The 57,671-nt window shown below is 36.7% G+C and carries 52 protein-coding genes, 2 tRNA genes, 2 rRNA genes and 4 pseudogenes (1 of these 60 running past the window's edge); 59 read left to right on the top strand and 1 reads right to left on the bottom strand.

Annotation, left to right across the window (positions count from 1 at the left end):
• Positions 1 to 135 precede the first annotated feature (135 nt).
• From AC0L8O_RS22480 to rsmI, 10 genes and pseudogenes are all read left to right on the top strand, one after another.
• Positions 136 to 1,572, top strand: coding sequence for an aminotransferase class I/II-fold pyridoxal phosphate-dependent enzyme (locus tag AC0L8O_RS22480; RefSeq protein WP_473445422.1), 1,437 nt, complete (start codon positions 136 to 138; stop codon positions 1,570 to 1,572).
• Positions 1,573 to 1,578: 6 nt separating this feature from the next.
• Positions 1,579 to 2,208 carry a dTMP kinase gene (tmk, locus tag AC0L8O_RS22475; protein ID WP_473445420.1) on the top strand — a complete coding sequence of 210 codons (630 nt, stop codon included), beginning with the start codon at positions 1,579 to 1,581 and terminating at the stop codon, positions 2,206 to 2,208.
• A 142-nt stretch (positions 2,209 to 2,350) separates the two neighbouring features.
• Positions 2,351 to 2,680, top strand: coding sequence for a cyclic-di-AMP receptor (locus AC0L8O_RS22470; protein ID WP_026562442.1), 330 nt, complete (start codon positions 2,351 to 2,353; stop codon positions 2,678 to 2,680).
• Positions 2,681 to 2,718: 38 nt separating this feature from the next.
• On the top strand, positions 2,719 to 3,159 hold the full coding sequence (locus tag AC0L8O_RS22465) for a YaaR family protein (RefSeq protein ID WP_473445418.1): 441 nt from the start codon (positions 2,719 to 2,721) through the stop codon (positions 3,157 to 3,159).
• Positions 3,160 to 3,171: 12 nt separating this feature from the next.
• Positions 3,172 to 4,163, top strand: a pseudogene (gene holB, locus AC0L8O_RS22460) (DNA polymerase III subunit delta').
• A gap of 2 nt (positions 4,164 to 4,165) precedes the next feature.
• Entirely contained in the window at positions 4,166 to 4,993 is an 828-nt protein-coding gene (ricT, locus tag AC0L8O_RS22455; RefSeq protein ID WP_473445416.1) for a competence/sporulation regulator complex protein RicT, read from the top strand.
• A gap of 13 nt (positions 4,994 to 5,006) precedes the next feature.
• A complete protein-coding gene (gene yabA, locus AC0L8O_RS22450; RefSeq protein WP_078433041.1) occupies positions 5,007 to 5,378 on the top strand; it encodes a DNA replication initiation control protein YabA in 372 nt (123 codons plus the stop codon).
• 108 nt (positions 5,379 to 5,486) lie between these two features.
• Positions 5,487 to 6,239 carry a tRNA1(Val) (adenine(37)-N6)-methyltransferase gene (locus AC0L8O_RS22445; RefSeq protein WP_473445414.1) on the top strand — a complete coding sequence of 251 codons (753 nt, stop codon included), beginning with the start codon at positions 5,487 to 5,489 and terminating at the stop codon, positions 6,237 to 6,239.
• 36 nt (positions 6,240 to 6,275) lie between these two features.
• Entirely contained in the window at positions 6,276 to 6,533 is a 258-nt protein-coding gene (locus AC0L8O_RS22440; RefSeq protein ID WP_473445413.1) for a GIY-YIG nuclease family protein, read from the top strand.
• A gap of 7 nt (positions 6,534 to 6,540) precedes the next feature.
• Positions 6,541 to 7,418, top strand: a pseudogene (rsmI, locus tag AC0L8O_RS22435) (16S rRNA (cytidine(1402)-2'-O)-methyltransferase).
• Between the two features lie 36 nt (positions 7,419 to 7,454).
• Here rsmI and AC0L8O_RS22430 read toward each other — a convergent pair.
• Complete coding sequence (locus AC0L8O_RS22430; RefSeq protein ID WP_026562434.1) at positions 7,455 to 7,736, bottom strand: AbrB/MazE/SpoVT family DNA-binding domain-containing protein; 282 nt, start codon at positions 7,734 to 7,736, stop codon at positions 7,455 to 7,457.
• A gap of 616 nt (positions 7,737 to 8,352) precedes the next feature.
• Between AC0L8O_RS22430 and metG the strand changes: the two genes are divergently transcribed.
• The 49 genes and pseudogenes from metG to AC0L8O_RS22185 form a co-directional block, all read left to right on the top strand.
• Positions 8,353 to 10,341, top strand: coding sequence for a methionine--tRNA ligase (metG, locus tag AC0L8O_RS22425; RefSeq protein ID WP_473445411.1), 1,989 nt, complete (start codon positions 8,353 to 8,355; stop codon positions 10,339 to 10,341).
• A gap of 206 nt (positions 10,342 to 10,547) precedes the next feature.
• Positions 10,548 to 11,318: a TatD family hydrolase gene (locus AC0L8O_RS22420; RefSeq protein WP_473445409.1), complete on the top strand. Its 771-nt coding sequence runs from the start codon at positions 10,548 to 10,550 to the stop codon at positions 11,316 to 11,318.
• 241 nt (positions 11,319 to 11,559) lie between these two features.
• The gene (locus AC0L8O_RS22415; RefSeq protein ID WP_473445408.1) at positions 11,560 to 12,753 is read left to right on the top strand and encodes a ubiquitin-like domain-containing protein; all 1,194 of its coding nucleotides are present in this window, start codon (positions 11,560 to 11,562) and stop codon (positions 12,751 to 12,753) included.
• Between the two features lie 181 nt (positions 12,754 to 12,934).
• Entirely contained in the window at positions 12,935 to 13,492 is a 558-nt protein-coding gene (rnmV, locus tag AC0L8O_RS22410; protein ID WP_473445406.1) for a ribonuclease M5, read from the top strand.
• Positions 13,492 to 14,373 (top strand): 16S rRNA (adenine(1518)-N(6)/adenine(1519)-N(6))-dimethyltransferase RsmA, encoded by an 882-nt coding sequence (gene rsmA / locus AC0L8O_RS22405; protein WP_473449090.1) that lies wholly within the window; start codon positions 13,492 to 13,494, stop codon positions 14,371 to 14,373. Before rnmV ends, rsmA begins: the two co-directional genes overlap by 1 nt.
• 294 nt (positions 14,374 to 14,667) lie before the next feature.
• A complete protein-coding gene (gene yabG, locus AC0L8O_RS22400) occupies positions 14,668 to 15,549 on the top strand; it encodes a sporulation peptidase YabG (RefSeq protein ID WP_473445404.1) in 882 nt (293 codons plus the stop codon).
• Between the two features lie 414 nt (positions 15,550 to 15,963).
• Positions 15,964 to 16,233 (top strand): biofilm formation stimulator Veg, encoded by a 270-nt coding sequence (gene veg, locus AC0L8O_RS22395; RefSeq protein WP_026562427.1) that lies wholly within the window; start codon positions 15,964 to 15,966, stop codon positions 16,231 to 16,233.
• Positions 16,234 to 16,521: 288 nt separating this feature from the next.
• A complete protein-coding gene (locus AC0L8O_RS22390; protein WP_473445402.1) occupies positions 16,522 to 16,704 on the top strand; it encodes a small, acid-soluble spore protein, alpha/beta type in 183 nt (60 codons plus the stop codon).
• 333 nt (positions 16,705 to 17,037) lie between these two features.
• Positions 17,038 to 17,907: a 4-(cytidine 5'-diphospho)-2-C-methyl-D-erythritol kinase gene (ispE, locus tag AC0L8O_RS22385; RefSeq protein ID WP_078433052.1), complete on the top strand. Its 870-nt coding sequence runs from the start codon at positions 17,038 to 17,040 to the stop codon at positions 17,905 to 17,907.
• A gap of 59 nt (positions 17,908 to 17,966) precedes the next feature.
• The gene (gene purR / locus AC0L8O_RS22380) at positions 17,967 to 18,827 is read left to right on the top strand and encodes a pur operon repressor (RefSeq protein WP_473445400.1); all 861 of its coding nucleotides are present in this window, start codon (positions 17,967 to 17,969) and stop codon (positions 18,825 to 18,827) included.
• Positions 18,814 to 19,188, top strand: a complete 375-nt coding sequence (locus AC0L8O_RS22375) for a RidA family protein (protein WP_473445398.1) — start codon at positions 18,814 to 18,816, stop codon at positions 19,186 to 19,188. The genes purR and AC0L8O_RS22375 overlap by 14 nt, the downstream gene beginning before the upstream one ends.
• A gap of 182 nt (positions 19,189 to 19,370) precedes the next feature.
• Complete coding sequence (spoVG, locus tag AC0L8O_RS22370) at positions 19,371 to 19,661, top strand: septation regulator SpoVG (protein WP_026562422.1); 291 nt, start codon at positions 19,371 to 19,373, stop codon at positions 19,659 to 19,661.
• A 356-nt stretch (positions 19,662 to 20,017) separates the two neighbouring features.
• The gene (gene glmU, locus AC0L8O_RS22365; RefSeq protein ID WP_473445395.1) at positions 20,018 to 21,394 is read left to right on the top strand and encodes a bifunctional UDP-N-acetylglucosamine diphosphorylase/glucosamine-1-phosphate N-acetyltransferase GlmU; all 1,377 of its coding nucleotides are present in this window, start codon (positions 20,018 to 20,020) and stop codon (positions 21,392 to 21,394) included.
• Between the two features lie 18 nt (positions 21,395 to 21,412).
• Positions 21,413 to 22,366, top strand: coding sequence for a ribose-phosphate diphosphokinase (locus AC0L8O_RS22360; protein WP_026562420.1), 954 nt, complete (start codon positions 21,413 to 21,415; stop codon positions 22,364 to 22,366).
• Positions 22,367 to 22,539: 173 nt separating this feature from the next.
• The gene (locus AC0L8O_RS22355) at positions 22,540 to 23,166 is read left to right on the top strand and encodes a 50S ribosomal protein L25/general stress protein Ctc (RefSeq protein WP_251685914.1); all 627 of its coding nucleotides are present in this window, start codon (positions 22,540 to 22,542) and stop codon (positions 23,164 to 23,166) included.
• 210 nt (positions 23,167 to 23,376) lie between these two features.
• Positions 23,377 to 23,934, top strand: coding sequence for an aminoacyl-tRNA hydrolase (pth, locus tag AC0L8O_RS22350; protein WP_473445393.1), 558 nt, complete (start codon positions 23,377 to 23,379; stop codon positions 23,932 to 23,934).
• A gap of 92 nt (positions 23,935 to 24,026) precedes the next feature.
• Entirely contained in the window at positions 24,027 to 24,257 is a 231-nt protein-coding gene (locus AC0L8O_RS22345) for an anti-sigma-F factor Fin family protein (RefSeq protein ID WP_026562417.1), read from the top strand.
• A 144-nt stretch (positions 24,258 to 24,401) separates the two neighbouring features.
• Positions 24,402 to 27,932 (top strand): transcription-repair coupling factor, encoded by a 3,531-nt coding sequence (mfd, locus tag AC0L8O_RS22340; protein ID WP_473445391.1) that lies wholly within the window; start codon positions 24,402 to 24,404, stop codon positions 27,930 to 27,932.
• Between the two features lie 232 nt (positions 27,933 to 28,164).
• A complete protein-coding gene (spoVT, locus tag AC0L8O_RS22335; protein ID WP_026562415.1) occupies positions 28,165 to 28,701 on the top strand; it encodes a stage V sporulation protein T in 537 nt (178 codons plus the stop codon).
• A gap of 131 nt (positions 28,702 to 28,832) precedes the next feature.
• Entirely contained in the window at positions 28,833 to 30,401 is a 1,569-nt protein-coding gene (locus tag AC0L8O_RS22330) for a putative polysaccharide biosynthesis protein (protein WP_473445389.1), read from the top strand.
• Positions 30,402 to 30,416: 15 nt separating this feature from the next.
• Positions 30,417 to 31,883 carry a bifunctional methyltransferase/pyrophosphohydrolase YabN gene (gene yabN, locus AC0L8O_RS22325; RefSeq protein ID WP_473445387.1) on the top strand — a complete coding sequence of 489 codons (1,467 nt, stop codon included), beginning with the start codon at positions 30,417 to 30,419 and terminating at the stop codon, positions 31,881 to 31,883.
• Between the two features lie 10 nt (positions 31,884 to 31,893).
• Positions 31,894 to 32,163, top strand: a complete 270-nt coding sequence (locus AC0L8O_RS22320; protein ID WP_226530433.1) for an RNA-binding S4 domain-containing protein — start codon at positions 31,894 to 31,896, stop codon at positions 32,161 to 32,163.
• Between the two features lie 285 nt (positions 32,164 to 32,448).
• Positions 32,449 to 32,760 carry a sporulation protein YabP gene (gene yabP, locus AC0L8O_RS22315; RefSeq protein ID WP_026562411.1) on the top strand — a complete coding sequence of 104 codons (312 nt, stop codon included), beginning with the start codon at positions 32,449 to 32,451 and terminating at the stop codon, positions 32,758 to 32,760.
• Positions 32,757 to 33,392 carry a spore cortex biosynthesis protein YabQ gene (yabQ, locus tag AC0L8O_RS22310; RefSeq protein ID WP_473445385.1) on the top strand — a complete coding sequence of 212 codons (636 nt, stop codon included), beginning with the start codon at positions 32,757 to 32,759 and terminating at the stop codon, positions 33,390 to 33,392. The genes yabP and yabQ overlap by 4 nt, the downstream gene beginning before the upstream one ends.
• Before the next feature lie 11 nt (positions 33,393 to 33,403).
• The gene (locus AC0L8O_RS22305; protein ID WP_473445383.1) at positions 33,404 to 33,772 is read left to right on the top strand and encodes an FtsB family cell division protein; all 369 of its coding nucleotides are present in this window, start codon (positions 33,404 to 33,406) and stop codon (positions 33,770 to 33,772) included.
• Between the two features lie 87 nt (positions 33,773 to 33,859).
• A complete protein-coding gene (locus AC0L8O_RS22300; protein ID WP_026562659.1) occupies positions 33,860 to 34,300 on the top strand; it encodes a S1 domain-containing RNA-binding protein in 441 nt (146 codons plus the stop codon).
• A gap of 287 nt (positions 34,301 to 34,587) precedes the next feature.
• Positions 34,588 to 34,664 (top strand) — tRNA-Met (locus AC0L8O_RS22295).
• A gap of 12 nt (positions 34,665 to 34,676) precedes the next feature.
• Positions 34,677 to 34,748 (top strand) — tRNA-Glu (locus AC0L8O_RS22290).
• Positions 34,749 to 35,155: 407 nt separating this feature from the next.
• A pseudogene (gene spoIIE / locus AC0L8O_RS22285) lies at positions 35,156 to 37,629 on the top strand (stage II sporulation protein E).
• A gap of 119 nt (positions 37,630 to 37,748) precedes the next feature.
• A complete protein-coding gene (locus tag AC0L8O_RS22280) occupies positions 37,749 to 38,486 on the top strand; it encodes a VWA domain-containing protein (RefSeq protein WP_078433067.1) in 738 nt (245 codons plus the stop codon).
• Positions 38,470 to 39,480, top strand: coding sequence for a protein kinase domain-containing protein (locus AC0L8O_RS22275; RefSeq protein WP_473445380.1), 1,011 nt, complete (start codon positions 38,470 to 38,472; stop codon positions 39,478 to 39,480). The genes AC0L8O_RS22280 and AC0L8O_RS22275 overlap by 17 nt, the downstream gene beginning before the upstream one ends.
• Before the next feature lie 141 nt (positions 39,481 to 39,621).
• Positions 39,622 to 41,003 (top strand): annotated as a pseudogene (tilS, locus tag AC0L8O_RS22270) (tRNA lysidine(34) synthetase TilS).
• Positions 41,004 to 41,024: 21 nt separating this feature from the next.
• Positions 41,025 to 41,564 carry a hypoxanthine phosphoribosyltransferase gene (gene hpt / locus AC0L8O_RS22265; RefSeq protein WP_473445378.1) on the top strand — a complete coding sequence of 180 codons (540 nt, stop codon included), beginning with the start codon at positions 41,025 to 41,027 and terminating at the stop codon, positions 41,562 to 41,564.
• An 83-nt stretch (positions 41,565 to 41,647) separates the two neighbouring features.
• Positions 41,648 to 43,579 (top strand): ATP-dependent zinc metalloprotease FtsH, encoded by a 1,932-nt coding sequence (ftsH, locus tag AC0L8O_RS22260; RefSeq protein WP_473445376.1) that lies wholly within the window; start codon positions 41,648 to 41,650, stop codon positions 43,577 to 43,579.
• Between the two features lie 165 nt (positions 43,580 to 43,744).
• The gene (locus AC0L8O_RS22255) at positions 43,745 to 44,512 is read left to right on the top strand and encodes a type III pantothenate kinase (protein ID WP_026562666.1); all 768 of its coding nucleotides are present in this window, start codon (positions 43,745 to 43,747) and stop codon (positions 44,510 to 44,512) included.
• 46 nt (positions 44,513 to 44,558) lie between these two features.
• Positions 44,559 to 45,440 (top strand): Hsp33 family molecular chaperone HslO, encoded by an 882-nt coding sequence (hslO, locus tag AC0L8O_RS22250; protein ID WP_473445374.1) that lies wholly within the window; start codon positions 44,559 to 44,561, stop codon positions 45,438 to 45,440.
• Between the two features lie 36 nt (positions 45,441 to 45,476).
• Positions 45,477 to 46,373: a peptidyl-prolyl cis-trans isomerase gene (locus AC0L8O_RS22245; RefSeq protein ID WP_473445372.1), complete on the top strand. Its 897-nt coding sequence runs from the start codon at positions 45,477 to 45,479 to the stop codon at positions 46,371 to 46,373.
• 102 nt (positions 46,374 to 46,475) lie between these two features.
• Positions 46,476 to 47,399, top strand: a complete 924-nt coding sequence (gene cysK, locus AC0L8O_RS22240) for a cysteine synthase A (RefSeq protein WP_473445370.1) — start codon at positions 46,476 to 46,478, stop codon at positions 47,397 to 47,399.
• Between the two features lie 203 nt (positions 47,400 to 47,602).
• On the top strand, positions 47,603 to 49,015 hold the full coding sequence (locus tag AC0L8O_RS22235; RefSeq protein WP_473445368.1) for an anthranilate synthase component I family protein: 1,413 nt from the start codon (positions 47,603 to 47,605) through the stop codon (positions 49,013 to 49,015).
• 10 nt (positions 49,016 to 49,025) lie between these two features.
• Entirely contained in the window at positions 49,026 to 49,610 is a 585-nt protein-coding gene (pabA, locus tag AC0L8O_RS22230; RefSeq protein ID WP_226530456.1) for an aminodeoxychorismate/anthranilate synthase component II, read from the top strand.
• Positions 49,611 to 49,614: 4 nt separating this feature from the next.
• Positions 49,615 to 50,523: an aminodeoxychorismate lyase gene (pabC, locus tag AC0L8O_RS22225; protein WP_473445366.1), complete on the top strand. Its 909-nt coding sequence runs from the start codon at positions 49,615 to 49,617 to the stop codon at positions 50,521 to 50,523.
• A complete protein-coding gene (gene folP, locus AC0L8O_RS22220) occupies positions 50,489 to 51,343 on the top strand; it encodes a dihydropteroate synthase (protein ID WP_473445364.1) in 855 nt (284 codons plus the stop codon). The genes pabC and folP overlap by 35 nt, the downstream gene beginning before the upstream one ends.
• The gene (gene folB, locus AC0L8O_RS22215; RefSeq protein WP_473449088.1) at positions 51,336 to 51,698 is read left to right on the top strand and encodes a dihydroneopterin aldolase; all 363 of its coding nucleotides are present in this window, start codon (positions 51,336 to 51,338) and stop codon (positions 51,696 to 51,698) included. The genes folP and folB overlap by 8 nt, the downstream gene beginning before the upstream one ends.
• Positions 51,695 to 52,222 (top strand): 2-amino-4-hydroxy-6-hydroxymethyldihydropteridine diphosphokinase, encoded by a 528-nt coding sequence (gene folK, locus AC0L8O_RS22210; RefSeq protein ID WP_473445362.1) that lies wholly within the window; start codon positions 51,695 to 51,697, stop codon positions 52,220 to 52,222. Before folB ends, folK begins: the two co-directional genes overlap by 4 nt.
• Positions 52,174 to 52,389 (top strand): helix-turn-helix domain-containing protein, encoded by a 216-nt coding sequence (locus tag AC0L8O_RS22205; RefSeq protein ID WP_473445360.1) that lies wholly within the window; start codon positions 52,174 to 52,176, stop codon positions 52,387 to 52,389. Before folK ends, AC0L8O_RS22205 begins: the two co-directional genes overlap by 49 nt.
• A gap of 14 nt (positions 52,390 to 52,403) precedes the next feature.
• Positions 52,404 to 53,405: a tRNA dihydrouridine synthase DusB gene (gene dusB, locus AC0L8O_RS22200; protein WP_473445358.1), complete on the top strand. Its 1,002-nt coding sequence runs from the start codon at positions 52,404 to 52,406 to the stop codon at positions 53,403 to 53,405.
• A gap of 73 nt (positions 53,406 to 53,478) precedes the next feature.
• Positions 53,479 to 54,978 carry a lysine--tRNA ligase gene (gene lysS / locus AC0L8O_RS22195; RefSeq protein WP_473445356.1) on the top strand — a complete coding sequence of 500 codons (1,500 nt, stop codon included), beginning with the start codon at positions 53,479 to 53,481 and terminating at the stop codon, positions 54,976 to 54,978.
• Between the two features lie 290 nt (positions 54,979 to 55,268).
• Positions 55,269 to 56,818 (top strand): 16S ribosomal RNA (locus AC0L8O_RS22190).
• Positions 56,819 to 57,045: 227 nt separating this feature from the next.
• Positions 57,046 to 57,671 (top strand): 23S ribosomal RNA (locus tag AC0L8O_RS22185) (it continues 2,305 nt past the right edge of the window).
• Together the 16S and 23S rRNA genes form the textbook arrangement of a ribosomal RNA operon.

The raw sequence follows: 57,671 nt of genomic DNA, 5'->3' as shown, positions 1-57,671 counted from the left end.
CTGATTGGAAAATCAGTCTTTTTTATTGTTTCTTACATCTCTATTGGTTGTGCTATATGGCGAATCTGTATATACTCAGGTAAGCTAGATATTGTTATAATAGATTTTATCTATAAAAAGGACGTTGATTTTATAATGGAGACGCCTCTTTACACTGCTCTATTAAACCATGCTAATGTGAAACCAACATCTTTACATGTACCTGGTCATAAAAATGGAGCCGTTTTTTTGCAAGAAGCAAACCATCTGTATAAAGATATCTTACAAATAGATGTGACTGAATTAATAGGACTGGATGATTTACATCACCCACAGGATGTTATTTTAAAGGCACAGCAGCTTACTTCAGAATTATATCGAGTAAAAAGTTCGTACTTTTTAGTGAATGGTTCAACCGCGGGAAATTTGGCAATGATTTTAGCAAGCTGCCAAGTAGATGATGTAGTACTTGTTCAACGAAATTCCCATAAGTCAATTATGAATGGTTTACAACTTGCAGGGGTTAGGCCTGTTTTCCTGGATCCTAAAGTGGATGAAGAGCTCATAGTTCCTAGTTATGTTGAATTTGAAAGAATAAAAGAAGCCATAAGGCTCTATCCAAATACAAAAGTTCTTATATTAACCAATCCTAATTATTACGGCCTTGCCATTGATTTAGCAGAGATTGTTACATATGCACATGACCGTGGAATTCCTGTGCTTGTTGATGAAGCACATGGTGCACATTTTATTATTGGAGATGGGTTTCCTATATCTGCTGTAGAGATTGGGGCGGATATAGTTATCCACTCAGCACATAAAACACTTCCCGCTATGACAATGGGGTCATTTTTGCACTTTAATAGTGACTTAATAGACAAGGAAATGGTAGAGAGCTATCTTTCAATGTTGCAGAGTAGCAGTCCTTCCTATCCGATTATGGCTTCACTCGATTTAGCACGTGCATATTTAAGCAAGGCAATGGAAGAGAATTTACAAGTTGACATAATAGAATCGGTACAAAAGATCAAACAACAAATAGGTGCGATAAAAGGTCTGGAGATTATTGAGTCACATGATCGACTTGTTAAAGGTGATCCATTAAAATTAACAATAAGATCTACAAATGGTTTATCAGGATATGAGTTGCAGGAAGTTCTTGAAAGACATAATGTTTTTATCGAATTAGCTAATCCTGAACATTGCTTATGTATATTACCACTTGGTGATATGAATCCGATTATTAATAAAATAACACAAATCAATCCAGTTTATCTAAAGGTTAAAAAAACAGGATTGACTACAAAGGAGTTAAAAAGACAAGAAGTAAAAGGAATACAACCGTTGGAGGTATCTTACTTTCATCTCAAAAAATGCAAAAAGGTACTAATTGGATTAGATGATGCCGTAGGTCATTATTCAGCAGAAGCTATTATTCCATATCCTCCAGGTATTCCTCTAATTATGGTGGGTGAGAAAATAACAATAGAGTTGGTGGAGAAGATGAGACGAATGATAGAATTAGGAGTAAACATCCAAGGAGATTATCATATTAAAAGAGGAAAAATAAACATATACATGAGTAAAGGGTGAACTTTTTTGAAGGGAAAGTTTATAACATTTGAAGGGCCGGAGGGAGCAGGTAAGACCTCTGTACTGGAATTATTAAGGACAGAACTAAGCGGAACTAAAATGGAGATGATTTTCACCAGAGAACCTGGTGGTATTCAAATATCAGAGAAAATCCGTGAAGTTATTTTGAACAAAGAGCATACTGAGATGGATTCGCGAACAGAGGCATTATTATATGCAGCGGCAAGAAGGCAACATTTAGTAGAAAGAGTTGTACCTGCAATTGAAAGTGGAAAAATTGTGTTCTGCGACCGTTTTATTGATAGCTCTTTAGCCTATCAAGGTTATGCCAGAGGGTTAGGAATAGAAGAAGTGTTATCAATAAATGAGTTTGCAATTAACGGACTAATGCCAGATCTTACATTTTATTTTAAAATAGATCCACAGGTAGGTTTACAAAGGATTTCTAAGAGTTCAGAGCGAGAGAAAAATCGCCTTGATTTAGAGGACTTATCATTTCATCAAAAGGTTCAAGAGGGTTATGAGAAAGTTATCGCCATGTTTCCTGAAAGAATAGTTGTCATTGATGCTGAAAAATCACTTGAGGAAGTTGTCGATGAAGTGAAGAACAAATTAAAAAAGGTAATTTCTTTTTAATAGGTAAGAAAGTTTTAAATTTGTACTTAGTGTAGGTGTCTAGCTCCAGGCAACTTGCGCCTTTCTAATTAAATAAAATTACCATTAATCGTGCAATGATTCACTTAATTGAACATGTTACAATAAAAGGAGGCTTCTCTATATGAAGTTAATTATTGTGGTTGTACAAGATCAAGATAGTAACAAGCTATTGAATGCCCTTACTGAGCATAATTTCCGTGTTACTAAATTATCAAGTTCAGGCGGATTTCTCAAATCAGGAAATACAACATTTATGATAGGTACAGAAGATATTCGAGTAGATAAGGCGTTGCAAATTATAAAAGATAATTGTAAATCCAGAGATCAACTAGTTGCTCCTGTATCACCAATGGGAGGTAATGCGGATTCCTTTATCCCATATCCTGTAGAAGTAGAAGTAGGCGGTGCAACTGTATTTGTTCTTCCTGTCGAACAGTTTCATCAATTTTAATAAAATATCTAAATGGCAATTTGCCATGGAGGTAAAGGATGAAAATAAGTCAAGATATTAGATCAACTATGGACAAGAGGGGACCAGAGCAAAAAGTTTCCCAAACATCCAGCAAAGGTTTCCATGATTTAATCGTTAAACAAGGAAGTAAGCTTCAAAATGAACAGCTAAATAAATTATTAGTCGACATAGATAGTGCTGGACGAAGATTAGCAAAGTCTCGAAATTTCAGTGACCTTACTAAATACAAGCTTTTGGTGAAAAAGTTTATCCACGAAGCTGTTGAGTATGGCATGAATATGAAACAATCCAGAAGCTGGGATTATAACGGTAATAGCCGTTCATTGAAAATAATTGAGCAGGTGGATGAATCACTAGTTCAATTAGCAGACGAGATAATAAGTAAGGAAGATTCAACAATAGATATTCTTGCAAAAATAGGCGAGGTTAAGGGATTACTTATTAACCTATATACGTAGAGAGTGATGAGTATGACGAAAAGTTTGAGTGAATTTAGTTCATATCAGCCAAGGGTTATCAAACTATTAACAAATAGTATACGCAAGGACCGACTGGCACACGCATACCTTTTTGAGGGGAAAAAAGGTACTGGTAAAAGAGAAGTAGGAGTTCTTTTAGCGAAAAGTTTTTTTGTGAAAGTCTCCAAAACTATGAACCGTGCAACAATTGTAGAAATTGTAAAAGAATAGAGTCAGGTAATCATCCTGACGTACATGTTGTTGAACCAGACGGCCTTTCAATTAAAAAGGGTCAAATTCAAGCACTTCAAGAAGAATTTTCAAAGTCCGGAGTAGAATCGAACAAAAAGCTTTATATGATTGTTCATGCAGATAAGATGACAGTCAATGCTGCAAACAGTTTACTTAAGTTTTTAGAAGAACCCAACGCCAACACAATTGCCATTCTCATAACAGAACAGTATCATAAAATATTGAATACAATATTATCAAGATGTCAATTGTTATCTTTTCAGCCATTGCAACCAAAAGCCATTGAACAGACATTGACAGATTCAGGGATAGCACCACATATTGCTTCTTTAGTGGCACAACTAACCAATGACACAGAAGCGGCTTTTAATCTGTCAAAAGATGATTGGTTTGCGCAGGCTAGATTGAAAGTGATAAAATTATATGAAGTCCTCACCACTCGAAAAGGACAGGCACCTCTTTATATACACACAGAGTGGATGACTTATTTTAATGATAAGGAAAAGCAAGAAACAGGGTTAGACTTATTATTATATATATATAAAGATGTCTTATCTGTTCAATTAGGAAATGATGAACAAGTGATTTATCAGGACATCATTCAGCAAATTAAACAGCATGCCCTTCAAATAACTCAAAGAAGTGTGACTGAGAAGGTAACTTCTATATTAGAAGCTAAGAAACGGCTTCATGCCAATGTAAATCCACAATTATTAATGGAACAATTGGTTTTAACATTGCAGGAGGGATAAGTTTGTATAATGTTGTAGGAGTTCGCTTTAAAAAAGCGGGCAAAATATATTATTTCGACCCTAATGGTCTTCAAATAGAGGATGATGATTTTGTCATTGTGGAAACAATAAGAGGGGTTGAATATGGCAAAGTCGTCTTAAATAATAAAAAAGTAGAGGAAAACGATGTTGTTTTACCTCTGAAAAAAGTCATTCGTTTAGCTGATGAAAAAGATCGGTTAATGGTTCAGGAAAACCAAGAGGCGGCTTCTGAGGCATACCATGTTTGTCAGAAAAAGGTTTCAGAGCATGGTCTCGATATGAAGCTGGTAGATGTTGAGTATACATTTGATCGAAATAAAGTGATCTTTTATTTTACAGCAGATGGACGTGTTGATTTTAGGGAGCTTGTAAAAGATTTGGCTGCAATATTCAAAACTAGAATAGAGCTACGTCAAATTGGTGTCCGTGATGAGGCGAAAATGCTGGGTGGTATTGGTCCATGTGGTCGTATGTTATGCTGCTCAACATTCCTGGGAGACTTTGAACCTGTGTCAATCAAAATGGCAAAAGATCAAAACTTGTCATTAAATCCAACAAAAATTTCCGGTTTATGTGGAAGATTAATGTGCTGTCTCAAGTATGAGAATGATGAGTATGAATCTGCCAAGGAACAATTACCCGATTTAGGAGAGATAATTGGTACTCCAAGTGGTTTAGGAAAAGTAGTTGGTTTAAATATATTAGAGAAAATTCTACAGGTAAACCTTGTGGAACAAGAACGCGTGGTTGAATACACTTGGGATGAATTGCAGAAAGAAGGCGTAGTTCCAATGCAATCCACAGATTGATGAGGTGGAACAAGTGGATAAAAAGGAAATATTTGAATCTGTCAGCAGTATGGAGGAACAAATAGGATCTTTATATACACAATTAGGCGAGCTTAAGCAACATTTAGGAGAACTCATTGAAGAAAATCATCATTTACAAATTGAAAATGAGAACTTACGCCGACGATTAGATTCAACAATGACTGGTACAAAAACAAAAGCAAAAAAGACAAAAGCAACGGATAAAGAGCAAAAGAAGCAAAGTCAGCAAGTTGATATAGGAGAAGGCTATGACAACTTAGCGAGACTTTATCAAGAAGGCTTTCATATTTGCAACTTACATTATGGAAGTATTCGTAAAGATGGTGATTGTTTATTTTGTTTATCATTCCTAAATAAGAAATAATAGAACTGACTCATACTGGTCTTGTCCAAAAGATGAAACCAATTGCTATGTGTCAGTCTTTTTTTGCTATTGTATGCTTTTGCGAAGAGATTAAAGGAGAAAAGAACAATGGTTAAGTTAATAGGAGATGAGAGATTAGATTATTTACTTGCTGAGAATTTAAGGATTATTCAAAGCCCGTCCGTTTTTTCTTTTTCATTAGATGCTGTGTTATTATCAAGATTTGCTTATATGCCTATTCAAAAAGGAAACATAATTGATTTATGTACAGGAAACGGCATTGTTCCACTTATACTAAGTACAAGAACAAAAGGAATTATTACCGGTGTGGAAATTCAAGAAAGGCTCTATGATATGGCGGTTAGAAGTGTCCATTATAACCAGCTGGAACAACAAATAAAGTTGATCCACGCAGATCTGAAAAACATGCCTCAGGAGCTCGGGCTTGGAAAATTTGATGTGGTTACTTGCAATCCTCCTTATTTCAAAACACCACAGAAGGATAAACAAAACCTCAATGAACATTTGGCCATTGCTAGACATGAAATCTTATGTACATTAGAGGATGTCATTAAAGTAAGCAGCCAGCTCGTCAAACAAGGTGGAAAAGTTGCAATTGTTCATAGACCGGGAAGATTAGTAGATCTTGTTGAACTCATGAGAAGATACGGTATTGAACCAAAACGATTGCAATTTGTCTATCCAAAGCAAGGCAAGGAAGCGAACACAGTCTTAATAGAAGGTATTAAGGGAGGGCAAGCCGATCTGAAACTGTTGCCACCTATTTTTGTTTATGATGAAAACCACGAGTATACACAAGTTATAAAAGAGATTTTATATGGAAAAGAAGAAGATAAGTAAAAAGAAAAGGCAACACTACGGGTAGGGGTCATATAAATGGTACAAAATGAAACACACTATTTTTATGTGTTAGAATGTAGTGATGGAAGTTACTATGCAGGATATACAGTAAATCTTGAGAGACGTATACACAATCATAACACTGGTAAAGGAGCAAAATATACGAGAGGCAGAACTCCAGTGAAACTCCTATACTCAGAAAAATTTGAATCGAAAAGTGAAGCATTAAAAATGGAAATTAAATTCAAAAAGTTTTCTAAGAAGAGGAAACAATCATATATAGAAGGAAGGTGAAGGGAATATGCTACAAACCCAAAAAAGCTTTATTCAGGATGAAAAGAAATTGGGAGATTTATTTTTAGTGCCAACACCAATCGGTAACTTGGAAGATATGACCTTTCGGGCTATTAAGGTGTTAAAGGAAGTAGATCTTATCGCCGCAGAGGATACACGTCAATCAAAGAAATTATGTAATCACTTTGAAATTGATACTCCTATTTTTAGCTATCATGAACATAATAAAGAAAGCAGTGGACATAAAATCATTGAGTATTTACAGGAAAATAAGAGTGTTGCATTAATTAGTGACGCAGGTATGCCGACAATTTCTGATCCCGGTAGTGAACTAGTACAACAAGTTTTAGAATCAGGTGCAAAGGTAATTCCACTACCAGGTGCTAATGCAGCATTAACAGCACTCATTGCTTCCGGTATTACACCACAACCTTTTTACTTTTTTGGATTTTTAGATCGCCAAAAGAAAGAGAAAAAAATCAATTAACTTCATTAAGTAGTCGTAACGAAACATTTATTTTATATGAGTCACCACATCGGCTAAAAGAGACATTACATGTAATGCTTGAGTGTTTAGGAAATCGAACGATTTGTTTATCACGAGAATTAACGAAGAAGTTCGAAGAATTCATAAGAGGTCGTATTGAAGAGGTCATATCTTGGTCTGAAAACAATGAGATACGTGGAGAATTTTGTATCATTGTTGAAGGTTCAAAGGAAGAAATTATTGATGAGAAAGATAGTTGGTGGAATGCACTATCTGCAAAAGAACATGTTGAGCACTACATAAACGAAGGATTAAATTCAAAAGAGGCTATTAAAAAAGTAGCACTTGAACGAAGTATTCAAAAAAGAGACGTTTATCAGGCATATCATATAGAATAATATAAAAAAGGGATCAGATTTGATCCCTTTTTTATATTACTTATTTACTAATTGATTTTGAATTTCAGATAAGATTTGCTCAGCACCTTCACGGCTTAAAACTAATTTACCATTTGCTAATGCCAAGTTATCATCAGAAACTTCTCCAGTGATTTGGCAAGTCATATTTGGCTTGTATTTTTTTAGGATAATTTTATCATCATCAACGTAAATTTCCAATGCATCCTTTTCAGCAATACCTAAAGTACGGCGTAATTCAATAGGAATAACTACACGGCCTAATTCATCAACTTTACGTACAATTCCAGTAGATTTCATAATTTGGTAATCTCCTCTCACCTTTATATATATTTATGTTTTTTTACTATACTTCGTCAATATTCGACAAAAACTGATTTGCTTTTTAAGCATATCAGTGTTTCCAATAAACGTCAATCATTTTTATTATATTTCCATGTAAAAAAATAGGTGCCATATAGAAACCCTAGTATCAGTGGGTTTTACCCATTATTTACCCACAAATTATGTATAATAAACCTAAAATTGGAAAATGGATATATGGGATATATTATTATTTTTATTAATTATTAGCGGTGTTCGTTCGACATCTATATTGGAAAATTCGACAAAAACCTATATGCTCTTGTCGAATCAGAGAAATGTTAAAACTTTAGGTATATATTCTTGATATTAGAGGCTAAGATGGTATCATTAAGAGTATGAAAAAGTCTGAGATGGTTAGGTTAGTAAGGGCTACTTATTGATCAAAATCTTTAGATACATAATAGTACCGGAAGTACCTTTGGGGCTAGGGTATTTGAATAGCATTAAGGATACATGGTTTCTTATCGCTCTCGTCCTTTGGGCGAGGGCCTTTTTTGATGACTTGCAGGGTACTTATTTTAATAACTAGTTAGCACAAGGAGGTTATACAATGGAAAATAAAGAAAAGACATTTTATATTACAACTCCAATCTATTATCCGAGTGGAAAGTTACATATCGGACATGCCTATACGACCGTAGCAGGTGATGCAATGGCTCGTTATAAACGTATGCGCGGGTTTGATGTCATGTACTTAACAGGTACAGATGAACATGGACAAAAGATTCAAAGAAAAGCGGAAGAAAATAACATTACTCCACAGCAATATGTTGATGGAATTGTATCCGGGATAAAAGAGCTTTGGGGAAAAATGGATATATCTTACGATGACTTTATCCGAACTACAGAAGATCGACATAAAATAGTAGTAGAAAAAATCTTTGCTCAACTTGTTGAACAAGGTGATATCTATTTGGATGAATATGAGGGTTGGTATTCAGTACCAGATGAAACCTTCTATACGGAACTTCAGCTCGTTGATCCAATTAAAGAAAATGGAAGAATCGTTGGAGGAAAAAGTCCTGACAGCGGTCATCCGGTTGAATTAGTAAAAGAAGAATCATATTTCTTTAAAATGAGTAAATATGCAGATCGGTTGTTAGCGTTCTATGAAGAAAATCCGGAGTTCATTCAACCGGAATCAAGAAAAAATGAAATGATTAATAATTTTATTAAACCTGGTTTAGAAGATTTGGCTGTATCGCGGACAACCTTTGATTGGGGAATAAAAGTACCCGGAGATCCGAAACATGTTATCTATGTTTGGATTGATGCACTTTCAAATTATATTACGGCACTCGGGTATGGAACAGAACAAGACGATAAATATAAAAAATACTGGCCGGCAAATGTTCATATTGTAGGGAAGGAAATTGTCCGTTTTCATACAATATACTGGCCTATTATGTTAATGGCATTGGATTTACCACTTCCAAAGAAGGTATTTGCCCATGGTTGGCTTTTAATGAAAGATGGCAAGATGTCAAAATCTAAGGGGAATGTAGTGGATCCTGTTACATTGATTGATAAATACGGCTTAGATGCTCTTAGATATTATTTATTAAGAGAAGTGCCTTTTGGATCTGACGGAGTCTTTACACCTGAAGGATTTATTGATCGTGTTAACTATGATTTAGCAAATGACTTGGGCAACCTGCTCAATCGAACTGTAGCTATGATTGATAAGTACTTTGAAGGAAAAACACCTGCTTATAATGGAAGCCAGACAGAATTTGATGATCAACTTGTAAAGACTTCAAAGGAAACAATTAAGAAATATGAAGAGGCAATGGAGAATATGGAATTTTCAATTGCACTTTCATCCCTATGGCAGTTTGTTAGCAGAACAAATAAATACATTGATGAAACGCAACCATGGGTCCTAGCAAAAAATGAAGAAGACTATGATAAATTGGCTTCAGTAATGGTTCATTTAGCTGAATCACTTCGAATCACTGCAGTTTTATTAAAACCATTTTTAACAGAAACACCAAATAAAATTTTTGACCAATTAGGTATTCATACTGAAGTATTAAAGAATTGGGATAGCCTTTTGGAATTTGGCCAGATTGACAAAACAATAGTAAACAAGCAGTCACCAATCTTTCCGCGATTAGAAGTGGAGGAAGAAGTAACGTATATCAAAGAACAAATGAAAGGCTCTGCTCCGGTTGTAGAAACCGAGAAAAAAGATGCAGATATTGCTCCTCAAGAAGAGGAAATTACAATTGATGATTTTATGAAATTAGACCTTCGGGTAGCGGAAGTTCTCCAAGTTGAACCAGTAAAAAAAGCCGATCGTTTGTTAAAAATCCAGTTGGACTTAGGTTATGAGAAAAGACAGGTTGTTTCTGGAATCGCCAAACATTATAAACCAGAGGAACTAATAGGAAAAAAAGTTATCTGTGTTGCTAATCTAAAACCTGTGAAGCTTCGTGGCGAATTATCTCAGGGAATGATTTTAGCTGGGTCACAAGGTGATTTACTTTCAGTCGCAACAGTTTTTGCTGACCTTCCAAACGGTTCAAGAGTAAAATAACTACCCTTTTTGAGCGTCTTATATTTAATGAGACGCTCACTTTTATTATTAGAAGTTTGGAAACTTTATTACATGTGGATATTAGAACAGTTAAGTGTATTTGAAATAAGTTGACGAAAGCTCTGAAAAACAAATGTTTCACGTGTAACATTTTGTAAAACATAATACAGATTTGTCGAAACAAGCTAAGGAAGGGAAGTTGAAAAATGCTATTTGATACACATGCTCATTTAAATGCTATTCAATATGATGAGGACTTGGAAGAAGTCATCGAAAGGGCGCAATTGGAGAAAGTTACACATATTGTTGTGGTAGGATTTGATAAAGAAACGATTACAAGAGCTATGGAACTCACAGAAAAATATGACATGATATATGCAGCAATAGGGTGGCATCCCGTTGATGCAGTGGATATGACAGATGAGGATTTACTGTGGATTAAGGATTTGGCTTCACATCCAAAAGTAGTTGCTATAGGTGAGATGGGACTAGATTATTACTGGGATAAGTCACCAAAAGAATTACAAAAAGAAGTATTTCGTAAACAAATTCAATTAGCTAAAGAGGTAAAGCTTCCAATCATCATTCATAATCGTGATGCAACAGAAGATGTGGTGGAAATTTTGCGAGAGGAAGGAGCTAGTGAAGTAGGAGGCATAATGCATTGTTTCACCGGAAGTTTAGAGATAGCAAAGCAGTGTATGGACATGAACTTCTATATTTCATTTGGTGGTCCTGTAACCTTTAAAAATGCAAAAAAACCGAAGGAAGTTGCTAAAGAAATTCCAATCGAGCGATTACTAATTGAAACAGATTGTCCTTATTTAACACCACACCCATTTAGAGGAAAGCGTAATGAGCCAAGTTATGTAAAGTATGTAGCAGAACAAATTGCTGAGCTAAGAGAGATGGATTTTGAGGAAATTGCCCAAAAAACATCCGACAATGCTATGAAATTATTCGGCATAACTCGATAACGAAAGTTGTCGAGTTATGCAGGAGCTTGTCCACTTTTTGAGAAAATCATTCAGTTCTACATGTGTAAACTTCCTCATAGTATATCTTTGTCGATAACTCTTACTTCACTTTTCCTGACTTATTAAGCATAATTATGAGTACGTTGGAAAAATGAGACAACGCCCAAAGGGTTGACAAGACGAAAGATACTCTATATAATCCACGAGGAAGAAGGAGGCGGTTTTCATTTTTAGTGAAAATTTGAAAAAGCTGTTTTCCGAAAAAGTAATAAAGAACAAATTTGTCCTTTCTGCTACTAGTTTAATAGTTTTAGGATCTGGGTCTGCATACGGTACATATGAGTTAACGAAGGACTCTGTCTCATTGACCATCAACGGTAAAGAAGAAATAGTACGTACACATGCAAACACTGTCAACGATTTACTTGAAGAATATGAAATAGATATAAGACAAGAAGATGAACTATCACACGATACTAAAAATAAAATTAAAGATGATATGAAAATCACCTATAAAGCAGCAAAACCTATTAAAGTTGCAATGGGTGATGAACGAAGGACAATTTGGACAACAGCGGATACAGTTAAAGAACTGATACAACAAGAGGATATTGATGTCACTGAGCACGATCGAATAGAACCAGCTTTAGATACAGTAATTAAGAACGATTTGTCACTAACAATTGATAAAGCATTTCAAATTACACTAAATGTTGGCGAAGAGGAAAAGCAACATGTTTGGACTACTTCGACTACTGTCGCTGACTTTTTAAAGAATCAAGATGTTCAATTAAAAGAATTGGATAAAGTTGAACCCGCTCTAACAGATGAATTAACTGAAAAGAGTAATGTTACAGTAACCAGAATAGAAAAAGTCACCGATGTAGTGGAAGAACCGATCGCCTTTAATGTTGTGGAAAAGAAGGATGACAACATTGAGAAGGGCGTACAAAAAGTTATCAACTCAGGAAAAGAAGGTAAGCAAGAAAAACATTATGAAGTTACAATTGAAAACGGCCAGGAAGTAACGAGAAAACTATTGAAAACTGAAACAGTTCAAAAAAGTGAAGATCGTGTAGTTGCTTTAGGAACAAAGGTTGTCCAAACGAGTACAACTGTTGCTTCTCGAGGAAACGATTCTGTTTCAAAAGAGTTTTATGTGAATTCAACGGCTTATACTGCAAATTGCAATGGTTGTTCCGGAACCACTGCAACAGGTGTGAATTTAAAAGCAAATCCGAATGCAAAGGTTATTGCTGTTGACCCTAATGTTATTCCTTTGGGTACCAAAGTATATGTCGAGGGCTATGGATATGCAGTTGCTGCTGATACTGGTTCTGCTATTAAGGGGAACAAAATCGATGTGTTTCTATCATCAAAATCAGCTGCCTATCGATGGGGTTCGAAAAGAGTAAAAATTAAAATTTTAGAATAGATTTGACAGAGGATTAATTTCCTCTGTTTTTTATTTTCTCATTGAAATAAATTCTTATGAGACCAAGGCTGTTCCAACCCACACTTTTGTTCTTTTTAAAAGGAATGTATACTGTTTATATCTCTTCATTACATAAGACGTAATTACATAGGGAAAAGTTTCAACTTTTTTGGAGGAAATAATGAAAATAAAAGAAATTATTGTTGTAGAAGGAAAAGACGATACTACAGCTATAAAGAGAGCTGTTGATGCAGATACAATTGAAACAAATGGCTCTTCAATAGGAGATAGTGTTATTGAACAAATTAAATTAGCTCAACAAACACGTGGAGTCATTATATTTACTGATCCGGATTTTCCGGGTGAAAAAATCAGAAAGACCATTTCAGAACTAGTGCCTGGATGTAAGCATGCATTTTTGCCCAAAGATGAAGCAAGGCCTAAACGAGGTAGAGGAATAGGAGTAGAGCATGCTTCGAATGATGCCATCCAAAAAGCTCTTTATGCAGTTAAGGAAGAAATGAAGGAATTTACAAGTGAGATTAGTTTTGACGATTTACTTGATGCAGGTTTAATAGGTGGCAATAAGGCAAAGGATAGACGTGAAAAATTAGGATTGCTTTTGAAAATAGGTTATACAAATGGGAAGCAACTACACAAAAGGTTACAAATGTTTCAAATCTCAAGAGGCGATTATTTAAAAGCTATAAACAAAATCCTGCAGGAGGAAAATAAGTGATGACGAAGGATATTGCAACACCCATTCGCACAAAAGCTATCTTAGAAAAGTACGGCTTTTCATTTAAAAAAAGCCTAGGTCAAAACTTCTTGATTGAGCCAAATGTTCTTTCCAGGATTGTTGACCATGCAGAAGTAACAGATAAAACAGGAGTTATAGAAATTGGGCCGGGTATTGGTGCTCTAACTGAACAGTTAGCCAGAAGAGCAAAGCGTGTGATTGCTTTTGAAATTGATCAAAGGCTGCTCCCTATTCTTAACGAGACATTAGAGCCGTATAAAAATGTAACAGTTATTCATCAAGATGTTCTGGAAGCAAATCTAAATAAGGCAATTGAAGATTCCTTTCATGATTGTGAGGAAATCATGGTTGTGGCTAATTTACCATACTATGTTACTACACCAATTATTATGAAGCTATTAGAAGAAAAACTGCCATTAAAGGGTATTGTTGTCATGCTTCAAAAGGAAGTTGCTGATCGAATATCAGCTGTTCCGTCCACAAAAGAATATGGTTCTCTCTCAATTGCTGTTCAATATTATACAGAAGCGAAGACGGTCATGACTGTACCAAAGACAGTTTTTGTGCCTCAACCAAATGTAGATTCAGCAATCATTCGATTATTAGTTAGAGATGAACCAATTGTTGAAATTGAAGATGAAGACTTTTTCTTTCAAATTGTACGTGCGAGCTTTGCGCAAAGGAGAAAAACATTATTAAACAACCTTGTGCATTATCTGCCAAATGGAAAAGAGCAGAAGGGGAAAATTGAAGAGGCTCTTCTTGAAATTGGAATTGATGGTAAAAGAAGAGGAGAGTCTTTATCGATTGAAGAATTTGCTAAGCTCAGTGATCATTTAGTTAAAATAGTAAACAGATGATAAAAAAACAGGGGTGTCCCGTAAAGGAACAACCCTGTTTTTTTTGTTTTACTATCAGAAAGTATATAAGTTTTATGGATGATCGTATAAGAAAAACTAAAGCTTTCGTCATTAGGACTTGGCGACAAGCCAAGTTTTTCTAATCTTTTTTCAGCATATCACCAATTTTAAAAACCTACATAGGCTAGAAAAGGATCATTTTTAATTCTTGATCCCAGCTTAAAGGAGAAGGGCCTGACGTTGTGAGCTAACTTGATAAGACAACAGGTGAATCATTCATTGGAGTGGTAGAGGATGCAAGTAAAAATTGGAGATGTTGTTGCGAGAAAATCATATAATCTAGACTTATTGTTTCGTGTTATAGACGTAAAAACAACTGCTACAGGTGAGCTGGTGGCAATTTTATATGGAGATGAAGTAAGACTAATTGCAGATGCAGGATGCAATGATTTAGTTATCGTTGATGAGGCCGAAAAAAATACAAGGAAACAAAAGGAAAAAGAACGAATTGATCAGTCTTATTATTTATTTCGGCAGGACTATCAGTTGCTAAGAGAAAAACAAGAATATTACGCTACTTCCAGCTACAGTCATAATGAGGAGTTTTTCCATATCCCGGGGAGGGTCCTTCATGTTGATGGAGATCCACTTTATTTACAAAAATGCCTCTCCTTGTATGAAAAAATTGGAGTGCCTGTAAATGGTGTACATGTTAATGAAAAGGAAATGCCTGAAAAAATTACAGACCTCCTAACTAAATACCGACCAGATATATTAGTTGTTACAGGACATGATGCTTATTCAAAGCATAAAGGTAGTATAGATGATATTAATGCTTATAGGCATTCCAAGCACTTCGTTCAAACGGTTCGGCAGGCACGTAATAAAGTTCCACACCTTGATCAGCTTGTCATCTTTGCGGGGGCATGTCAGTCACATTTTGAATCACTTATACGTGCAGGTGCTAATTTTGCAAGTTCCCCATCTAGAGTTAATATTCATGCACTAGATCCGGTTTATATCGTTGCAAAGATCAGCTTTACACCTTTTGTTGAAAGGATTAATGTATGGGATGTTTTAAGGAACACTCTCACTCGGGAAAAGGGGCTAGGCGGTGTCGAAACACGAGGAGTACTAAGAACAGGTATGCCTTACAGAAAACCAACAAGTCCATGATTCCTGGCCGCTTACGTTTTCAATATGTAAGTGGCTATTTTTTGTTGATCAGTCTTACATTGGGTGAAAGAAGAGGAGAATTTATCTTCTATTTTCGACTAAATCTCAAAACGGAATGGCTGATTCTTTTCAACACATAGATGAAAAATATTCATCATTTTAACAAAATTAGTTCGTTTTTTCCTCTCTAAACTTATGCATTGTATGAAAAAAATGAACATTCATATCAATAAGATGAAAAAACATTCATTTTCTTTACATAAAAGTTAGGATGTTTGTTCAAACTATAGGTGACAAATGAAAATTTTGTTGAAAATATTTTATTGACAGTAGTGAAAAGATACTGTTATAATTTAAATTTTATTTGACTACATAGGCGAAAGGTTGTATAATAATCTTAGTGAGGTGGATGCAATGGGAAAAACTCTAACGGATATTAAAAAATCCTTGGATGGTAATCTTGGCAGACGACTAACTCTTAAAGCTAATGGTGGTCGTAGAAAAACGATAGAACGCTGTGGTGTACTAGCAGAAACCTATCCATCTGTCTTTGTTATTGAGCTTGATCAAGATGAAAATTCGTTTGAACGTGTATCTTACAGCTATGCCGATGTTTTGACTGAAACAGTACAACTTACATTTTTTGAAGATACAACAGGTTCTTTTGCAGTTAGCGGACAGTAGACAGCATATGTTTACTGTTTTTTTGTCGTTTAGGAAACTGTAAGATTATGTAAACTACGCATGGGTGCGCGACATCTAGCTCCAGCGTCTAGCCATAAAGAAATTGAGACAAAGAACGTCTTCTATTCATTTGCGTCTTATTTGCCCTTGGCTGATCAATGCACTTGCGCTTTTGTTCCTTAAATTTCATATCATACATATCTAGATGTTTATATTCAAATACTATAAAAGCAGTACTTTTTCTATTTGGAAACTTTAGCTTATCCTCTGAAGGGAAGTGTGTTTGCAATGGCGAGACGTCGTGGAATAATGTCTGAAAGCTTTAAATATGAATTAGCAAAAGACTTAGGATTTTACGATATCGTGAAGGAAGAAGGCTGGGGAGCAATCCGCTCACGTGATGCTGGGAATATGGTTAAGCGTGCGATTGAACTAGCTGAAGCACAGCTAGCGAAACAACAGAATAAGTAACGTATAGATTGGCGGTACAGGGTTTGGTTAATAAATCATTCATTTTGGTTTGAATGGTGTTAACCGGCCCTTTTTTTACGATATAGATTATATGATGTAGAAGGATATGTCATTTTCTTTACTATTTATTCCCTAAAAGAATAAAAAACCACTAATATGATAAGAAATGAACAGAGGTACTTGTATTTGAATCATATATCTAATGGTCACTGTCTTCTATCCATTCCGCGAATCTGGTTATAATACAATGGAAATGTCGAAAAAAGCAATACGATACATGCTTTTGTGGTACAATGTTGATACAATTTTAGTTCGTTCAAGTAGGTGACAAAGATGCGTGTTTTAGAAAAGGCACCAGCCAAGATAAATTTATCGTTAGATGTTCTCCGTAAGCGACAAGATGGTTTTCATGAAGTAAGAATGATCATGACAACTATTGATCTTGCGGATCGTGTTGAATTAGTAGATATTTCCCCAAATGAAATCCGGATAGTCTCACATAATCGTTTTGTTCCAGACGATCAGCGGAATTTAGCTTATCAAGCAGCAAAGTTATTAAAGGACCGTTTTAATATTGAAAGAGGTGTATCCATTTCAATTACAAAAACAATACCGGTTGCTGCAGGATTAGCTGGTGGAAGCAGTGATGCGGCAGCGACATTAAGAGGACTTAATAAGTTATGGAAACTTGGTTTGACTCTAGATGACTTAGCAAAGCTCGGAGCTGAGATTGGGTCAGATGTATCCTTTTGTGTATATGGAGGAACCGCACTGGCAACTGGCCGTGGTGAAATGATTCAGCAAATTGACCCGCCACCACATTGCTGGGTAGTGCTTGCAAAGCCAACGATCGGGGTTTCAACAGCAGATGTATATCGAAACTTAAATCTGCAAACGGTTCAACACCCTGATGTAGATGGAATGGTTAGTGCCTTACATAATAATCATTATGAAAAAATCTGTTCATTAATGGGAAATGTCTTAGAAGATGTTACATTGCGTATGCATCCAGAGGTAGCAAATATAAAAGAACAAATGAAAAGGTTTGGTGCTGATGCTGTATTGATGAGTGGAAGCGGACCAACAGTATTTGGGTTGGTACAGTATGAGTCACGTTTACCACGTGTATATAATGGTTTAAGAGGCTTTTGTGATCAAGTATTTGCTGTAAGGATGCTTGGGGAGCGAAACATCCTTGATTAAATACGGATATTAAGTTATATTTACAATAATAATATTCGGATTTTGGGGGTTACCAGTTCATGAAATTTCGTCGTAGTGGTCGACTTGTTGATATGACAAACTACATGCTTCATCATCCACACTCTTTAGTACCATTAACATTTTTTTCTGAGAAATATCAATCTGCTAAATCATCAATTAGTGAAGACTTAACGATTATTAAAGAAACGTTTGAACAGCAGGGAATCGGGACATTATTAACTGTGCCAGGTGCTGCAGGTGGAGTGAAATTTATCCCTAAGGTAGAAGCGAATGAGGCAAAGCAATTCATAGCTGAACTAGGTGAGCTTATTGCAAAACCAGAAAGACTGCTTCCCGGAGGTTATTTATATTTAACTGACCTTCTAGGCACTCCATCTATCGTTAATAAAATTGGTCGTCTTTTTGCGACAGTTTTTAGTAACCGGAAAATTGATGTAGTCATGACGGTGGCAACGAAGGGGATACCATTGGCATATGCCGTAGCAGCACAGCTGGATGTACCTGTTGTTATTGTTAGAAAAGACAGCAAAGTAACAGAAGGTTCAACAGTAAGTATAAACTATGTTTCGGGATCATCAAAGAGAATACAAACGATGTTGCTTGCTAAACGCAGCTTAAAAGAGGGGTCAAATGTACTCATTATTGATGACTTCATGAAAGCTGGAGGTACAATTAACGGCATGATTAGCCTCTTGGAAGAGTTTAAAGCAACTGTAGCGGGCATAGGTGTTTTAGTGGAAACAGAGGGTGTTGAAGAAAGATTAGTTGATCAATATGTATCACTGGTAAAATTAGCTGACGTGGATGTTCGTGAACGAAATATTCACGTGACAGAAGGCACTTACTTTCAGATTGTAAATACTAAAGAGATTGGAGAGGAACTTTATGAAGATCGTTAGTACAAGTCAAGCACCTGCAGCAATTGGACCGTATTCACAAGGAATGATTGTAAATAATTTGTTTTATAGCTCCGGTCAAATTCCTTTAACCGCTGAAGGAGAAATGATTTCAGGGGAAATTGAGGCGCAAACACAACAAGTGTTTAAAAATTTAAAAGCTGTATTAGAAGAAGCAGGTGCATCTTTAGAAAGTGTTGTAAAAGCAACTGTATTTCTTCAAGACATGAATCATTTTCCCTCTTTTAATGAGGTATATGGACAATATTTCTCGACTCATAAGCCTGCACGTTCATGTGTAGAAGTGGCAAGATTGCCAAAGGATGCTTTAGTTGAAATTGAAGTTATTGCATTAGTTAAATAATATGAAAAGTCAATCACTCTGATGTGGTTGACTTTTTTTGTAGCTAAAAATCAAAAAAATAGAATATTTGTCAATTATTTTGCCTAAAATTAAAAAAATTTTCAAATTAAGGGAGGAATAACAGAAGTAACGTTGAATTTAGTAACTAAAGTTTTTCATATGGGGAAAAGGTGGTGAACAGAATGGAAGTTACAGACGTAAGATTACGCCGCGTAAATACCGAAGGACGTATGAGAGCAATTGCATCTATTACGTTAGATCATGAGTTTGTAGTTCATGATATCCGCGTTATTGATGGTAATAATGGTCTCTTTGTTGCGATGCCAAGTAAGCGCACTCCTGATGGTGAATTTAGAGATATTGCACACCCTATCAATTCTAGTACACGCGGAAAAATTCAAGATGCTGTACTGGCTGAATATCATCGTTTAGGTGAATTAGAAGTTGAATTTGAAGAAGCAGGTGCTTCATAAAATAACAAAGGAACTTTGTACAACTGTACAAGGTTCTTTTTTTTGTTTTAGGAAATACTAAGATCTAAGATTAGGTCCTTATGTAGGAGAATGATTCGACAATTTTTTTCAAGATTTCAAACAAGATTAAATGATTTTTTAGGTAAGTTCAATTGAAAGATGAAACTTGTGATAAAATTAGAAATATCATGTACTTTTGTTTGTTGTCTTGAAATGCGACTTATTTTAAGATATATTTTTTTATGGATAAAAAGGTACTGTTTTGTGGTGAATAAGAAAAACCAATGCTTACGCCTTAGGAATTGGCAAAGAGTAACGTTTTTCTATTGATTATAGCTTAATGGAGGCTTATTTAAATGGATAATCGGTATGCAGTTATTCTGGCTGCTGGACAAGGGACAAGAATGAAATCCTCACTATATAAAGTGTTACATCCTGTTTGTGGTAAACCAATGGTTCAGCATGTACTTGATCAAGTAACACAATTATCATTGTCGAAAGTTGTCACAATTGTCGGCCACGGTGCTGAAAAGGTAAAGTCTGAGCTTGGTGATCGAACAGAGTATGCATTACAAAGTGAACAATTGGGAACGGCGCATGCAGTAATGCAGGCTGCACCATTTCTTGAAGATGAAGAGGGTACGACAATTGTTATCTGTGGTGACACCCCATTAATTCCGGCTGAAACAATGTCTGCCTTGTTAGCACATCATCAAGAAACAAATGCAAAGGCAACGATCCTTACAGCAAATGCTGAAGATCCGACTGGATATGGCCGTATTGTCCGTAACCAAGAGGGAACAGTAGAAAAAAACGTTGAACATAAGGATGCATCAGAAGACGAACGAATGATTACGGAAATTAATACAGGTACATATTGTTTTGACAATAAAGAATTGTTCAAGGCATTAAAAAATGTTTCTAATGATAATGTTCAAGGAGAATATTATTTACCAGACGTAATTGAGATCCTGAAAAAAGAGGGGAAAGTCATTTCAGCGTATCAAACAGCATCTTTTGAAGAAACATTAGGAGTAAATGATCGAATTGCATTATCACAAGCGGAAAAACTAATGAAACAACGTATTAATAAAGAGCATATGAGAAATGGTGTTACAATTATAGATCCGGATAATACGTATATTTCTGTTGATGCCAAGATAGGCCGCGATACAATGATTTATCCAGGAACAATGATCATTGGTGAAACTGTGATTGGTGAAGAATGTGTTGTTGGCCCAAATACAGAAATTAAAAACTGTAATATTGGTATTAAAACAACGATCAGACAATCTGTCGCACATGATAGCGAAATCGGCAGTAAAGTACAAATAGGCCCATTTGCACATATTCGTCCTTCTTCTCACATTTCCGATGAGGTGAAGATTGGAAATTTTGTTGAAATTAAGAAGTCATCAATGGGCAAAGGCAGTAAGGCCTCTCACTTAAGTTATATTGGGGATGCAGAGGTGGGATCTGAAGTAAACCTTGGATGTGGTTCCATTACGGTTAATTATGATGGAAAAAATAAATTCTTAACAAAAATAGAAGATGGTGCTTTCATAGGCTGTAATTCAAACTTGATTGCGCCCGTCACAGTTGGAAAAGGTGCATATGTAGCAGCAGGCTCAACTGTAACAAATGATGTACCAGAAAAAGCATTAACAGTTGCACGTGCTCGACAAGTAAATAAAGAGAATTATGTCGATCGTTTAAATCATAAAAATTCCTAATGGAGGTTTACACTTTACATGTCTAATCGCTATGAAGATTCAAATTTAAAAATATTTACATTAAATTCCAATCCTGCATTGGCAAAAGAAATCGCTGATATTGTTGGCGTTGAATTAGGGAAAAGTTCTGTAACACGCTTTAGTGATGGAGAAATTCAAATAAACATTGAAGAAAGTATTCGTGGCTGTGATGTGTATATTATTCAATCTACTAGTAACCCTGTGAATGAGCATATCATGGAACTACTAATTATGATTGATGCTTTAAAGCGTGCATCAGCAAAAACAATAAATATTGTTATTCCGTACTATGGCTATGCAAGACAAGATAGAAAAGCGAGAGCAAGGGAGCCTATAACAGCAAAGCTTGTTGCAAACTTACTAGAAACAGCTGGCTCAACGCGTGTTATTACATTGGATCTTCATGCACCTCAGATACAGGGATTCTTTGATATTCCGATCGATCATTTAATGGGAGTACCGATCTTAGGTGAGTATTTCTTAGGTAAAAATTTAGATGATATCGTTATTGTTTCTCCTGATCATGGGGGTGTAACAAGAGCCCGTAAACTAGCAGATAAATTAAAAGCACCTATCGCAATTATTGATAAAAGACGTCCAAGACCAAATGTAGCAGAGGTTATGAATATTGTTGGTCATATTGAAGGTAAAACGGCGATTTTAATAGATGATATTATTGACACAGCAGGGACAATTACATTAGCTGCAAATGCTTTAGAAGAGAATGGGGCAAAGGAAGTATATGCTTGCTGTACACATCCTGTTCTATCAGGACCGGCAATCGATCGTATTGCTAATTCAAAAATCAAAGAATTAGTCATAACTAATTCAATTCAACTTCCGGAAGAAAAACGGATAGATAAGCTAGTAGAACTATCAGTTGCTCCACTTATAGGTGAAGCGATCATTCGAGTACATGAAAAACAATCAGTAAGTCTACTTTTTGATTAATTTTTATACTCTCTTAACTTTATAAAAACCTACCGTACCTGATCTAAGAGATAGATTAGGTGCTGGATAGGTTTTTTTTCGTATCTTTCACTTTATTCGCTTAAAAATGTTTATACCTTTCTCGTTATGGGCAAACAATATATATGAACGAATATCGTGAGGAAGGTGTAAATATGACAACTTTACAAGCAATGAAAAGAACAGAATTCACTAATTCGGCAAAAAGAAAAGTTCGTGAGTCTGGCAAGATTCCAGCTATAATTTATGGTAAAGCTAAAGAAAGTCAACCAGTAGCGTTAGATAGCATAGAATTAATTAAAACCCTTAGAGATGAAGGAAAGAATACCGTTCTCCATTTGGATGTTGATGGTTCGTCACATGCGGTTATGTTGTATGATATGCAGACAGATCCACTAAAGAATGAGATTATTCATGCTGACTTTCATATTGTGGACATGCAGGCGGATGTTCAGGTAGAAGTGCCTGTCCATCTAACTGGGGAAGCACAGGGTGTTAAAGACGGTGGTGTATTACAACAATCATTGCATGAAGTGACGATTACGGCAAAGCCAGGTAATATTCCTCAATCAATAGATGTAGACATTACAAACTTGGGTGTGAATGAGACTCTTTACATTAAAGACCTCTCGACAAGTCCAAACTATCAATTTACTCAGGATGAGGAACAGGTAGTGGCCTCAATACTTCCGCCACAACAGGAAGAAGAAATTGATAGCGGAGAAGAACAAGAACCGGGACAACCTGAAAATGAAGAAGGTCGGGAGAATAGCGAAGAATAAAATAATTAAAATAGAACAAAACTAGTGTCAGTTCTTCATGAGCCAAATATGGAGTAATCTTATCCATATTTTAAGGAAATGAAGGCTGACACTTTACTTTTATAGTAAGAATTTATATGCTAAATAAGATATAATAGTAAAAAGGGCAATAATATTAATTCTTTTTATGATTCTTAAATAGATGATCTTGTTTGGAGGCGAAGGGTGTTTATGAAGCTCGTCATTGGGTTGGGAAACCCTGGGAGGCAATATGAAAATACCAGGCACAATGTGGGGTTTAAAGTAATTGACAAGCTATCAGAGGAGTTAGCAATTCCTCTTGATCGGCAGAAATATAACGGGATATACGGTATGGGTCATATTTCCGGAGAGAAAGTCATATTATTAAAACCACTTACATACATGAATTTATCAGGTGAATGTATTCGCCCTTTAATGGATTTCTATGATATAAGTACAGAAGAAATCGTTGTTATATACGATGATTTAGATCTTCCTACTGGTAAAATTCGTTTAAGGTCAAAAGGCAGTGCCGGTGGACATAATGGTATTAAATCAATGATTCTTCACTTAGGAACACAAGAATTTAATCGAATACGAGTTGGGATAGACCGCCCAATTAATGGGATGAAGATTACAGATTATGTGCTAGGAACATTTACTCCAGAAGATATGGAAGGTATAAACGAAGCAATAAATTACAGTGCGAAGGCTTGTGAAGACTGGCTTCAGAAAAATTTCGTACAAGTGATGAATGAATATAATTAAATCCAATGTGCTTGCCTTCATTTTCTATATGTATAGTCCCTCGTAAAAAGGACCATACTAAACGTAAAAAATTCCTTTTTAGGAGGATAATGATGGCTTTGCATTATTATTGTAGACACTGTGGTGTAAAGGTAGGAAGCCTTGATAATATCTCTGCTTCAAGTGAGCAGCTTGGGTTTCATCATTTAACACATGATGAACGCCAGGAGATGATCACATATGAGCAAAGTGGTGATATGCACATAAAGACGATTTGTGAAGACTGTCAGGATGCATTACATAGAAACCCTGATTTACATCAAGTGGAACACTTCATTCAGTAAGAGCTTTGGGTGACCCCCAAAGCGTTTTTCTGTTTACCTCTCCACTAATGGATCGAAACATACCGAATACTGTAAGTAGTACTGAAACCCAACATTTTTTATGTTAGGTAAAGTGAAAAATGAAATATTGAGAGGGGGCTGAGCTTGAAAAGTTTACAGCAGTTTTTTTATGAAAATGATGATTTTAAAACAATTGTTTCCGGTATTGAAGAAGGACTAAAAGAACAACTTGTCGCAGGTCTTTCCGGTTCAGCTAGGACAGTTTTTACAGCTTCACTCTATCATGAGTTAAATAAATCGATCTTGATTGTGACACATAATTTGTTTCAAGCTCAAAAGGTTTATGAAGATTTACTAAACTTGATTAAAGATAATGTTTATCTTTATCCTGTTAATGATTTGATAGCATCTGAAGTGGCAGTAGCGAGTCCTGAGCTAAAAGCACAACGAATTGAAGTATTAAATCAATTGTCTGAAAGGAAAAGCTCGATAGTCGTGGCTCCCGTTGCAGGGATAAGGAGATTGCTGCCGCCAAAACCTCTTTGGAAACAGAAACAATATAAGTTGTCTCTAGGACAAGATATAGACTTGGATGAATACATTCAACAATTTATCTCATTAGGCTATGAGAGAGTTGATATGGTTAGTGCTCCGGGAGAATTTAGTGTTCGCGGAGGAATTATAGATATCTATCCCCTTACAGAGGACAATGCGATAAGAATTGAGTTATTTGATACTGAAATTGATTCTATCAGATCGTTTAATATAGAAGACCAAAGATCGATAAAGATGTTAGAAAATGTTGTGATTGGTCCAGCTGTAGAGATGATTATAACAGATGAGTCAAGAGAGAATTGTATTCGGAGAGTAGAAGAAGGTTTAGCGAAAAGTCTCAAAAAGATGAAGAATGAACAGCAAAAGGAATTGTTGGTAGAAAATATTCAATACGATTTAGAGCGTTTACGCAACAATCAGCTAAATCAAGATATGTTTAAGTTTTCATCACTCTTCTATGATCAGCCTGCTAGTTTACTAGACTATTTTTCGAAAGATTCCATGGTTGTTCTTGATGAAATAAGTAGAATTCATGAGACATATGACCAGTTAGAACGTGAAGAAGCCGAATGGTTTACAGGCCTGCTTGAAGAAGGAAAGGTATTTCAGGATGTGAAAATGTCACACTCTTATATGGATGTTATGACAAAAAGTAAGCATCCTTCTATTTATCTTTCCTTATTTTTAAGACATGTGCCACATACTAGTCCTCAAAACATATTAAATTTATCTTGTAAACAAATGCAAAGTTTCCATGGTCAAATGAATGTGCTGAAAAATGAGTTAGAACGTTGGCAAAAGGCACAGTATGCGGTTGCATTTCTAGGTGTTAATGAGGAAAGAACAAAAAAGCTTCAGGATGTATTGGAAGACTATGAGATTGAGGCAAAGATTTTAGGGGAAGATGATTTTTTACACATTGGCAAAATTTCTATTGTTGAAGGGGATTTACAAACAGGGTTTGAACTCCCGATGCAAAGATTAGCGGTTATTACAGAAGAAGAGCTGTTTAAGAAAAGGGCTAAAAAGCAAGTCAGAAGACAAAAGCTTTCAAATGCAGAACGGATTAAGAGCTACTCTGAACTGGAAATTGGCGACTATGTTGTTCATGTTAATCATGGTATTGGAAAATACCTTGGAATTGAAACACTTGAAATTAATGGTATTCATAAGGACTACTTAAATATTCGCTATCAAGGTAGTGACCAGTTATATGTTCCTGTTGATCAAATTGATCAAGTTCAAAAATATGTAGGGTCTGAAGGTAAAGAGCCAAAAATTTATAAGCTTGGTGGAAATGACTGGCGTAGAGTGAAGAAAAAGGTTGAATCTTCTGTACAAGATATTGCAGATGATTTGATCAAACTGTATGCCGAGCGGGAAGCAAGTGAAGGTTATGCCTTTTCACCAGATGGAGAAATGCAGAAAGAATTTGAACTGGCATTTCCTTATCAAGAAACAGAGGACCAGATTCGTTCTATCGTAGAAATTAAAAAAGATATGGAACGACTTCGTCCGATGGACCGCTTATTATGTGGAGATGTGGGATATGGAAAAACAGAGGTTGCGATTCGAGCGGCCTTTAAAGCAATTGCCGATGGAAAACAAGTAGCGTTGCTCGTCCCAACCACGATTTTAGCTCAACAACATTATGAAACGGTCAGAGAGCGTTTCCAGGAGTATCCTATTAACGTTGGTCTTTTAAGTCGTTTTAGAACGAGAAAAGAAATTACTGAGACAACAAAGGGATTAAGTAATGGCAGCGTAGATATGGTGATAGGAACTCATCGTCTGCTTTCAAAAGATATTAAATATAAGGATTTAGGATTACTTATTATTGATGAAGAGCAGCGATTTGGTGTAACACATAAAGAAAAAATAAAACAACTAAAAGCAAATGTCGATGTGCTAACCTTAACAGCAACTCCAATTCCTAGAACATTGCATATGTCCATGCTCGGAGTAAGAGACTTATCAGTTATTGAAACTCCACCTGAGAATCGTTTTCCTGTTCAAACATATGTTGTCGAATACAATGGAGCATTAGTAAGAGAATCAATTGAGAGAGAAATGGCACGTGGAGGCCAAGTATTTTTCTTATATAACCGTGTGGAGGATATAGATCGTAAAGCAGAAGAAATTTCAATGCTTGTTCCTGATGCAAGGGTTACCTTTGCACATGGGAAAATGACTGAAAATGAACTCGAATCTGTTATGTTAAGTTTCCTTGAAGGAGAATTTGATGTACTTGTAAGTACGACAATTATTGAAACTGGTGTGGATATTCCTAATGTTAATACATTAATTGTGAATGATGCAGATAAAATGGGATTATCGCAGCTTTACCAGCTTCGTGGAAGGGTTGGACGATCTAATCGTGTTGCATATGCATATTTTACTTACAGGAAAGATAAGGTCCTAACAGAAGTTGCTGAAAAGCGTCTGCAGGCAATTAAGGAGTTCACTGAGCTTGGTTCAGGTTTCAAAATTGCAATGAGGGATCTTTCAATTAGAGGAGCCGGGAATCTATTAGGTGCTCAACAGCATGGATTCATTGATTCTGTTGGTTTTGATTTATACTCTCAAATGCTGAAAGAAGCGATAGAGGAAAGACAAGTAGATAAGCCAAAACAAAAAGCTATTGATGTAGAGATTGATCTTCAGGTTGATGCATATCTTCCACAGACATATATTACGGATGGGCGTCAAAAAATTGATATGTATAAACGTTTTAGATCAATAACTGAATTAATCGAATTGGAAGAATTACAGGAAGAAATGATCGACCGTTTCGGAGAATATCCTGTAGAAGTTGAGTACTTATTCCATATTGCAAGAATTAAGGTTTTTGCTATTCAAGAACGAGTTGAACTTATCAAGCAAGATAAAGAAACAATAATGATGCTTATAGAAGAAGAGGCAAGTAACCAAATTGATGGACAAAAGCTGTTTGATTTAAGCAATAAATACCCTCGCATTGTCGGTTTAGGAATGGAAGGCAGCAGATTAAAATTAACCGTCAATACAAAAGGTCTTGGCGTTGAAAAATGGTTGGCGATCATTACAGATCTTTTAAATGGTCTTTCACAAGTGAAAAAAGAAGAAATCTCAGCAAAATAAGTTTAAAAAAAGAGTTAATAGGCGATTATTATTAGTTGCTTTTCATTTTCTCCTAAAAAATCCGATTGAGGATGTATATTACACGATTGGTGAAGGATACTAATTTCAACAAACGATGATTGTTACATAAAAGAAACTCCTGTCATAAACAGTTCTTATTTTTATACTTACGGCAGGATAGTAACAACAATCATCAATTTCCTATCATCCGATGAAAGTGAGGCAACATAAGATGAAAGCAACTGGTATTGTTCGTCGCATTGATGATTTAGGTCGTGTAGTTATTCCAAAGGAAATACGCAGAACCTTACGAATTCGTGAAGGAGATCCTTTAGAAATATTTGTGGATCGCGATGGAGAAGTCATTCTAAAGAAATACTCACCGATCAGCGAGCTAAGCGATTTCTCTAAAGAATATGCCGATGCCTTATACGATAGTTTGGGACATCCTGTATTAATCTGTGATAGAGACACTTTCATAGCTGTGTCTGGAGGATCGAAGAAGGAATACTTAAACAAGAACATTAGTGACATTGTCGAGCAGGTTATGGAAGAAAGAAATTCAGTTTTAAAAACTGATGCAGGAGACATCCAAATCGTTGAAGGTTTAAGCGAAGATATTAAGTCATATACAATTGGGCCAATCGTTGCAAATGGAGATCCAATTGGAGCAGTTATCATCCTTTCTAAAGAGCAATCAATTGGAGAGGTTGAACACAAGGCAGTGGAAACAGCTGCAGGGTTTTTAGCTCGCCAAATGGAGCAATAAGAGGAAAAGGTAGCGGATTTTCGCTACCTTTTTTATGTACTTGAAAAATAGGTACGGTTGGTCTGATCAAGGCGCTTGCGCTTTTGATATATGCTATAATTGCTAATAGAGGATGTTTGAGAGGGGATAGAATGAACATCGAAAAAGATCATATGAACATTGCCTTGCGTGGTGTTTTCATCCTGACAATTGCAGGGTTAGTAACAAAAATATTAAGTGCAGCTTACCGTGTTCCTTATCAAAATATTGTAGGGGATATTGGCTTTTATATTTATCAGCAAGTTTATCCATTTTATGGGATGAGTGTGGTGTTAGCAACTTCCGGTTTCCCTGTTATGATATCAAAAGTAATGAGTGATTTAGGCCACGGAAAATCGGAGCAGGATCGTTCAAAAATAATGTCCATTGCTATGATATACTTAACGATCTTTGGGTTGGCATTGTTTTTTCTTCTATACATATATTCGCATCCTATCTCAAAAATAATGGGAGATGCAAAATTAGCTCCTCTTATTGAGATCTCTTCTTTCTCATTCTTGTTGGTTCCTTTTGTTTCCATACTAAGGGGTTATTTTCAATTTGAGCAGAATATGCAACCAACAGCAGTATCTCAAGTGGTAGAACAGGGATTTCGAGTTTCTTTTATTTTAATAAGCTCTTATTTTTTCATTCATTTTGGGTATGATCTCTATACAGCAGGTTGGGGAGCATTGGTATCATCTGTAATGGGAAGTATAGCGGGATTATCCATTCTTCTTTTCTTATGGAGACGAAACAAAAAGGAAAGAAGATTACATTGGAATCTATCAGCATCAATTCAAGCTAGTGAAATTGTATTAACGTTACTTAAATATAGTTTTAGCTTTGGGATTACTAGCTTGTTGCTTATTCTCATTCAGTTAGTCGATGCCCTGCATTTATATGCTTTACTTCTTCATAATGGCACAGGTGAGGAGATGGCAAAAGTAGCAAAAGGAGTATATGACAGGGGACAACCGTTAATTCAACTAGGTACAGTGGTGGCAACGTCCTTCGCATTATCACTTGTTCCAGCTATTGCTCAAGCAAAAATGCAGCAAAATGAGGATTTTATAAAGGAAAAGTTGCAGCTTTCCTTGAAATTATGCTTAGTTATTGGTGCCGGCGCGGCGGGAGGATTAATAGCCTTAATAGATCCTATTAACATGATGCTTTTTAAAGATATTTCAGGCTCAAAAGTACTGATGATTTTAAGTGGATCTATTTTATTTACATCCATATGCCTAACAATGTTTGCTGTTTTACAAGGTTTAGGGTACACATTTGTACCTTCAATAGCGGTTGTAATCGGCGTGTCCTTTAAATATCTTGGGAATATCATGTTAATTCCCAAGTATGATGTGACGGGAGCCGCGATATCAAGTCTTGTAGCATATTTTGTTGTTGCTTTGGTCATGATGATATTCATTAAAGTGAAAGGTTTTTCTTTTCCTTACTTAAGAACAACTGTTCAAATAGGAATGGCGATTATTATTATGGCCATTACTCTTAAACTAGGGCTGGCATATGTTGGACCTGAAACTCGTGCACACTCAATGATCATTTCACTAATTGGGGTATTCATTGGTGGAGTTGTTTATATCGTTTTAATTTTAAAAATGAAAGTATTCTCACATTCAGAGATTCAATATATTCCTGTAGTAAAGAAACTTTTTAAATAGAAATGAGGTACATAGATGACAAAAACAATTACAATTGTAGGGCTTGGTGCAGGAGATCTGAATCAGCTGCCATATGGTGTGTATCGATTGTTAACTCAATCGGAACATCTATTTTTACGAACAAAGGAACACCCTGTTATATCTGAGCTTAGGGATCAATTACATTTTGAGTCCTTTGATGCCATTTATGAGCAGCATGATGATTTTGATCATGTTTATACAACTATTGTGGATACGCTTCTTACAAAAGCAAATGAAATGAATATCATCTATGCCGTGCCTGGTCATCCACTTGTTGCTGAAAAAACAGTTCAGCTTCTTTTAAAAGAAGGAAGAAAAAAAGGATATATAATTAAGATTGAAGGTGGACAAAGTTTTCTGGATTCCACTTTTCAAGCATTAGAAATAGATCCTGTAGAAGGATTTCAGCTTGTTGATGCATTTGATTTAAGAAAAGAGATGCTACAGCTGAAGGGACATGTTATTATCACTCAAGTTTATGATCAAATGATAGCTTCTGAGGTAAAGCTTACACTTATGGAGCAACTACCTGATCATTATAAAATCAAAATTGTCACAGCTGCAGGCAGTAGTCTACAGGAATTGAAGGAAATTGAGCTTTATGAATTAGATCGTGAAACAACTATTAATAATTTAACAAGTGTTTATATACCACCTGTTAAGGATGACACAATTCTTTACCACCAATTTTCCTCCTTCCGTCATATTATTGCGGAATTAAGAGGACCGAACGGATGTCCATGGGATAAAGAACAAACACATCAATCATTGAAAAAATATCTTATAGAAGAATGCTATGAATTATTAGAGGCGATCGATAAGGATGATATTGATCATATCATTGAAGAACTGGGAGACGTGTTATTACAGGTTGTGCTTCATGCCCAAATTGGCGAGGATGAAGGTATGTTCTCCATTGATGATGTGATTAAAGGTGTAGCTGAAAAAATGGTTCGTCGTCATCCCCATGTTTTTGGTCAACAATCTGTTACTGATTCAGATGAAGTCCTGGCTAATTGGGAGGAAATAAAGAAGAAAGAGAAGGGCACAAGAGAAGAGCAATCAATACTGGATGCTGTTGCATCTTCTCTTCCGGCACTATCTAAAGCATTTCATTTGCAAAAGAAGGCGGCGAAGATCGGCTTTGACTGGCCGTCAGTGGATGGTGCATGGGAAAAGGTAAAAGAGGAGTTAAAAGAATTTGAAGATGAAATTGCTGTGAATAAAGATCAATCGTTCATCATGAAGGAGTTTGGTGATCTTTTATTCGCTTTTGTAAATGTTGGAAGACACTATAAAATTGAACCAGAAGAAGCTCTATCTTCAACAAATGTGAAGTTTTATGATCGATTTGGGTATATAGAAAAGATGGCAATTGAGAATAATCAACAACTCCAAAACATGTCTTTAGAAGAGATGGATCATTATTGGAATGAAGCAAAGAAATTAGATAAAGGATGAGGGATAGAAGATGAGGTTAGATAAATTCTTAAAGGTATCAAGGTTAATTAAACGAAGAACATTAGCTAAGGAAGTAGCAGATCAAGGGAGAATATCCATAAACGGGACGCCGGGTAAAGCCAGTTCCAATGTGAAAATTGGTGATGAGTTGATGATCCGCTTTGGACAAAAACTGGTGACAGTTGTTATTGAAGACTTAAAGGAAACAACAAGAAAAGAAGAAGCGACAAACCTTTATCGAGTGGTGAAGGAAGAGAAGGTTGAGCAAGATTCTTTTTAAGTGGTTGCTTTCATATCTGCCTTAGTCTGGTCAAGGCGCTTCCGAATTTGTACGATAGAAATGTAAAATATCTTACTTAGTGTTGGTGTCTAGCTCCAGGCGCCATCGGCTCGAGTCATAAGCCAAGTAGGAATTGAAGGTAAAGAGCACCTTCTATTCCTACTCGTCTTATGCTTGTCGCCGATAATCGGGTGCCTTACGCATTTCATATAGCTTGTTCTAAACCGAATTGAAGGATCATACACATGTAAAGGAAAATCCTTTATTAGAATTCGGAGGTAGAATATGAGCCAATACTATGAAAATCATGCATCTGGACATAAAGGTACGATTCAAGAGCATGATGTGATCATGCGAGGCAGAAAGTTAATAGAGATCACCGGTGTAAAACAGGTTGAAAGCTTTGATAGCGAGGAATTCTTATTGGATACGGTTATGGGGGCCTTAGCAATTCGTGGTCAAAACCTTCAAATGAAAAACTTAGATGTTGATAAAGGAATCGTATCTATAAAAGGTAGTAGAATATTTGATCTAATTTACTTGGATGAACAGCAATCGGAGAAAGCTAAAGGACTCTTTAGCAAGTTATTTAAATGAGTTTAACAACACAGTTTTACACTATGCTTGCGATGGTAGGAATGGGTAGTTGGATAGGTGTAGCTCTAGACACATATGGTCGCTTTTTGAAGCGGCCATTGAGAGCTAGGTGGGTTGTTTTTATCAATGACTTTATGTTTTGGGTTGTTCAAGGCCTAATATTATTTTATCTTTTGTTACTTGTAAATGAAGGGGAACTAAGGATTTATATCTTCCTTGCCTTACTCTGTGGGTATGCGGCATACCAGGGACTGCTTAAACAACTCTATTTGAAGCTTCTGGAATATTTCATTCAGACAAGCATCCGATTATACAACATAATCAAGAAGATCGGACAGGTTTTGCTTGTTCAGCCTATACGAGCATTGATACAACTTATCATCGTGATTGTACTTGGAATTGTCAAAGTTATATGGAATTTATTAAAATGGGCTTTTCAATTTGTATATTCTTTGGTTAAAATTTTACTAGCCCCTTTAAAATGGGTAGGAAGGCTTTTATGGAAACTGGTTCCACTACAGATAAGGCAATTTATTACAAGAATTCTTTACAAATTAGCAGGATATCTAAATAAAATCAAGAATACACTTAATAACCTAAAATTGTGGTGGCAACGTTTAACAAAGAAGTAAGGAGGAGAAAAATGAGTCTCGAAAGATCGAAGAAAATTACTGAACTACAATCACAATATGCAATGGAGCAAGAGAGACAACAGCAAATTTCCAAAAGGCGTAAAAGAGGCTTATTTCGGCGGCTATTATTACTTGGGATAATAGTCATCGTCACTTCTTCTGTTATAGTGACCACTTTATTTAGTCAATCTTCAGCCATAAATGAAAAAAATGAACAAAAAGAAAAGCTGGAAGAAGAATTAGCCGGCTTGGAAAAAGAAGAAAATTTATTAAGAGAAGAAATTGTAAAACTTAATGATGATGAGTATATTGCAAAGATTGCTAGACGAGACTATTTCTTATCTGATGATAATGAGATCATCTTTAACATAAAAGAGTAGCCTTGTTGACACTGGATTTTTTATTTATGTATAATATAATAAAGGTTCGAATGATTTTTTATCTGTTTAAGGAGGAGCATTATTTTTATGTCGATTGAAGTTGGCAGCAAGTTACAGGGTAAAGTGACGGGCATTACTAATTTTGGAGCGTTTGTGGAGTTACCAGGCGGATCCACAGGTCTCGTTCATATTAGTGAAGTAGCCGATAATTATGTGAAAGATATTAATGATCACTTAAAAGTCGGAGATGAAGTTACAGTTAAGGTTATTAATGTTGAAAATGATGGGAAAATTGGTTTATCTATTAAAAAGGCCATTGACCGTCCAGAGCGTCCTCAACGTCCGGAACGCCCAAGAAATTCAGACCGCCCGAGATCAAGAGGGAATGATTTCCGCAATAATAGTAATAACAAAGAGAACTTTGAACAAAAAATGAATCGTTTCTTAAAAGATAGTGAAGATCGTCTAGCTTCATTAAAACGTAATACCGAATCAAAACGTGGTGGTCGTGGGGCTAGAAGAGGATAGCTTGCTGCTTTCATATACATTTTGTGAGTAAGGAAAACATGATTGATATGTTTTCCTTTTTTATATGCTTAATTTTGAAATTTATATTGACAGGAAACCTAAATCGATTGTATTATAAATCTTGTGCTTTTAAACAAGGAGCATTATTAAAACTATGGCGGTGTAGCTCAGCTGGCTAGAGCGAGCCGTAAACATCCTGATTTTTCTTCCGTGTAGGCTGGTGAGGAATGTGTCTGGAAGAGACATGACGAACATGCTTTAAACAAGGGAGCGTTTTTAAAAACTATGGCGGTGTAGCTCAGCTGGCTAGAGCGTACGGTTCATACCCGTGAGGTCGTGGGTTCGATTCCCTCCGCCGCTACCATAGAAAAAATATGGCCCGTTGGTCAAGCGGTTAAGACACCGCCCTTTCACGGCGGTAACACGGGTTCGAATCCCGTACGGGTCATCAATGAAGAAACTAGTTGCGTTCTGCAGCTAGTTTTTTTGTTATGTGAAAAACTTATTTCGATCATAATTATTAATAAATTCAACTAACATCTCCAGTAGTTCAACCATCATGCCAAGAGATTCAACTAATCCCCATATATAGAACTTAATCAAAGAATAGTTTTTACCCTACCCATTTAATGCTCATACTATTCCAATTATCTTTTGACTATTCTTGACTCGACATTACAGGTTTCACACAAATTTGACGAAAGACTTGCTGAAAAAAATACTATTCATTTAGATATTTGTCGCTTTTTTCAAAAACAGTCGAACAGTTCTTTAGATACTCTACCTTCTTTTGACAAATTCCTGTCATAAGCTTGGCTATAATTACAAGCAACATGAATAAGTGGGGGAATGAAAATGGAAAAAGTAGAAAGAAGGTTAATGGAACCAATATCGGAATTGGGGATGGAAAAAACCCAACAGGTGGTTAATCGATTCTTCCATCGAATTTCATCTAGAATCCAGCTTTTCCTCTTACACAAAGGAATTATTTATGGATTGATCGGTTTTTTATTAGGACGGGCTATTATTCTTTCGGAAGTACTGCCATTTGCTCTTCCGTTTTTTGGAGCAGTTCTACTAATGAAAAGGGACAAGGCCTTGTTAGCGGGGTTATCGCTTATTGCTGGAGGATTAACGATTTCCTTTCAAGTTGCTTTAGTAATTACAATTTCAATCATCGGTTTTCTGATTTTAAATCGACTCGTTTCTTCTTTATTTAAGGATCAATTAAAAGTCCTTCCTTTTGTTATTTTTGGAACGGTAGCGATAACTAGACTAGCTTACTTTTTTGCAATAAAAACAGAGTTAATGCTATATGACTATATGATGGCGGGAGTAGAGTCAGGACTTTCATTTATTTTGACATTGATTTTTCTTCAAAGTATTCCATTGATATCTGCACGTAAATATAAACAATCGTTAAAAGTCGAAGAGATCATATGTATTATGATTCTCCTTGCTTCAGTTATGACTGGGCTTGTCGGGGTATCATTTCAAAATCTTCAAGCAGAGCATATTTTCTCACGATATATTGTTCTCTTGTTTGCATTTATCGGTGGTTCAAGTATTGGTTGTACGGTTGGGGTTGTGACGGGATTAATTCTCAGTCTGGCAAACGTCGGAAATTTATATCATATGAGTTTATTAGCTTTCTCGGGATTACTGGGGGGACTTTTACGTGAAGGAAAAAAATTGGAACGGCGATAGGACTATTAGTTGGATCAGTATTGATTTCTTTATATGGACAAGGTTCAGCTGATTTGATGACAACATTACTAGAATCAATGATTGCAATCTTGCTGTTTTTACTAACTCCTAAGGCGGTTACAGCGAGATTAGCTAAGCATATACCCGGGACAAGTGAGCACGCCCAGGAACAACAGCAGTATGTCCGAAAAATTCGTGATGTTACAGCTCATAGGGTTGAGCAATTTTCTCAAGTTTTCCATGCGTTATCAGAAAGCTTTGCTACGTTCTATGATAAGGATGAACAAGATGATAGTGAAGAACGTGAGACCGATTTATTTTTAAGCAGTATTACAGAAAGCACCTGTCAGCATTGTTTTAAAAAAGAGAAGTGTTGGGTTGAGAACTTTGATAAAACCTATGATTTAATGCAAAGCATTATGCATGAGAATAAACAAAATACGTATAAATCCAACATGAAATTAAGGAAGGAATTTGATAGGCATTGTTCAAAGGCAAATAAAGTAGAGGAGACCATTGAGCAGGAGATTAATTATTTTCAAGCAAACCAAAAGTTAAAGAAAGAGGTGCAAGAAAGCAGGCGGTTGGTTGCTGAACAATTATTAGGTGTTTCAAATGTAATGGGAGACCTCTCGAAGGAAATTAAAAGAGAAAGGGAAAATCATTTTGTACAAGAAGAACAAATTTTAGATGCATTACAAAACTTTGGAATTGAGATTGTGAATGTTGATATTTTTAGTCTGGAACAAGGGAATGTAGATATTGAAATGAGTATTCCGTTTTGTAATGGACATGGAGAATGTGAAAAAATTATTGCTCCAATGCTTTCAGATATTTTGGAGGAATCCATCATTGTTAAAAAAGAAGAATGTGCAAATTATCCAAATGGATATTGTCATGTTTCATTTGGTTCAGCAAAAAAATACCGAATTGAAACAGGTGTTGCACATGCAGCTAAAGGAGGAGGACTAGTATCCGGGGATAGTTATTCCATGATTGATTTAGGTGTAGGTAAATTTGCTGTCGCGATAAGTGATGGAATGGGAAATGGGGTAAGGGCCCATTTTGAAAGCAATGAAACCATTAAGCTTCTACAAAAAATCCTGCAATCAGGTATTGAAGAGAAGGTGGCAATTAAAACAATTAATTCAATCTTGTCACTAAGAACAACTGATGAAATCTTTTCGACTCTTGATCTAGCAATCGTTGATTTGCAGGATGGAAGTAGTAAATTCTTAAAGATTGGTTCAACCCCAAGCTTTGTAAAGAGAGGAGATAAAATAATAAAGATTCAATCAAGTAATTTACCTATGGGAATCATTGATGATTTTGATGTTGATGTGGTAGGTGAAAAACTAAAGGCCGGAGATCTGCTTATTATGATGAGCGACGGTATTTTTGAAGGACCAAAGCATGTGGAAAACCATGATTTATGGATGAAAAGAAAAATAAGTGAAATGAAAACAACTGATCCACAAGAAATTGCAGATCTCATCATGGAAGAAGTGATTAGAACGAGATCTGGAAAGATAGAAGATGATATGACAGTTGTGGTATCAGCCATTGAGCATAATACACCAAAATGGGCAAGTATTCCTGTTTCATCGAAGAAAATAGGATAAGAAGTATAAAATAAAACCCTCCTGGCGAGTATGATAATAGTATTTCTATGTATATGTCGGTGTAGCAATGGACATGGGGAAAATTCAGGAGACTGCAACATCTCTCTAGGAGGGTAAGTATGGAAAAGGGTCATTTAAAACAAATCTTATTAATTACAGATGGTTGTTCAAATCATGGGGAAGATCCGATTGCGATGGCTGCTCTAGCACAAGAGCAGGGTATTACTGTTAATGTAATTGGTGTATTAGAAGAAAATGTAATAGATCAGGAATCTCTTCAAGAGGTAGAAGGAATTGCTATGTCAGGTGGAGGTGTGCATCAAATTGTCTATGCTCACCAACTTTCACAAACAGTTCAACATGTGACAAGAAAGGCAATGACACAAACTCTCCAGGGTGTAGTAAATAAAGAACTTCAACAAATTTTAGGCAAACATACATCGATGGAAGAATTACCACCAGAAAAAAGAGGAGAAGTAATGGAAGTAGTAGATGAACTGGGTGAAACTACAAGCCTTGAGATTCTTATTTTAGTTGATACTAGTGCCAGTATGAAGCCGAAACTTCCAACAGTGAAAGAAGCCCTGCTGGATCTATCTATTAGTTTAAATTCAAGAATAGGGGATAATCGTTTTTCAGTTTCAGTATTTCCTGGGAAAAAGGATGACGTAGAAAGGGTACTTGATTGGACTCCTAGGCTTGAATCTTTATCATCCATCTTTCCTAAATTATCAACAGGAGGTATTACACCAACTGGTCCGGCGATTAGAGAGGCTATACAGCAATTTAAGAAGAAACGTTCCCTTAGAAATTTATTAAGAAATGAAGAAGAGTATTACGATGAATCAAGTATGTAACCTAGCATCTGGTTCAATTATTACAGGCAAATGGAATCAGGAGCGTTATACAATCATTAGGGCCTTAGGACAAGGTGCAACGGGTAATGTATATTTGGCAGATAGTAAAAGAGGGAACGTAGCAATCAAACTTAGTGAAAACAACATGTCAATTACATCTGAGGTAAATGTACTTAAACATTTCTCTAAGGTCCAAGGTACTTTACTTGGACCTTCTTTACTTGATGTGGACGATTGGGTTCATAACTCTCAAAAGTTAGTTTCATTTTATGTAATGGAATATGTACAAGGTAATAACTTCCTTGAGTTTACTGAGCAAAGAGGGATAGAATGGGCAGGAGTACTAACTCTTCAGCTTTTAACTAATTTAGAAAAACTTCATCAAGAAGGATGGGTATTCGGAGATTTAAAACCGGAAAATTTAATTGTTTCAGGTCCTCCGCCGAGAATTAGATGTATAGATGTAGGTGGAACAACACAACAGGGCAGGTCTATAAAAGAATTTACGGAGTTTTTTGACCGAGGTTATTGGGGAATGGGAAATCGAAAGGCAGAGCCAACATATGATTTGTTTTCAGTTGCGATGATTATGGTGAATGCTGCTTATCCAAAACGTTTTAAAAAAGTCAGTGATCGTGATGGGAAAGGTCAGCTAACCGAAAAAATACGACAACACGCTTTTTTAGTTAAATATCAGGATGTTTTGGAAAAGGCTTTAATGGGGAAATACATTAGTGCAGGGGAAATGAAGGCTGATTTTATCCAGTTGCTTTCTGTGAAAGCAAGTAAAGGGAGTCCGTCTTCAAACTCTTATAAGTCAAAAGTTCCAAAGCAGAGTTCTCCTAAATCAAGTCGTCCGAAAGCCCATACACATCAGACAAGGCAACAAGTGAAAAAGAAGAAAAAGAAAGCCAATTATTTTTTTGAAACAGTCGTGATTTTAATAGGAGTCTGTGTCATTTATTCCTTATATGTTTATCATGTTCTCTTATAAAAACTAGATCCTGTTATTTTTTCAGGTGAAAATATGTTGAATATGTGAACTGGACCTTCTTTTTTGTTATTTTAGATAAAATAATGGTAGGATTAATATATGAAAATACATTGAGGAATATCGTATAAAGAGGGGAAAAAGGTGGAAAATTTAGAAATCCTGATTCGACAACAGCAACTAATTAAAAAGGGATCAACGATCGTTGTTGGTGTTTCAGGAGGACCTGATTCTTTAGCATTACTCGATATGTTTTACAAACATAGGGAGAAATTGGATTTAACTGTAGTGGCTGCTCATGTTGACCATATGTTTAGAGGTGAACAATCTCAGGCAGAAATGGAATTTGTTATAGCATTCTGTAATGAGCGGGGAATTATCTGTGAAACACACCAAATTGATGTTAAAGCATATGCAAAACAGAATCAATTGAGCTCACAAGTAGCAGCTAGAGAATGCAGATATCGTTTTTTTAAAGAGATTATGGATAAGTATCATTCACCATACTTGGCATTAGGCCACCATGGTGATGATCAGGTTGAAACCATTCTCATGAGAATGGTTAGAGGTAATACGGGTGATGCTTTAGCTGGTATCAAACGGGTGAGACCATTTCATAATGGGTACATCATTAGACCGTTACTAGAATTCTCCAAGCAACAAATCCTTAATTATTGCAATAAGAATAACTTAATGCCCAGGTTTGATCCCAGCAATGAAAGTACAGATTACACAAGAAATAGATTTAGAAAATACGTGCTTCCTTTTTAAAACAGGAAAATCCGCTAGTTCATAAAAAATTTCAGTATTTTAGTGAAACCTTACTGGAGGATGAAACGTATTTACATGCATTAACTGAAAAAAACATGAATACAGTAATCAAAAGGAAAGAAAAAATCGTTGTTGAAATGGATATCAAAGGGTTTCTAAGCCTACCTTTGCCTTTACAAAGAAGAGGGATTAAACTAATATTAAACTATCTATATGAAAATATTCCATCTTCCCTTTCTTCAATACATATCGAGAGCGTACAATCTTTGCTCTCACAGGAACATCCTTCAGGGTCACTAGATTATCCAAACGGTCTTAAAGTGATAAAATCCTATCAGACATGTTTGTTTACTTTTGAACATGATGAAGGTAGAGAATACTGTCATGTACTTGAAATTCCCTCTGTGGTTAAACTTCCAAATGGGTATAGTATATCTTGTCATGTAGCTCAGGAGATTCCAAAAGCAAAAAAAGGAAACGATATTTTTCTGCTGAGTGAAAGAGATTTAACGGAGCCTTTAATCGTTCGTACGAGAAAACAGGGAGATAAAATTAAATTGAAAGGCATGAACGGCAGGAAAAAAGTCAAAGATATATTTATTGATGAAAAAATTCCATTACATAGCCGAAATTCTTGGCCGATCGTAGAAGATGGGAAAGGGAATATCCTTTGGATTCCAGGTCTCAAAAAATCAAATTTAGAAGCCGGGAATGACGATGGGGATAGATGTATTGTATTAGAATTTAGAAGCTAATCTTCTAGGGGGCGCACAATAATGAGACAAGATATTCAAGAAATTTTAGTTACAACTGAGCAAATCCAGGAAAAAGTAAAAGAGCTAGGAAGGGTCTTAACAGAGGAATATAAAGACAGTTTCCCACTTGCAATTGGTGTTTTAAAAGGTGCAATGCCTTTTATGGGTGATCTTTTAAAAAACATTGATACATACTTGGAAATGGATTTTATGGATGTTTCAAGTTATGGTACATCCACAGTTTCTTCCGGTGAAGTAAAGATTATTAAGGATTTGGATACTTCAGTAGAAGGAAGAGATATTCTTATTATCGAGGATATCATTGATAGTGGTTTAACATTAAGTTATTTAGTTAAACTATTCCGCTATCGTAAGGCGAAATCGATTAAAATTGTTACATTACTTGATAAGCCAACAGGTAGAAAAGCCGATATTAATGCAGATTATGTTGGATTTGAAGTACCAGATGCATTTGTTGTTGGTTATGGATTGGATTATATTGAAAAATATCGAAACCTTCCATATATCGGTGTGTTAAAGCCTGAGATTTATCAAAAATAATCAGTATTCTAATTTGTTGTATTACCATGATTTTCTATGATACTATTTAAAATAGTTGTGTTTACTGTGGGAGGAGGTAAGGAATGAATCGGATCTTCCGTAATACCATATTTTATTTACTTATATTTTTAGTCATCATTGGGGTTGTTAGCTTTTTTACAGGTGCTAATCCTAAAACAGAGCAAATAACGTATAATGAGTTCATTTCAGACTTGAATGGTGGAAATGTCTCAGAAATGACCGTACAGCCGGTTCGAGGTGTATTTGAAGTTAGAGGTAAAATGAAGGGTTATGATGAAGACGAAACCTTTTTAACATATATACCAACTGAACAGGGGCTAGATCGCGTTGACAAGGCTGCTGATGCAAACAATGTTCAGAAATTGAACATTGCTCCAGCAGAAGAAACAAGTGGATGGGTAACATTTTTCACATCCATCATTCCATTCGTCATTATTTTTATCCTTTTCTTCTTCTTATTAAACCAAGCTCAGGGCGGTGGCGGCCGTGTTATGAACTTCGGGAAAAGTAAAGCTAAGCTTTACAGTGAGGAAAAGAAAAAAGTTAAGTTTAAGGATGTAGCGGGTGCAGATGAAGAGAAACAAGAACTTGTAGAGGTTGTTGAATTCTTAAAAGACCCTCGAAAATTCGCGGAGTTAGGTGCAAGAATTCCAAAAGGTGTTCTTTTAAATGGACCTCCGGGAACAGGTAAAACATTACTTGCAAGAGCCGTTGCCGGTGAAGCTGGAGTCCCTTTCTTCTCCATCAGCGGATCTGATTTCGTAGAAATGTTTGTCGGTGTCGGGGCTTCTCGTGTTCGTGATTTATTCGAGAATGCGAAAAAGAATGCACCATGTATTATTTTCATTGATGAAATTGATGCTGTTGGACGTCAACGTGGAGCTGGTTTAGGTGGCGGCCATGATGAACGTGAGCAAACATTGAACCAATTGCTTGTTGAAATGGATGGTTTTGGAGCAAACGAAGGAATTATCATTATCGCTGCAACAAATAGACCTGATATTTTAGATCCTGCATTACTTCGTCCGGGACGATTTGACCGTCAAATTACAGTTGATCGCCCAGATGTAAATGGTCGTGAGGCGGTACTTAAAGTACATGCCCGCAATAAACCACTTGATGAATCTGTTGACTTAAAAGCAATTGCTGCCCGTACACCTGGATTCTCCGGTGCAGATTTAGAAAACTTATTAAATGAAGCAGCTCTAGTAGCCGCTAGACAAGATAAGAAGAAAATCGATAATACGGACCTTGATGAGGCAACTGATCGCGTTATCGCCGGACCTTCGAAGAAGAGTCGTGTTATCTCTAAGAAGGAACGAAATATTGTTGCTTATCATGAAGCGGGACACACAATTATTGGTGTTGTTTTAGATGAAGCGGATATGGTACACAAGGTAACAATCGTCCCTCGTGGTCAAGCTGGTGGATATGCTGTTATGCTTCCAAAAGAAGATCGTTACTTCATGACTAAACCTGAATTACTCGATAAGATAACAGGACTGCTTGGCGGCCGTGTTGCTGAAGAAATTATCTTCGGTGAAGTAAGTACAGGTGCACATAATGACTTCCAAAGAGCAACAAATATTGCCAGAAAAATGGTAACTGAATATGGAATGAGTGAAAAGCTTGGACCATTACAATTTGGCCAATCACAAGGTGGTCAAGTGTTCTTAGGAAGAGATCTTCATAATGAACAAAACTACAGTGATGCGATCGCTCATGAAATTGATATGGAAATCCAACGTTTCATTAAGGAATCATATGAAAGAGCTCGTCAAATTCTAACAGAAAACCGCGAAAAGCTAGAGCTTGTTGCTCAAACGTTGTTAGAAGTGGAAACACTTGATGCGGCTCAAATTTCAAGCCTTGTTGAAACAGGGAAACTCCCTGATCGTCCTGTCGTTGTTAATAACGACAAAGAAGAGAAATCAGAGGATATAAAAGTCAACATTCATACAAAAAAAGAAGAGGATAACTCTTCTGATAAATAACTTTTCTAGCCTATAGATCGGTGACATCTGTCATCGGTCTTTTATTTGTATAAGTACATAAAAATGCTTTTATTTTGCAAGTGACCTACGAATATGGAAGTCAAGGTACTTTGTGATAAAATAATACGGTATTGAAAAATAGAACAAGACAAAGTGGTGATTCTTATGATTTTAGTATTGGACGTTGGAAATACAAATACCGTCTTAGGGGTATATGGTCAAGATACATTAAAACATCATTGGAGAATTGAGACTAGCCGTAATAAGACTGAAGATGAATTTGGCATGCTTATTAAAAATCTTTTTGAACATGAACGCATATCTTTTCAAGAAATTGAGGGGATTATTATTTCATCTGTTGTCCCTCCTATTATGTTTGCACTAGAAAGAATGTGCAGTAAATATTTCGATATAAAGCCGTTAGTCGTAGGACCTGGAATAAAAACAGGACTCAATATTAAATATGAAAACCCTAGAGAAGTTGGAGCAGACCGGATTGTAAATGCAGTTGCGGGTATCCAAGACTACGGTAGCCCACTTATCATTGTGGATTTTGGTACAGCAACTACATATTGTTATATAGATGAACATAAGCAATATATGGGTGGAGCTATTGCCCCGGGAATAAATATTTCTACGGAAGCTCTTTATTCACGGGCAGCAAAATTGCCAAGAATCGAAATTACACGCCCTGATCACATTATTGGGAAAAATACAGTTAGTGCAATGCAGTCAGGGATATTATATGGATATGTAGGACAAGTAGAGGGTATTGTAAAGCGAATGAAGGAACAATCTAAGGAGGTCCCGAAAGTTATAGCAACTGGCGGCCTTGCAACCCTCATTGCCAAAGAATCAGATTGTATTGATATTGTAGATCCTTTCTTAACACTGCGAGGCCTGCAACTAATCTATAAACGTAATGTGGAATGAGTGAATGAAAGTGATTATAGTACTTTTTGAAAGGGAGTAAATATTTATGACAGATTATTTAATTAAAGCCATTGCATTTAATAACCAGGTAAGAGCTTATGCTGCAAGAACAACTGAGACCATTTCCGAAGCACAAAAAAGACATCAAACTTGGCCAACTGCTTCAGCAGCATTGGGCAGATCCATGACTGCAGGAGTTATGCTTGGTTCAATGTTAAAGGGTGATGCAAAACTGACAATTAAGGTTGAAGGCGGCGGCCCAATTGGTGTCATTATTGTTGATAGTAATTCTAAAGGAGAAGTAAGAGGCTATGTAACAAACCCTCAAACTCATTTTGATCTTAATGAAAAGGGAAAACTAGATGTGGCTAGGGCTGTGGGGACTCAAGGGAATTTAACGATTGTAAAAGACCTTGGGTTAAAAGACCATTTTTCAGGGCAAGTACCGATTGTATCAGGTGAATTAGGAGAAGATTTTACATATTATTTAGTTACTTCTGAACAAGTTCCATCTTCTGTAGGTGTTGGTGTTCTTGTAAACCCTGATAATACGATCTTAGCCTCAGGTGGTTTTATTATTCAATTACTTCCTGGTACAGATGATGAAACCATCACTGAAATTGAAAAGAGGCTTGGAGAGGTTGAGCCAATCTCTAAGTTAATTCAAAGAGGATTAACGCCTGAAGAAATACTTGAAGAAGTACTCGGTAAAGGAAATGTCAAGGTATTAGAAAAACAACCTGTTGCATTTAAGTGCCAATGTTCAAAAGAACGAATTGAAAATGCAATTGTTAGTTTAGGTACTGATGAAATACAAGCAATGATTGATGAAGATGGACAAGCTGAGGCACAATGTCATTTTTGTAATGAAGTATACCTCTTAACAAAAGAGGACCTGGAAGAATTGAAAAGGGAATCAAGTAAGTAAAGAAATAAAGATATAGCCATAGTGGGAGTTGAGAAATTGAGCGGTAAAGTGTTATGGGGCATTATTTTTGGCCTGGTCATCATTAATTGTCTAACAATAGGCTACTTTGTGTCAGGAAAAACCGAAGCAATACCGGTGGTTGATAATGAAGTAACCGATGAAACAATTGCCAAGATCGGGGAGACAATAATAACTAGAGAGCAATGGATGGCTGAGCTGGAAAGCCGGTATGGAAAAGATACATTAAGAGAGTTAATTAATCTTCAGGTAGTGGAAGAGTTAGCTGAAAAATATAATATTACTGTCTCTGAAGAGGTTATCGATAGAGAGCTCGCTGTTTATAAATCAATGTATAACTCATTAGATGAAGAACAATTTGTTAATGAGGAAAACTGGGAAAAACAAATTCGCTACAGTATCTTACTTGAGGAACTTTTAACACGTGATGTTTCTGTATCTGATAAAGATATCCAAAGATTCTATGAGGATAATAGGGATTTATACGATATTGATGAATCTTATCATTTATCACATATCGTCGTAAAAACAGAGAAAGAGGCTAAAGTCATTATTAAAGAATTAGAAGGTGGTTCAAGCTTTGAAGCTCTTGCTTTAGAGGCTTCGATCGATGAGTTCACAGCTAATTACGGTGGGGATTTAGGATTTATCTCAACAGATGATACGTATGTTCCAAAGTCATATCTTGAAATAGCTCCAAAATTAAAGGAAGGAGATTGGAGTGAACCTGTCGAAGTAGATACAGGGTATGCAATTCTTCTTTTACATGAAAAGATGGAGGGACAGACGTTTAGTTTTGATGATGTAAAAGAGCAAATTCGCAGACAAATTGCTTTAGAGCAAATGGAAGGCAAAGTGTCCGTTGATCCGTTATGGGATGAAGTTGGAGTTACATGGTTTTATGGTGAAGAATAAGGAAAAATAGTACAAATAGCACAAAAGGTTTTGACAATTTCGAATTAAATTGCTATATTACTTATAAATCCAATAAATTTACTCGGGATAGGGGAGAGAAGTATGGCACGCGTTGCAAATTCTATTCATGAATTAATCGGTGAAACACCTATTGTAAAATTAAACAGACTTGTTGATGATAATAGTGCAGATGTATATTTAAAATTAGAATTTATGAATCCTGGTAGCAGTGTAAAAGATCGTATCGGTCTAGCTATGATTGAAGCTGCTGAGAAAAAAGGTGACTTAAAACCGGGCGATACAATTATTGAGCCTACTAGTGGTAATACTGGAATTGGTTTAGCGATGGTTGCTGCTGCAAAGGGTTTAAAAGCCATTTTAGTAATGCCTGACACAATGAGTATGGAACGTAGAAACTTACTTCGTGCATATGGTGCTGAACTAGTGTTAACACCTGGTTCTGAAGGCATGGGAGGAGCTATCCGTAAAGCGGAAGAGCTTTCAAAAGAGCATGGTTATTTTATGCCTCAGCAATTTAAAAACGAAGCTAACCCAGAAGTACACCGTTTAACAACAGGTAAAGAAATTGTTGAACAAATGGGAGATCAACTTGATGCATTTATAGCAGGTATCGGTACTGGTGGAACGATTACTGGTGCAGGATCAGTTTTAAAAGAAAACTATCCTTCAATTAAAATTTATGCTGTAGAGCCAACAGATTCACCAGTTCTTTCCGGTGGGAAGCCAGGTCCACATAAAATTCAAGGTATCGGTGCAGGATTTGTTCCTGATATCCTAAATACAAATGTGTATGATGAAGTCATCACTGTGAAAAATGACGAAGCATTCGAAACTGCTAGAAAGGCAGCAAGTCAAGAAGGTATTCTAGGTGGTATCTCATCAGGTGCAGCAATTTTTGCAGCATTACAAGTGGCAAAAGAACTTGGTAAAGGGAAAAAGGTATTAGCTGTACTCCCAAGTAATGGTGAGCGTTACCTAAGTACTCCTTTATATCAATTTGATTAATAACATAAGCAGAGTAAAGAGGTTGACTATGGTCAACCTCTTTTTCAATACAGCAGTTTTAGGCTGTCATTTTATATTATTGAGGAGACTGCTGTATACTAATTAATAAATAAACATTCTTTTACAAAAAAGATAAAATTTTATGATTTCTTGATTATAATTATGTAAAATGGTAAGTAAGAGTTTAAAGGAGCGAATAAATCATGCAGCAAAGAAGGACCTCTTTAAGTGTACACTTTGATTATACACTCGACTTTTTTAGCCAGTATCAATACCTTTCAAAAGATGAAGATAAACATGCATTTTTAGAGAGTGGACGAGGAGGCAGATATAGTATTGCGGGTGTTAAGCCATTTGCAACAGTCAAGGGGAAAGGTGAACAGCTGGTTATCGCAAAGGATAATGAAATGACTGTTTTGGAAGGAAAACCCCTTGATCTATTTAGAGATTGGTTTAAGCAATATTATACAAGCTCAGATCCGAATCTCCCTGATTTTCAAGGTGGGGCTATTGGCTTTATTAGTTATGACTGTGTACGACATTTTGAAACACTACCTGAAATTGCTGTTGATGATTTAGAAACTCCTGATTTATATTTTTTATTATTTGATGATATTGCAGTTTTCGACCATCATACATCGAAATTATGGTTAATTACCCATTATTATCAAGAAGATCAAATTCAAAAAGCTCATGAAAAATTAAAAAAAATGAAGGAAAAGTGGACATCAGTACAGAAGGTAGCAATCAAAAACGACTTGAAACAGGTTAAAGCCTCTGATCCCATTATCTTTACAGAAGATGCTTTTAAACGAGCAGTAGAATCAATAAAGGATTATATTGGACAAGGTGATGTTTTTCAGGTCAATTTATCTTTAAGGCAGCATTTTCAATTAGAAAATCATCCGCTTAAGATTTATGAAACATTACGAAAAGTAAATCCTTCACCATATATGGCTTATCTCCACTTTCCTGATCTGCAAATTGTGAGCGGCTCACCTGAATTACTTGTAAAAAAGAAAGTAAATCTCGTAAGTACACGCCCGATTGCCGGAACACGATCTAGAGGTAAAAATGAACAAGAAGATATAATGCTGGCAAACGAGCTTATTCATAATGAGAAGGAAAGAGCTGAGCATGTTATGCTCGTAGATCTAGAAAGAAATGACTTGGGGCGTGTGTGTGAATACGGTTCTGTTCATGTTAATGAATTTATGGTGATTGAAAAGTATTCACATGTTATGCATATTGTCTCTAATGTACAAGGAACAATGAAAAAAGATGCAAATTATGCTGATATTATAAAAGCGACCTTCCCAGGTGGTACAATAACAGGAGCACCTAAAGTTCGAACGATGGAAATTATCGAAGAACTTGAGCCTACCAGAAGAGGGATTTATACAGGTTCAATAGGTTGGATAGGCTATGATGAAGATATGGAATTAAATATCGTTATTCGTACGATGGTAGCGAAAGACGGATTTGGGTATGTTCAATCCGGAGCAGGGATTGTAATTGATTCTAATCCGGATTATGAATATAAAGAAGCCTTAAAGAAAGCAAAGGCTTTAGTTAAAGCGATAGAGTTGAGCAAAGAAGAGAAAATATTAGGCTGAGGTGAGTATAGTGATTTTAATGATTGATAATTATGATTCATTTACGTTTAATTTAGTCCAGTATTTAGGTGAGCTTGGTGAGGAATTAGTTGTTAAAAGGAACGATGAGATTACCATTTCGGAAATTGAAGAGTTAAACCCACAATTTTTAATGATTTCTCCAGGGCCGTGCAGCCCAAATGAAGCAGGAATAAGCATGGCAGCTATTGAACATTTCGCTGGAAAAATTCCGATTTTCGGTGTTTGCCTTGGACATCAATCGATTGCTCAAGTTTTTGGTGGAGATGTTGTTCGTGCTGATCGATTAATGCATGGTAAAACATCTGAAATGCACCATAATGGAGAAACTATTTTTAAGGGAATGGAAAATCCTTTTACAGCAACTCGTTATCATTCTTTAATTGTGAAGAATGAGACATTACCTGATTGCCTTGAAGTAACAGCATGGACTGAGGAAAATGAAATAATGGCTATCCGACATAAAACTTTACCGATAGAGGGTGTTCAATTCCATCCGGAATCGATCATGACATCGTTTGGAAAAGACTTATTAAAGAACTTTATTACTCAATATAAACCTGTAGAAAAGAGTTAAACAAGTGTATATCTATCATAATTCAAAGTTTATAAAAGATTCTGAAGCCACGATTTCTCCATTTGATCATGGCTTTCTTTATGGTTTAGGTGTATTTGAAACGTTCCGGGTATATAAAGGTTTTCCATTTTTATTACATGATCATCTTGACCGTCTTCAAGTTGCCATAGATGAGATAGGAATATCCTATAACATAAACAGGCAAGAGATTTTTGAAATTATTCAAGAGTTGATCGCACTTAATCGTTGTGAATCGGAGGATGTTACAGTTCGTTTAAATATTTCTGCTGGTAAGGGGGAAGTGGGACAACTTCTCCAAGATTATGATCACCCAACGATTCTTTGTTTTTTAAGAAAGGCTCCTTCTGCTAAAGTGAATGAAAAGAAGGCAATCATCCTAAAATTGAGGAGAAATACTCCTGAAGGAAATTACCGCCTTAAATCTCATCATTATTTGAATAATATTCTAGGGAAAAGGGAGCTTATTCAGACCCCTGATCTAGATGGCATTTTTTTAACTGAGCACGGCTCTGTTGCAGAAGGAATTGTCTCAAATATTTTTTGGGGAGATGAGAATGGAGTATATACACCATCTCTTGAAACAGGAATTCTCAATGGAATTACGAGAAAATTTGTTATTAGATGTTTAGAGATACTTCAAATACCTGTAATTGAGGGTTGTTTTAGAAAAGAACAAATGCTCAATTCCCGGGAAGTGATCATGACAAACTCGTCACAAGAGCTTATAGCTATAAGAGATATTGACGGACATGAATTTGACGGCAAAAATGGAGTAATTATTCAAAAATTATATGATTTATATAAGAGCAATAGGACGAAACTATTAAGTATAGACGAGTTGCAAAGGATTGAAAAAGATGAAACAAATGACAATGAAACATCAGCAAATTAAATGTGGGAAATATATACTTAACATTCAGGATAAGACAATGATCATGGGCATTTTAAACATAACTCCTGATTCTTTTTCGGATGGCGGCCGTTATATTGATATAGAAAAAGCTATAGAACATGCAAAAGAGATGATCAAACAAGGTGCAGACATTATTGATATTGGTGGAGAATCGACAAGACCAGGATCAACAATTGTTACGGCTGAGGAAGAAATGAAACGTGTTATCCCCGTTATAAAAAGGTTGTCTAAAGAGATTGAAGTACCTATCTCCATCGATACATATAAAGCGGAAGTAGCCAAGCAAGCCATTGAGGCAGGTGCTACGATTATAAATGATATATGGGGAGCAAAAGCGGATCAAGATATGGCGAAAGTCGCAGCTGCCTATGGTGTACCGATTATCCTTATGCATAATCGCGACAATCAAAACTATAATCAGTTAATTCCAGACATGATTGCAGATTTGATGGAATCCGTTACAATAGCTAAAAATGCCGGAGTTAAGGATGAAAATATTATCCTGGATCCTGGTATTGGTTTTGCTAAAACGATGGATGACAATTTAGTTGTGATGAGGAATTTAGAAGCACTTGTACAATTAGGCTATCCTTTATTGTTAGCAACTTCCCGTAAAAGGTTTATAGGACATGTTCTTGATTTACCGCCAACAGAACGAATGGAAGGTACAGGTGCAACTGTATGTCTTGGTATACAAAAAGGTTGTCATATGGTTAGGGTCCATGATGTGTTAGAAATATCTAGAATGGCTAAGATGATGGATGCAATGCTTGGAAAGGGTGGGGAGCAAAATCGATAAGATTTATGTAAGTGGTATGGAGTTTTACGGGTATCACGGTGTGTTTAAAGAAGAAAATAAACTTGGACAACGATTTAGAGTTGATTTAGTGGTAGAATTAGATTTGAAGAAAGCCGGAGAATCTGACTCTTTAGAATATAGTGTTAACTATGCTTCGTTATATAAGGCTTGCCAGGTTATTGTTGAAGGTCAGCCGGTGAAGCTTGTTGAGTCCCTTGCAGAACAAATTGCGGCTAAAATCTTACTTGATTTTCCTCTCATATCCTATTGTACTGTAAAGGTTATTAAGCCGGATCCTCCTATTCCGGGACACTATAAAGAAGTTGCGGTGGAAATAAGAAGGGGAAGAACATGAAAAATCATGCCTATATAGCTCTTGGATCGAATATAGGAGACCGAGAGCAATATCTCGTAGATGCCATAAAGAAGATTCATCATTACCCAAATATTAGAGTGGTAAATATATCCTCCATTTATGAAACAGATCCAGTTGGTTATACAGATCAAGATGAATTTTTAAATATGGTAATTTCCATTAATACTGATTTAACAGCATTTCAATTACTATCAGTTTTACAGGAAACGGAACAGCAGCTAAACCGTAAACGAGATATTAGATGGGGGCCGCGAACTTTAGACCTTGACATTTTGTTATTTAATTATGAAAATATTGAAGCAGAACAATTAATTGTTCCTCATCCAAGAATGCATGAACGAGCTTTTGTTCTAATTCCATTATTTGAGTTAGATCAAGATATAAGAATACCTAGTATAGATGAGCCAATCTCGACTATCATAGATCAATTACACGATAAAGAAGGAGTACGAATATGGAAGCAGAAAAATGGGGTAGACGTATTCGCGCTTTTAGAAAGTTAAAAGGATATACCCAAGAAAGCTTTGCGAAAGATCTTGGTGTTTCTGTTTCTGTATTAGGAGAAATAGAAAGAGGCAATCGTGAACCCAGCAAAGAGTTTTTAGAGGATGTGGCTAAATCTCTTAATGTAACAGTTGAAGAGCTAAGTCCAAATGATGTTGATAGATAGGGGGTTAGAAAAAATTGTTTAAAATTGGCGATATTGAATTAAAGAACCGTGTTGTTCTAGCACCAATGGCTGGAGTTTGTAACTCAGCATTTCGCTTAACAGTAAAAGAGTTTGGTGCAGGTTTAGTATGTGCGGAAATGGTCAGTGATAAAGCTATTCTATTAAATAATGCAAGAACAATGGGAATGCTTTATATAGATGAACGTGAAAAACCACTAAGCTTGCAAATTTTTGGTGGAGAAAAAGAAACACTAGTTGAAGCTGCTAAATTTGTTGATAAAAACACAACGGCTGATATCATTGACATTAACATGGGATGTCCTGTTCCGAAGATTACCAAATGCGATGCTGGTGCCAAGTGGTTATTAGATCCCAACAAGATCTATGATATGGTATCAGCTGTAGTAGAAGCGGTTGATAAACCTGTTACAGTTAAAATGCGTATGGGATGGGATGATGAGCATATTTTTGCTGTCCAAAATGCGCAGGCTATTGAACGTGCAGGAGCTAAGGCGGTTGCTCTGCATGGTCGTACAAGAGTGCAAATGTATGAAGGAACGGCTAATTGGGATATCATTAAAGAAGTGAAAGAATCAGTTAATATCCCTGTAATAGGCAATGGTGATGTGACAACACCTCAAGATGCGAAGCGCATGCTTGATGAAACAGGTGTTGATGGTGTCATGATTGGGCGTGCTGCTTTAGGTAATCCGTGGATGATCTATCGAACAGTAAAATATTTAGAAACCGGTGAGTTAATGGATGAGCCGGGAGTACGAGAAAAAATGGAAGTTTGTAAACTTCATTTAGATCGTTTAATCGCTCTAAAAAATGAAAATATCGCTGTACGTGAAATGAGAAAGCATGCTGCTTGGTACCTAAAGGGTATTCGTGGCAATGCAAAAGTCCGCAATGATATTAATCTGATGAATAATAGAGATGAATTTGTTACACTTTTGGATGAATTTGTTTTAGAGATGGAAGCAAAAGAAAAAAGTGCTAGTCAAGCAGTTTAATTCTAGGGTTTTTATACTGCCGGTAAATCTGGCAGTTTTCTGCTTTTTTATTTAGGAAGAGGGAGTGTTATAGATGAGTCAGGAAGAAATGAATCAAGAAGAATTAAGTGATCAACTTAAGGTCCGAAGAGAAAAATTACATAACTTAAGAGAAAAAGGGTTAGACCCATTTGGTAAACGTTTTGAGAGAACACATCAAACAGAAGATATTATTGCAGAGTACAGTGAGTTTGAGAAGGAAGAACTAGAAGAAAAAGAAGTCTCTGTTACAATTGCAGGTAGAATTATGACGAAGCGTGGAAAAGGGAAAGCAGGTTTTGCTCATATTCAAGACTTAACAGGTCAAATTCAGATTTATGTTCGTAAAGATGAGATTGGTGAAGCAGCTTATGAAATCTTTAATACAGCTGACCTTGGGGATATCATCGGTGTTACAGGTGTTATTTTCAAAACAAAAGTTGGTGAGTTGTCAATAAAAGTGAATTCATTTGAATTATTAACAAAATCCCTACGTCCACTCCCTGATAAGTTTCATGGTTTAAAAGATATCGAACAACGCTATCGTCAGAGATATGTTGATTTGATTATGAGCCCTGACAGTAAGAAAACCTTTATTACAAGAAGTAAAATTATACAAGCTATGCGACGTTATTTAGATGACCATGGGTACTTGGAAGTCGAGACACCTACGATGCATTCAATCCCAGGCGGAGCATCTGCACGTCCCTTCATTACACACCATAATGCTCTTGATATGCCATTGTATATGCGTATTGCTATTGAGCTTCATTTAAAACGACTCATTGTCGGTGGATTAGAAAAAGTTTATGAAATCGGCCGTGTATTTAGGAATGAGGGTGTTTCAACACGACACAACCCTGAATTCACAATGATTGAGCTTTATGAAGCATATGCAGATTATCAAGATATTATGACATTAACTGAAAATGTCATTGCACATATTGCAAAAGAAGTATTAGGAAGTACAACGGTTCAGTATGGGGAGTATGAGGTTAATCTTGAACCTCAATGGACAAGACTTCATATGGTAGATGCAATTAAAGAACATACTGGTGCAGACTTTTGGAAAGAGATGTCTGTTGAAGAAGCGCGTGAATTAGCGAAACAGCATAATGTTGAAATTAATGAACATATGCAGTATGGTCATATTGTTAATGAGTTCTTTGAACAAAAAGTTGAAGAAAAGTTAATCCAACCAACTTTTATTTACGGTCACCCGGTAGAAATTTCTCCATTAGCTAAGAAAAATGACGAGGATTCTCGCTTTACGGATCGTTTTGAGTTGTTTATCGTGGCGCGAGAACACGCAAATGCATTCACTGAGCTAAATGATCCAATTGATCAAAAAGAACGTTTTGAGGCTCAGTTAAAAGAGCGTGAACAAGGAAATGATGAAGCGCATATGATGGACGAAGACTTTATAGAAGCATTGGAATACGGAATGCCTCCAACAGGTGGATTAGGCATCGGTATTGATCGTTTAGTTATGTTATTAACTAATTCTCCATCAATAAGAGATGTATTGTTATTCCCACAAATGAGACATCGTTAATAATAAACTCCTGCGTTTGCAGGAGTTTTAATTTTTTCGAAAAAAGTTCTTGATTTAATTTTTGGGTGATGGTATATTTGAATACGTTGCTGCGAAACGTGCAGTTAACTCAAATTGAAACAAAATAAAAAAGTTGTTGACAAACATCTTGGGGTTTTGTTACAATATAAAAGTTGTGTTAAACGAAAATGATCTTTGAAAACTAAACAAAACCAAGCGTGCCAACGTTAATTTCGATTAACAAAAACGTACTATATAGTACAAATTTTTTATGAGCTATATCAAACACTTTATTGGAGAGTTTGATCCTGGCTCAGGACGAACGCTGGCGGCGTGCCTAATACATGCAAGTCGAGCGAATCTGAGGGAGCTTGCTCCCAAAGATTAGCGGCGGACGGGTGAGTAACACGTGGGTAACCTGCCTGTAAGATTGGGATAACTCCGGGAAACCGGAGCTAATACCGGATAACATTTCGAACCGCATGGTTCGGAATTGAAAGATGGTTTCGGCTATCACTTACAGATGGACCCGCGGCGCATTAGCTAGTTGGTGAGGTAACGGCTCACCAAGGCAACGATGCGTAGCCGACCTGAGAGGGTGATCGGCCACACTGGGACTGAGACACGGCCCAGACTCCTACGGGAGGCAGCAGTAGGGAATCTTCCGCAATGGACGAAAGTCTGACGGAGCAACGCCGCGTGAACGATGAAGGCCTTCGGGTCGTAAAGTTCTGTTGTTAGGGAAGAACAAGTACCAGAGTAACTGCTGGTACCTTGACGGTACCTAACCAGAAAGCCACGGCTAACTACGTGCCAGCAGCCGCGGTAATACGTAGGTGGCAAGCGTTGTCCGGAATTATTGGGCGTAAAGCGCGCGCAGGCGGTTTCTTAAGTCTGATGTGAAAGCCCACGGCTCAACCGTGGAGGGTCATTGGAAACTGGGGAACTTGAGTGCAGAAGAGGAGAGTGGAATTCCACGTGTAGCGGTGAAATGCGTAGAGATGTGGAGGAACACCAGTGGCGAAGGCGACTCTCTGGTCTGTAACTGACGCTGAGGCGCGAAAGCGTGGGGAGCGAACAGGATTAGATACCCTGGTAGTCCACGCCGTAAACGATGAGTGCTAAGTGTTAGAGGGTTTCCGCCCTTTAGTGCTGCAGCAAACGCATTAAGCACTCCGCCTGGGGAGTACGGTCGCAAGACTGAAACTCAAAGGAATTGACGGGGGCCCGCACAAGCGGTGGAGCATGTGGTTTAATTCGAAGCAACGCGAAGAACCTTACCAGGTCTTGACATCCTTCGCTACTTCTAGAGATAGAAGGTTCCCCTTCGGGGGACGAAGTGACAGGTGGTGCATGGTTGTCGTCAGCTCGTGTCGTGAGATGTTGGGTTAAGTCCCGCAACGAGCGCAACCCTTGATCTTAGTTGCCAGCATTCAGTTGGGCACTCTAAGGTGACTGCCGGTGACAAACCGGAGGAAGGTGGGGATGACGTCAAATCATCATGCCCCTTATGACCTGGGCTACACACGTGCTACAATGGATGGTACAAAGGGCTGCAAGACTGCGAAGTCAAGCGAATCCCATAAAACCATTCTCAGTTCGGATTGCAGGCTGCAACTCGCCTGCATGAAGCCGGAATCGCTAGTAATCGCGGATCAGCATGCCGCGGTGAATACGTTCCCGGGCCTTGTACACACCGCCCGTCACACCACGAGAGTTTGTAACACCCGAAGTCGGTGGGGTAACCGTAAGGAGCCAGCCGCCTAAGGTGGGACAGATGATTGGGGTGAAGTCGTAACAAGGTAGCCGTATCGGAAGGTGCGGCTGGATCACCTCCTTTCTAAGGATATGAGGCATGCTTGGTATTTTGTTTAGTTTTGAGAGATCATACGATCTTTCAATAAGTAAGAAAACACATAGGAGTGAAAATGCATTCAGCATTTGATTATCCTGTGATTTATGTTCCTTGAAAACTAGATAACGAAAAACAATTCAAGTAATTCACTGAGTTTAAACGCTTAGTTTAGTGATTCTCTTAATAATGTAAGTGACATCTTTGATGTCAAAGGTTAAGTTGTTAAGGGCGCACGGTGGATGCCTTGGCACTAGGAGCCGATGAAGGACGGTACTAACACCGATATGCTTCGGGGAGCTGTAAGTAAGCTTTGATCCGGAGATTTCCGAATGGGGAAACCCACTGCTCGTAATGGAGTAGTATTTTCACCTGAATACATAGGGTGATAAAGGCAGACCCGGGGAACTGAAACATCTAAGTACCCGGAGGAAGAGAAAGCAAACGCGATTTCCTGAGTAGCGGCGAGCGAAACGGAATTAGCCCAAACCAAGAGGCTTGCCTCTTGGGGTTGTAGGACACTCTATACGGAGTTACAAAGGAACGGAGTAAATGAAGAGGTCTGGAAAGGCCCGTCAAAGAAGGTAACAACCCTGTAGTTGAAACTTCGTTCCCTCCAGAGTGGATCCTGAGTACGGCGGGACACGAGAAATCCCGTCGGAAGCAGGGAGGACCATCTCCCAAGGCTAAATACTCCCTAGTGACCGATAGTGAACCAGTACCGTGAGGGAAAGGTGAAAAGCACCCCGGAAGGGGAGTGAAAGAGATCCTGAAACCGTGTGCCTACAAGTAGTCAAAGCCCGTTAATGGGTAATGGCGTGCCTTTTGTAGAATGAACCGG

It is taken from the genome of Metabacillus sp. KJ11-3 (assembly GCF_055808295.1).
The sequence above is the reverse complement of the archived record's forward strand: the minus strand, read 5'-3'. Positions and strand labels throughout refer to the sequence as shown.

Coding starts and splice junctions, on each gene's coding strand:
- metG (WP_473445411.1), top strand. CDS start 8,353: ATGGAAAATAAAGAAAAGACATTTTATATTACAACTCCAATCTATTAT.
- ftsH (WP_473445376.1), top strand. CDS start 41,648: ATGAATCGGATCTTCCGTAATACCATATTTTATTTACTTATATTTTTA.
- AC0L8O_RS22480 (WP_473445422.1), top strand. CDS start 136: ATGGAGACGCCTCTTTACACTGCTCTATTAAACCATGCTAATGTGAAA.
- AC0L8O_RS22390 (WP_473445402.1), top strand. CDS start 16,522: ATGGCGAGACGTCGTGGAATAATGTCTGAAAGCTTTAAATATGAATTA.
- spoVT (WP_026562415.1), top strand. CDS start 28,165: ATGAAAGCAACTGGTATTGTTCGTCGCATTGATGATTTAGGTCGTGTA.
- ispE (WP_078433052.1), top strand. CDS start 17,038: ATGCGTGTTTTAGAAAAGGCACCAGCCAAGATAAATTTATCGTTAGAT.
- rnmV (WP_473445406.1), top strand. CDS start 12,935: ATGAAAATAAAAGAAATTATTGTTGTAGAAGGAAAAGACGATACTACA.
- yabQ (WP_473445385.1), top strand. CDS start 32,757: ATGAGTTTAACAACACAGTTTTACACTATGCTTGCGATGGTAGGAATG.
- pth (WP_473445393.1), top strand. CDS start 23,377: ATGAAGCTCGTCATTGGGTTGGGAAACCCTGGGAGGCAATATGAAAAT.
- hslO (WP_473445374.1), top strand. CDS start 44,559: ATGACAGATTATTTAATTAAAGCCATTGCATTTAATAACCAGGTAAGA.
- AC0L8O_RS22205 (WP_473445360.1), top strand. CDS start 52,174: ATGGAAGCAGAAAAATGGGGTAGACGTATTCGCGCTTTTAGAAAGTTA.
- AC0L8O_RS22420 (WP_473445409.1), top strand. CDS start 10,548: ATGCTATTTGATACACATGCTCATTTAAATGCTATTCAATATGATGAG.
- yabG (WP_473445404.1), top strand. CDS start 14,668: ATGCAAGTAAAAATTGGAGATGTTGTTGCGAGAAAATCATATAATCTA.
- AC0L8O_RS22300 (WP_026562659.1), top strand. CDS start 33,860: ATGTCGATTGAAGTTGGCAGCAAGTTACAGGGTAAAGTGACGGGCATT.
- cysK (WP_473445370.1), top strand. CDS start 46,476: ATGGCACGCGTTGCAAATTCTATTCATGAATTAATCGGTGAAACACCT.
- AC0L8O_RS22345 (WP_026562417.1), top strand. CDS start 24,027: ATGGCTTTGCATTATTATTGTAGACACTGTGGTGTAAAGGTAGGAAGC.
- AC0L8O_RS22355 (WP_251685914.1), top strand. CDS start 22,540: ATGACAACTTTACAAGCAATGAAAAGAACAGAATTCACTAATTCGGCA.
- hpt (WP_473445378.1), top strand. CDS start 41,025: ATGAGACAAGATATTCAAGAAATTTTAGTTACAACTGAGCAAATCCAG.
- AC0L8O_RS22330 (WP_473445389.1), top strand. CDS start 28,833: ATGAACATCGAAAAAGATCATATGAACATTGCCTTGCGTGGTGTTTTC.
- yabN (WP_473445387.1), top strand. CDS start 30,417: ATGACAAAAACAATTACAATTGTAGGGCTTGGTGCAGGAGATCTGAAT.
- AC0L8O_RS22305 (WP_473445383.1), top strand. CDS start 33,404: ATGAGTCTCGAAAGATCGAAGAAAATTACTGAACTACAATCACAATAT.
- veg (WP_026562427.1), top strand. CDS start 15,964: ATGGGAAAAACTCTAACGGATATTAAAAAATCCTTGGATGGTAATCTT.
- purR (WP_473445400.1), top strand. CDS start 17,967: ATGAAATTTCGTCGTAGTGGTCGACTTGTTGATATGACAAACTACATG.
- AC0L8O_RS22360 (WP_026562420.1), top strand. CDS start 21,413: ATGTCTAATCGCTATGAAGATTCAAATTTAAAAATATTTACATTAAAT.
- glmU (WP_473445395.1), top strand. CDS start 20,018: ATGGATAATCGGTATGCAGTTATTCTGGCTGCTGGACAAGGGACAAGA.
- AC0L8O_RS22430 (WP_026562434.1), bottom strand. CDS start 7,736: ATGAAATCTACTGGAATTGTACGTAAAGTTGATGAATTAGGCCGTGTA.
- AC0L8O_RS22440 (WP_473445413.1), top strand. CDS start 6,276: ATGGTACAAAATGAAACACACTATTTTTATGTGTTAGAATGTAGTGAT.
- folK (WP_473445362.1), top strand. CDS start 51,695: ATGAAAAATCATGCCTATATAGCTCTTGGATCGAATATAGGAGACCGA.
- AC0L8O_RS22320 (WP_226530433.1), top strand. CDS start 31,894: ATGAGGTTAGATAAATTCTTAAAGGTATCAAGGTTAATTAAACGAAGA.
- lysS (WP_473445356.1), top strand. CDS start 53,479: ATGAGTCAGGAAGAAATGAATCAAGAAGAATTAAGTGATCAACTTAAG.
- folP (WP_473445364.1), top strand. CDS start 50,489: ATGAAACAAATGACAATGAAACATCAGCAAATTAAATGTGGGAAATAT.
- AC0L8O_RS22465 (WP_473445418.1), top strand. CDS start 2,719: ATGAAAATAAGTCAAGATATTAGATCAACTATGGACAAGAGGGGACCA.
- yabP (WP_026562411.1), top strand. CDS start 32,449: ATGAGCCAATACTATGAAAATCATGCATCTGGACATAAAGGTACGATT.
- AC0L8O_RS22470 (WP_026562442.1), top strand. CDS start 2,351: ATGAAGTTAATTATTGTGGTTGTACAAGATCAAGATAGTAACAAGCTA.
- AC0L8O_RS22445 (WP_473445414.1), top strand. CDS start 5,487: ATGGTTAAGTTAATAGGAGATGAGAGATTAGATTATTTACTTGCTGAG.
- AC0L8O_RS22235 (WP_473445368.1), top strand. CDS start 47,603: ATGCAGCAAAGAAGGACCTCTTTAAGTGTACACTTTGATTATACACTC.
- AC0L8O_RS22280 (WP_078433067.1), top strand. CDS start 37,749: ATGGAAAAGGGTCATTTAAAACAAATCTTATTAATTACAGATGGTTGT.
- AC0L8O_RS22275 (WP_473445380.1), top strand. CDS start 38,470: ATGAATCAAGTATGTAACCTAGCATCTGGTTCAATTATTACAGGCAAA.
- spoVG (WP_026562422.1), top strand. CDS start 19,371: ATGGAAGTTACAGACGTAAGATTACGCCGCGTAAATACCGAAGGACGT.
- AC0L8O_RS22375 (WP_473445398.1), top strand. CDS start 18,814: ATGAAGATCGTTAGTACAAGTCAAGCACCTGCAGCAATTGGACCGTAT.
- rsmA (WP_473449090.1), top strand. CDS start 13,492: ATGACGAAGGATATTGCAACACCCATTCGCACAAAAGCTATCTTAGAA.
- AC0L8O_RS22255 (WP_026562666.1), top strand. CDS start 43,745: ATGATTTTAGTATTGGACGTTGGAAATACAAATACCGTCTTAGGGGTA.